The sequence below is a fragment of the Achromobacter sp. UMC71 genome (genome assembly GCF_014170305.1).
In the GTDB taxonomy this organism is placed as follows: Bacteria; Pseudomonadota; Gammaproteobacteria; order Burkholderiales; family Burkholderiaceae_B; genus Achromobacter.
In genome coordinates this window covers 115344-171850 of record NZ_LZZT01000045.1, presented here as the reverse complement: position 1 = coordinate 171850, position 56507 = coordinate 115344, and the positions used below count along the sequence as shown (strand labels likewise).

General features: G+C 64.7%; 52 protein-coding genes, 1 tRNA gene and 1 pseudogene (1 of these 54 only partly in view). 28 read left to right on the top strand and 26 right to left on the bottom strand.

Annotation, left to right across the window (positions count from 1 at the left end; genetic code table 11):
• The 3 genes from A9974_RS21700 to A9974_RS21690 form a co-directional block, all read right to left on the bottom strand.
• Positions 1-693, bottom strand: partial view of a FecR family protein gene (locus tag A9974_RS21700; RefSeq protein ID WP_183006238.1) — the 5' portion only. It extends 297 nt beyond the left edge of the window; 693 of the gene's 990 nt are visible here — the first part of the coding sequence; it begins with the start codon at positions 691-693; its stop codon lies beyond the left edge, outside the window.
• Positions 694-770: 77 nt separating this feature from the next.
• On the bottom strand, positions 771-1274 hold the full coding sequence (locus A9974_RS21695) for an RNA polymerase sigma factor (protein ID WP_183006237.1): 504 nt from the start codon (positions 1272-1274) through the stop codon (positions 771-773).
• Positions 1275-1323: 49 nt separating this feature from the next.
• Complete coding sequence (locus A9974_RS21690; protein ID WP_183006236.1) at positions 1324-2640, bottom strand: MFS transporter; 1317 nt, start codon at positions 2638-2640, stop codon at positions 1324-1326.
• Between the two features lie 123 nt (positions 2641-2763).
• Between A9974_RS21690 and A9974_RS21685 the strand changes: the two genes are divergently transcribed.
• Entirely contained in the window at positions 2764-4266 is a 1503-nt protein-coding gene (locus tag A9974_RS21685; RefSeq protein ID WP_183006235.1) for a PLP-dependent aminotransferase family protein, read from the top strand.
• 47 nt (positions 4267-4313) lie between these two features.
• Here A9974_RS21685 and A9974_RS21680 read toward each other — a convergent pair whose 3' ends face one another.
• The 3 genes from A9974_RS21680 to A9974_RS21670 are packed head-to-tail and all read right to left on the bottom strand — an operon-like array spanning position 4314 to position 8013.
• Positions 4314-5642 carry an aspartate aminotransferase family protein gene (locus A9974_RS21680; RefSeq protein ID WP_183006234.1) on the bottom strand — a complete coding sequence of 443 codons (1329 nt, stop codon included), beginning with the start codon at positions 5640-5642 and terminating at the stop codon, positions 4314-4316.
• Positions 5639-6718: a phosphotransferase gene (locus A9974_RS21675; RefSeq protein WP_183006233.1), complete on the bottom strand. Its 1080-nt coding sequence runs from the start codon at positions 6716-6718 to the stop codon at positions 5639-5641. Before A9974_RS21675 ends, A9974_RS21680 begins: the two co-directional genes overlap by 4 nt.
• The gene (locus A9974_RS21670; protein ID WP_183006232.1) at positions 6715-8013 is read right to left on the bottom strand and encodes an ArgE/DapE family deacylase; all 1299 of its coding nucleotides are present in this window, start codon (positions 8011-8013) and stop codon (positions 6715-6717) included. The genes A9974_RS21675 and A9974_RS21670 overlap by 4 nt, the downstream gene beginning before the upstream one ends.
• Positions 8014-8207: 194 nt before the next feature.
• Between A9974_RS21670 and A9974_RS29530 the strand changes: the two genes are divergently transcribed.
• Positions 8208-8831, top strand: coding sequence for a hypothetical protein (locus A9974_RS29530; protein WP_255468283.1), 624 nt, complete (start codon positions 8208-8210; stop codon positions 8829-8831).
• A 92-nt stretch (positions 8832-8923) separates the two neighbouring features.
• Here the strand turns inward: A9974_RS29530 and A9974_RS21660 are convergent, their stop codons facing one another.
• Together A9974_RS21660 and A9974_RS21655 are read right to left on the bottom strand one after the other, a co-directional pair.
• Positions 8924-9709, bottom strand: a complete 786-nt coding sequence (locus tag A9974_RS21660) for a helix-turn-helix domain-containing protein (protein WP_183006231.1) — start codon at positions 9707-9709, stop codon at positions 8924-8926.
• Positions 9710-9847: 138 nt separating this feature from the next.
• Positions 9848-10447 (bottom strand): DUF4304 domain-containing protein, encoded by a 600-nt coding sequence (locus A9974_RS21655; RefSeq protein WP_183006230.1) that lies wholly within the window; start codon positions 10445-10447, stop codon positions 9848-9850.
• A 142-nt stretch (positions 10448-10589) separates the two neighbouring features.
• Between A9974_RS21655 and A9974_RS21650 the strand changes: the two genes are divergently transcribed.
• Entirely contained in the window at positions 10590-11612 is a 1023-nt protein-coding gene (locus tag A9974_RS21650) for a Ku protein (RefSeq protein WP_183006229.1), read from the top strand.
• A gap of 2 nt (positions 11613-11614) precedes the next feature.
• Complete coding sequence (gene ligD, locus A9974_RS21645) at positions 11615-14188, top strand: DNA ligase D (protein WP_183006228.1); 2574 nt, start codon at positions 11615-11617, stop codon at positions 14186-14188.
• A 60-nt stretch (positions 14189-14248) separates the two neighbouring features.
• Here the strand turns inward: ligD and mqo are convergent, their stop codons facing one another.
• Complete coding sequence (gene mqo / locus A9974_RS21640; protein WP_183006227.1) at positions 14249-15970, bottom strand: malate dehydrogenase (quinone); 1722 nt, start codon at positions 15968-15970, stop codon at positions 14249-14251.
• Positions 15971-16338: 368 nt separating this feature from the next.
• On the opposite strand from mqo, the gene A9974_RS21635 reads away from it, so the two are divergent.
• Both A9974_RS21635 and A9974_RS21630 read left to right on the top strand, forming a co-directional pair.
• Positions 16339-16701, top strand: a complete 363-nt coding sequence (locus A9974_RS21635) for a type II toxin-antitoxin system prevent-host-death family antitoxin (protein ID WP_183006226.1) — start codon at positions 16339-16341, stop codon at positions 16699-16701.
• Entirely contained in the window at positions 16701-17333 is a 633-nt protein-coding gene (locus A9974_RS21630) for an AAA family ATPase (RefSeq protein WP_183006225.1), read from the top strand. Before A9974_RS21635 ends, A9974_RS21630 begins: the two co-directional genes overlap by 1 nt.
• A 40-nt stretch (positions 17334-17373) precedes the next feature.
• On the opposite strand, the gene A9974_RS21625 is transcribed toward A9974_RS21630, so the two are convergent.
• The 7 genes from A9974_RS21625 to A9974_RS21595 all read right to left on the bottom strand — a co-directional run bounded on the left by A9974_RS21625 (position 17374) and on the right by A9974_RS21595 (position 26384).
• Positions 17374-18843, bottom strand: coding sequence for an amino acid permease (locus A9974_RS21625; RefSeq protein WP_370539668.1), 1470 nt, complete (start codon positions 18841-18843; stop codon positions 17374-17376).
• Between the two features lie 143 nt (positions 18844-18986).
• Complete coding sequence (locus A9974_RS21620; protein WP_183006223.1) at positions 18987-20021, bottom strand: DUF1254 domain-containing protein; 1035 nt, start codon at positions 20019-20021, stop codon at positions 18987-18989.
• Positions 20022-20207: 186 nt separating this feature from the next.
• Entirely contained in the window at positions 20208-21554 is a 1347-nt protein-coding gene (locus A9974_RS21615; protein WP_183006222.1) for a four-carbon acid sugar kinase family protein, read from the bottom strand.
• Positions 21551-22828 (bottom strand): ribulose-bisphosphate carboxylase large subunit family protein, encoded by a 1278-nt coding sequence (locus A9974_RS21610; RefSeq protein WP_183006221.1) that lies wholly within the window; start codon positions 22826-22828, stop codon positions 21551-21553. The genes A9974_RS21615 and A9974_RS21610 overlap by 4 nt, the downstream gene beginning before the upstream one ends.
• Positions 22829-22859: 31 nt before the next feature.
• A complete protein-coding gene (locus A9974_RS21605) occupies positions 22860-23399 on the bottom strand; it encodes a VOC family protein (RefSeq protein WP_183006220.1) in 540 nt (179 codons plus the stop codon).
• Positions 23400-23459: 60 nt separating this feature from the next.
• A complete protein-coding gene (locus A9974_RS21600; RefSeq protein ID WP_183006219.1) occupies positions 23460-25352 on the bottom strand; it encodes a TRAP transporter large permease subunit in 1893 nt (630 codons plus the stop codon).
• Positions 25353-25361: 9 nt separating this feature from the next.
• Positions 25362-26384 (bottom strand): TRAP transporter substrate-binding protein, encoded by a 1023-nt coding sequence (locus A9974_RS21595; protein WP_183006218.1) that lies wholly within the window; start codon positions 26382-26384, stop codon positions 25362-25364.
• 112 nt (positions 26385-26496) lie between these two features.
• Here A9974_RS21595 and A9974_RS21590 point away from each other — a divergent pair, with 112 nt between their 5' ends.
• Entirely contained in the window at positions 26497-27558 is a 1062-nt protein-coding gene (locus tag A9974_RS21590; protein ID WP_183006217.1) for a LacI family DNA-binding transcriptional regulator, read from the top strand.
• Positions 27559-27587: 29 nt separating this feature from the next.
• Here A9974_RS21590 and A9974_RS21585 read toward each other — a convergent pair whose 3' ends face one another.
• Positions 27588-28970, bottom strand: coding sequence for an MFS transporter (locus A9974_RS21585; protein ID WP_255468282.1), 1383 nt, complete (start codon positions 28968-28970; stop codon positions 27588-27590).
• A gap of 146 nt (positions 28971-29116) precedes the next feature.
• Between A9974_RS21585 and A9974_RS21580 the strand changes: the two genes are divergently transcribed.
• Complete coding sequence (locus A9974_RS21580) at positions 29117-30022, top strand: LysR family transcriptional regulator (protein ID WP_183006216.1); 906 nt, start codon at positions 29117-29119, stop codon at positions 30020-30022.
• A 20-nt stretch (positions 30023-30042) separates the two neighbouring features.
• Here the strand turns inward: A9974_RS21580 and A9974_RS21575 are convergent, their stop codons facing one another.
• The gene (locus A9974_RS21575; protein ID WP_183006215.1) at positions 30043-31131 is read right to left on the bottom strand and encodes a calcium:proton antiporter; all 1089 of its coding nucleotides are present in this window, start codon (positions 31129-31131) and stop codon (positions 30043-30045) included.
• Between the two features lie 76 nt (positions 31132-31207).
• Here A9974_RS21575 and A9974_RS21570 point away from each other — a divergent pair, with 76 nt between their 5' ends.
• Positions 31208-31729 (top strand): low affinity iron permease family protein, encoded by a 522-nt coding sequence (locus A9974_RS21570; RefSeq protein ID WP_255468281.1) that lies wholly within the window; start codon positions 31208-31210, stop codon positions 31727-31729.
• Positions 31730-31893: 164 nt separating this feature from the next.
• Here the strand turns inward: A9974_RS21570 and A9974_RS21565 are convergent, their stop codons facing one another.
• The 3 genes from A9974_RS21565 to A9974_RS21555 form a co-directional block, all read right to left on the bottom strand.
• Complete coding sequence (locus A9974_RS21565; RefSeq protein WP_183006214.1) at positions 31894-32103, bottom strand: DUF4287 domain-containing protein; 210 nt, start codon at positions 32101-32103, stop codon at positions 31894-31896.
• A gap of 212 nt (positions 32104-32315) precedes the next feature.
• Entirely contained in the window at positions 32316-33368 is a 1053-nt protein-coding gene (locus A9974_RS21560) for an asparaginase (RefSeq protein WP_255468280.1), read from the bottom strand.
• A gap of 38 nt (positions 33369-33406) precedes the next feature.
• Positions 33407-33799, bottom strand: a complete 393-nt coding sequence (locus tag A9974_RS21555) for a VOC family protein (RefSeq protein WP_183006213.1) — start codon at positions 33797-33799, stop codon at positions 33407-33409.
• A 471-nt stretch (positions 33800-34270) separates the two neighbouring features.
• Here A9974_RS21555 and A9974_RS21550 point away from each other — a divergent pair, with 471 nt between their 5' ends.
• Both A9974_RS21550 and A9974_RS21545 read left to right on the top strand, forming a co-directional pair.
• On the top strand, positions 34271-35761 hold the full coding sequence (locus A9974_RS21550) for a DUF1254 domain-containing protein (protein WP_220806066.1): 1491 nt from the start codon (positions 34271-34273) through the stop codon (positions 35759-35761).
• Between the two features lie 115 nt (positions 35762-35876).
• Complete coding sequence (locus A9974_RS21545; protein WP_183006212.1) at positions 35877-37331, top strand: DUF1254 domain-containing protein; 1455 nt, start codon at positions 35877-35879, stop codon at positions 37329-37331.
• Between the two features lie 104 nt (positions 37332-37435).
• Here A9974_RS21545 and A9974_RS21540 read toward each other — a convergent pair whose 3' ends face one another.
• From A9974_RS21540 to A9974_RS29525, 3 genes and pseudogenes are all read right to left on the bottom strand, one after another.
• A complete protein-coding gene (locus tag A9974_RS21540; protein ID WP_183006211.1) occupies positions 37436-38155 on the bottom strand; it encodes a hypothetical protein in 720 nt (239 codons plus the stop codon).
• Positions 38156-38275: 120 nt separating this feature from the next.
• A complete protein-coding gene (locus A9974_RS21535) occupies positions 38276-38767 on the bottom strand; it encodes a substrate binding domain-containing protein (protein WP_370539672.1) in 492 nt (163 codons plus the stop codon).
• 81 nt (positions 38768-38848) lie between these two features.
• Positions 38849-38932, bottom strand: a pseudogene (locus tag A9974_RS29525) (hypothetical protein); the annotation flags it as partial.
• A gap of 166 nt (positions 38933-39098) precedes the next feature.
• Between A9974_RS29525 and A9974_RS21530 the strand changes: the two are divergent.
• From A9974_RS21530 to A9974_RS21495, 8 genes are all read left to right on the top strand, one after another.
• A complete protein-coding gene (locus A9974_RS21530) occupies positions 39099-39839 on the top strand; it encodes a GntR family transcriptional regulator (protein ID WP_255468279.1) in 741 nt (246 codons plus the stop codon).
• Between the two features lie 14 nt (positions 39840-39853).
• Entirely contained in the window at positions 39854-40711 is an 858-nt protein-coding gene (locus tag A9974_RS21525) for a sulfite exporter TauE/SafE family protein (protein ID WP_370539667.1), read from the top strand.
• Entirely contained in the window at positions 40711-41028 is a 318-nt protein-coding gene (locus tag A9974_RS21520) for a DUF1634 domain-containing protein (protein ID WP_183006208.1), read from the top strand. The genes A9974_RS21525 and A9974_RS21520 overlap by 1 nt, the downstream gene beginning before the upstream one ends.
• 867 nt (positions 41029-41895) lie before the next feature.
• The gene (locus A9974_RS21515; protein ID WP_183006207.1) at positions 41896-42366 is read left to right on the top strand and encodes a helix-turn-helix domain-containing protein; all 471 of its coding nucleotides are present in this window, start codon (positions 41896-41898) and stop codon (positions 42364-42366) included.
• Between the two features lie 182 nt (positions 42367-42548).
• Positions 42549-42673: transfer RNA gene (locus tag A9974_RS21510), tRNA-OTHER, on the top strand.
• A gap of 171 nt (positions 42674-42844) precedes the next feature.
• The gene (locus tag A9974_RS21505; protein WP_183006206.1) at positions 42845-44503 is read left to right on the top strand and encodes an ATP-binding protein; all 1659 of its coding nucleotides are present in this window, start codon (positions 42845-42847) and stop codon (positions 44501-44503) included.
• The gene (locus A9974_RS21500; protein WP_183006205.1) at positions 44496-45938 is read left to right on the top strand and encodes a UvrD-helicase domain-containing protein; all 1443 of its coding nucleotides are present in this window, start codon (positions 44496-44498) and stop codon (positions 45936-45938) included. The genes A9974_RS21505 and A9974_RS21500 overlap by 8 nt, the downstream gene beginning before the upstream one ends.
• Positions 45939-46998: 1060 nt before the next feature.
• Entirely contained in the window at positions 46999-47238 is a 240-nt protein-coding gene (locus A9974_RS21495) for an HAD family hydrolase (protein ID WP_183006204.1), read from the top strand.
• Between the two features lie 575 nt (positions 47239-47813).
• On the opposite strand, the gene A9974_RS21490 is transcribed toward A9974_RS21495, so the two are convergent.
• Positions 47814-48446: a TetR/AcrR family transcriptional regulator gene (locus A9974_RS21490; RefSeq protein ID WP_183006203.1), complete on the bottom strand. Its 633-nt coding sequence runs from the start codon at positions 48444-48446 to the stop codon at positions 47814-47816.
• Between the two features lie 254 nt (positions 48447-48700).
• On the opposite strand from A9974_RS21490, the gene A9974_RS21485 reads away from it, so the two are divergent.
• The 6 genes from A9974_RS21485 to A9974_RS21460 all read left to right on the top strand — a co-directional run bounded on the left by A9974_RS21485 (position 48701) and on the right by A9974_RS21460 (position 53562).
• A complete protein-coding gene (locus A9974_RS21485; RefSeq protein ID WP_183006202.1) occupies positions 48701-49594 on the top strand; it encodes an NAD(P)/FAD-dependent oxidoreductase in 894 nt (297 codons plus the stop codon).
• A 372-nt stretch (positions 49595-49966) separates the two neighbouring features.
• Complete coding sequence (locus tag A9974_RS21480; protein ID WP_183006201.1) at positions 49967-50929, top strand: tripartite tricarboxylate transporter substrate binding protein; 963 nt, start codon at positions 49967-49969, stop codon at positions 50927-50929.
• A 79-nt stretch (positions 50930-51008) separates the two neighbouring features.
• Positions 51009-51668: a glutathione S-transferase family protein gene (locus A9974_RS21475; protein ID WP_183006200.1), complete on the top strand. Its 660-nt coding sequence runs from the start codon at positions 51009-51011 to the stop codon at positions 51666-51668.
• Positions 51669-51680: 12 nt separating this feature from the next.
• Entirely contained in the window at positions 51681-52463 is a 783-nt protein-coding gene (locus tag A9974_RS21470; protein WP_183006199.1) for an aldolase, read from the top strand.
• A gap of 159 nt (positions 52464-52622) precedes the next feature.
• Positions 52623-53180, top strand: a complete 558-nt coding sequence (locus tag A9974_RS21465) for a helix-turn-helix domain-containing protein (RefSeq protein WP_183006198.1) — start codon at positions 52623-52625, stop codon at positions 53178-53180.
• Positions 53181-53196: 16 nt separating this feature from the next.
• A complete protein-coding gene (locus tag A9974_RS21460) occupies positions 53197-53562 on the top strand; it encodes a cupin domain-containing protein (RefSeq protein WP_183006197.1) in 366 nt (121 codons plus the stop codon).
• A gap of 62 nt (positions 53563-53624) precedes the next feature.
• Here the strand turns inward: A9974_RS21460 and A9974_RS21455 are convergent, their stop codons facing one another.
• Entirely contained in the window at positions 53625-54008 is a 384-nt protein-coding gene (locus A9974_RS21455; protein ID WP_183006196.1) for a hypothetical protein, read from the bottom strand.
• Positions 54009-54269: 261 nt separating this feature from the next.
• On the opposite strand from A9974_RS21455, the gene A9974_RS21450 reads away from it, so the two are divergent.
• Genes A9974_RS21450 through A9974_RS21440 form a run of 3 tightly spaced genes read left to right on the top strand, consistent with a single transcriptional unit; the run spans position 54270 to position 56504 of the window.
• On the top strand, positions 54270-54914 hold the full coding sequence (locus A9974_RS21450) for an STN domain-containing protein (protein ID WP_183006195.1): 645 nt from the start codon (positions 54270-54272) through the stop codon (positions 54912-54914).
• Positions 54904-55452: an RNA polymerase sigma factor gene (locus tag A9974_RS21445; protein WP_183006194.1), complete on the top strand. Its 549-nt coding sequence runs from the start codon at positions 54904-54906 to the stop codon at positions 55450-55452. The genes A9974_RS21450 and A9974_RS21445 overlap by 11 nt, the downstream gene beginning before the upstream one ends.
• A complete protein-coding gene (locus A9974_RS21440; protein ID WP_183006193.1) occupies positions 55443-56504 on the top strand; it encodes a DUF4880 domain-containing protein in 1062 nt (353 codons plus the stop codon). Before A9974_RS21445 ends, A9974_RS21440 begins: the two co-directional genes overlap by 10 nt.
• The last annotated feature ends 3 nt before the right edge of the window (positions 56505-56507 follow it).

The following is a 56507-nucleotide window of genomic DNA, read 5'->3' as shown; positions in this document are numbered from 1 at the left end:
GCCCTGGCCGGCGGTCAGTTGCGCGAGCTGGCGGTTCCACCAGGGGCCAGTGGAAACTTCGACCGATCCGGATTCGACCGAGACCGCCATGCGCTCGCGGTCGTAGCGCACGTTGAAGCGCGTGCCGGTGACGCGCACGCGCCCCACGGCGGTGTCGACGATGAACGGCCGGGCCTTGTCGGGCGACACTTCAAACATGATTTCGCCGGCCTGCAACGCGATATGGCGTTCGTCCTGCGTATAGCGCACGTCGGCCTGGGTGGCGGTGTTCAGCGTCAGGACGGAGTCGTCCTGCAGTGCGATCCGGCGGCGTTCGCCACGGCCGGTGGCGTAGCCCTGCTGGAACAGCGCCTGGGCTGGCCACCACAGCGGCCACGCCACGCCGGCGGCGGCAGCCGCGCCCACCGCGCCGGCCAGCCCCCAAGTCAGGCGGCGGCGCTGCGGCGAGGCAAGGCGCGGCGTCGGCTTGCGCGCGGCCAGCGGGCGCAGGTCGCGGTCCGGCACGGCCTGCGTCAGGCGCCAGATCTGCAGCATCTCCTGGTAGGCGCGCTCGTGGGCGGGATCGGCCTGGCGCCAGGCCTGGAACTGCCGCCGTTCGCCAGCCGTCATGAGGCCGCCGTGGTCGCGGGTGAACCAATAGGCCGCCGCGTCCAGGGGATCCCCAGGCAGATTGGAAAAATCAGAGGTGTCCATGGTGCTCCCGTGCCGGCATCAGCGCATTCCGCCCGGCCTTATGGGATAAGACAATCTGGCCATGAAAGTCCGTAATGTCATCGCGCATAGGCATGCAGGCGGGTGTGAAGGTGCCGCATGGTGCGGGTGAGATGCTTTTCGACGCTGCTGACCGACAGCCCCAGGTGCGCGGCGATTTCCGGCACGGTCCAGCCTTCCAGCCGGTGCCAGGCGAAGACCTCGGCGCAGGGCGCGGGCAGTTCGTCCAGCGCCTGGCGCAGGGCTTGTGACAGCTGGGCCGTGCGGGCGCCGGCCTCGGGGCCGTCCTGGGCGGGATGATCGCTTTCGTCCAGGTCCTGCAAGGGGATGGCGGCGGCGCGCTGCTGCTTGTGGTGCTGGTTCACCAGGCCGTGGTAGACGCTGCGGTGCAGGTAGGCGCGCGGATTGCGGATCGCCGACACATCGCCTTCCAGCAGGTTGGCGATGGCGTCGTGGGTGGTGTCTTCGACGTCGCCCGCGGTGTGCCCCTTGCGTTTCCATGTGCCCAGCAACTCGCGGTAGTAGGCGAGCCAACCGTGTTCTGCGGGGCGGGTCCGGCGCATGCGGGGGAAACGGGAAAGGGACGAAGCCGCCGATTATTGCAAATAAAAATTATTCTTGTAAAGCCCAAGGCGGCCGCCGGTTGCGGGCGGCATCGCGTTCGGCGGTCGGCAGGTACACCGCGCACAGGAAGTTGGCGCCCGCGATGATGGCGAACATCAGCGCCATCGGCTGCCAGGTCAGGCCGAAGGTGTGCGCCACCCACAGGCCCACCAGCGGCGTGGTGCCGCCGAAGATCGCGCCGCACAACTGGAAGCTGAGCGAGATGCCGGTGTAGCGCATCTCCACCGGGAAGGCCAAGGGCAGGTAGGGCGCCAGCACCGCGTAGTAGGCGCCGATCAGGAAGATCGCGGTCAGGATGCCGATGGCGATGTTCTGGATGTCGCCCGTCAGGATCAGCATCATCATCGGCACGGACCAGAGCGTGGACAACGCGGTGACCCAGATCAGGAAGCGCCGCTCGCCGATGCGGGTGGCGATGTATGAAGCGATCGGGAAGCTGATCAGTTCGACCACGCCGGCCCACGTCACGACGTCCAGGATCTGGCTGCGCGTGATCTTCAGGTAGGTGGTGGTGTAGGTGATCATCAGAGTCGTTACGAAATAGAACCCCGAGATGCCCAGGAGGCACAGGCCGATGCCCAGCAGCAAGGCGCGCTTGCGTTCGCGCAGCACCAGGCGGATGGGTGCGGTGGTTTCCTTTTTCTGCGCTTTCAGGCGGGCTTCGAGTTCGGGGCTTTCGTTGACGCCGCGGCGGATCACGAAGGCCACCAGCACCAGCACGCCGCTGATGATGAACGGCAGGCGCCAGCCCCACGACAGGAAGTCTTCCTTGGGCAGGTCGGACACCAGGCGGAACACGCCGGTGGCCAGGATCAGGCCGATGGGGCTGCCGTATTGTGGCGCCGACGCCAGGAAGGTGCGCCACTTGGGCGGCGCGTGTTCGGCCGCGATCAGCACCGCGCCGCCCCATTCGCCGCCTACCGCGATGCCCTGCACCAGGCGCAGGGCCACCAGCAGCACCACGGCGGCCAGGCCGATGGAATGATAGGACGGCAGCAACCCGATCAGCGTGGTGGCCACGCCCATCAGCAGCAGCGTGAAGACCAGGCTCTGCTTGCGCCCGATGCGGTCGCCCATGTGGCCGAACAGCACCGCGCCCACCGGCCGCGCGAAAAAGCCGATGGCGAATGTGCCCAGCGATGCCAGCGTGCCCATGAAGGGATCGTTGGTGGCGAAGAACACGTCGCCGAACACCAGGGCGGCCGCCGTGGCGTAGCAATAAAAGTCGTACCACTCGATCATGGTGCCGAAGAAAGCCGCGGCCGCGGCCCTGACCGGCTGCCTGCGGCCCGTCGTGTCGTTCATGGAATTCCCCTTGTTTTGCGCGGCTGCCCAAGCGGCGCCGCGACGTCTGATGACGGCGTTGACGATAGCAACTACTGGCTATATCTTGTATAGCCACAATGTGCCCAGAGATAGGTCCACTTCATGAAGGAAGTCCTGCTTGCCGATTTGCTCGCCGGTTCGCTGTCACGCGAGTCGGATGAAGCCTTGCAGAAGCAGATCTACGACATTGTTCGGCGCGGTGTGCTGGACCACACGCTGGTCGCGGGCCAACGCCTGCCGTCGTCGCGCGCGCTGGCCGCCGACTTGGAAATTTCACGCATCACGGTGACGCTGGCTTACGAAAGGCTGATCGCCGAAAACTACCTGAGCGCACGTGGCGGCAGCGGTACCTTCGTGGAAAAAACGGTGGACCGGCCGCTGTTGCCGCCCGAGTCGCCCGAGCACGTGCAGCGCCATCGGCCGGGCCTGTCGGCGCGCGGCGAGACCATCGCGGGCGGCGCCGGCGGGCTGGCCCAGCACACGGGCGCCTTCGTGCCGGGCGTGGCCGATGCCAGCCTGTTCCCGTTTCATCTCTGGCGCCGCCTGGTGTCGCGCCACCTGGGCAAATCCAATCTGGCGTTGTCGGGCTATGCCAAGGACGGCGCGGGCTACATGCCGCTGCGGCTGGCGATTGCCAATTACCTGCGCCTGGCGCGGTCGGTCGTGTGCGAGCCCGAGCAGGTCATCGTCACGGCGGGCACGCACCAGTCGGTGGACCTGTGCGCGCGGCTGCTGACGGAATGGGGCGACAGCGCCTTGGTCGAAAGCCCCTGCCACTGGGCCTTTCCGCCCGTGCTGGGCGCGGCCGGCGTGCGGGCGCATGCCGCGGTGGTGGACGACCAGGGCCTGGACCTGGCCGCCAGCCCGCAGCCGCGCCGCGCGCGGCTGCTGATCACCAGTCCGTCGCATCAGTACCCCACCGGCGTGGTGATGCCGCTGGCCCGCCGCCTGGAACTGCTGCAAGCGGCGCGCACGCGCGGGCTGTGGGTGATCGAGGACGACTACGACAGCGAGTTCCGCTACGACGGCGCGCCGATTCCGTCGCTGCAGGGCCTGGACGCGGACGGCCGCGTGATCTACATGGGCACGTTCAGCAAGACCATGTTCGCGGGCCTGCGTATGAGCTACATGGTGGTGCCGCCGCAAGTGGCCGCCTCGTTCTCGCAGGCGGCCGCCAGCATCTACCGGCCTGGCCAGCTGCACTTGCAGGCGGCGCTGGCCGACTTCATGGGCGATGGCCATTTCTCGCACAACATCAAACGCCTGCGCACCGAGTACGCCGGCCGCCAGGCGGTGCTGCGCGAGGCGCTGGCGGCGCGGGTCGGGGATCAGGTGGAACTGTCGCAGGCGCGCGCCGGCCTGCACGTCTATGCGCGTTTGCGGCCCAGGGTCCAGGTTGCGCGGCTGGCGGACGCCGCCAAGCAAGAGGGTATCGTGCTGGGCCTGCCGCACTACCTGCCAGACGCCGCACGGGCCAGCAGGCCCGCCGTGGTGCTGGGCTATGGCGGCGTGCCGTGCGAACGCATCGACGATGGCGTGATGCGTTTCGCGCGGGCGTTGGAACGGGCAACGCAGGCCAAGTCGGCTCGGGCCGGCAAGCGTTGACGCCCGGGCCCGGCAATCCGGGTGGACGGCGGGGCGCCCCGCCGTCTTTACAGCTCGGCCAGCACCGCCTCCGCCGCCGCCAGCAGCAGATCGGCGTGCTCGCGATTGAACGGCAGTTGCGGGCGCAGCTTGAGCACGTTGCCGTGCAGGCCGGTGGCGCTGAGCAGCACGCGGCGTTCGCGCATCAGGTTGACGAAACGGTGCGTCTCTTCCTTGGCCGGGGTCTTGGCGGCGCGGTCGCGCACCAGTTCCACGCCGATGAACAGGCCATCGCCGCGCACGTCGCCGATCAGGGCGTGGCGTCGGGCCAGCGCCCGCAGGCCGTCACGCAGATACTGCCCGGTGCGCGCGGCGTTTTCCTGCAGGCCTTCTTCCTGGATCACCGCCAGCGTGGCCTGTGCCGCGGCGCAGGCCACGGGGTTGCCGCCGAAGGTATTGAAATAGCGAGCGTCGCGGCCAAAGCGTTCCATGATGTCGGGGCGCGAGACCATCGCGGCAATGGGGTGGCCGTTGCCCATGGGCTTGCCCATGGTGACGATGTCCGGCACCAGGCCGTGGCGCTGGAAGCCCCACATGCAGGACCCCGTGCGCGCGAATCCTGCCTGGACTTCGTCGGCGATGAACAGGCCGCCGGCATCGCGGATCGCCTGCACCGCCGGCGCCAGAAAGCCCGCGGGGTCGCTGTAGACGCCGTCGCTGGAGAGGATGGTGTCCACCAGCAGCGCGGCCGGGCGAATGCCATGGCGACGCATGTCGTCGATGGCCGACTGCACCTGCTGGCCAAACCACGCGCCCAGCGTGGCCGGGTCGTGGCGGTAGCTGTCGGGCGCGGCCACGGTGCGCGTGTCCAGGCCCAGCGGCACTGCCTGGCCCAGCGACGGCGATACGGCCGCCACCGCCGTGGTCACGCCGTGGTACGCCAGTTGCGTGACGATGACGCCGGTGCCCCCCGTATGGCTGCGCGCCACGCGCAGGGCCAGGTCGTTGGCTTCGCTGCCGGTGCAGGTGAAGATCACTTGCGACAGCGGTTCGGGGAAGGTGGCGAGCAGTTGCTCGGCGTAGTCCAGCACGCCGTCGTGCAGGTAGCGCGTATGCGTGTTCAGCACGGCGGCCTGTTCAGCGATCGCGCGCACCACGCGCGGGTGGCTGTGGCCCACCGAGGCCACGTTGTTGTAGGCGTCCAGGTAGCGCTGGCCGTCGGCGCCGATCAGCCATACGCCTTCGCCGCGCACGATATGCAGCGGCTGGTCGTAGAACAGGCGGTAGGACGGGCCCAGCACGCGCTGGCGGCGGGCGATCAGGGCGCGTTCGGCCTCGGGCAGCGCAGCGGCTGCGGCGGGGTCGAAGGCATTGAGCATGGCTTTGTCTCGGCTCACGTGAAACTCTCCATCGGGGTCAGGCTGGCGGCCAGCAGGGTCTCGCTGGCCTGTTGCTGCGGCATCGCATCCAGCCGCGCCAGGCCGGTCCAGGCCAGGCCGTTGTTGCGCAGGATGTAGTGGCGGTTTTCGGGATGCTGCTGCGCGCGCCACCCGGTGATGGCCACCGTGATGAGCAGGCGCGCGGCCATCAGGCCGGGCAGCAGGGCGATTTCGGTATCGGTCAGCGGCAGTGCCTGGTGATAGCTGGCCAGGCAATGGCGCAGCGCGGGCGACAGCGGATCGGGCGCGTCCTGCAGCAGGTAGGCGCCGGCCACGGCCAGGTCCTGCACCAGCGGCGCGCGCACCATGTCGCCAAAATCCAGCAGCGCGGCGATGTGGTCGTGCCGGGCGCGGTCCACCATTACGTTGTAGGGGTTCAGGTCGTTGTGGATGACCTGGCGCCGCAGGCCGCCCAGCCTGGGCTGCGTGTCGCGCATGAAGCGGTCCAGCTGGCGCTCGGCCAATCTGCGCCGTTCCGGTTCCACGATGCGCGGCAGCAGGTCGGCCAGGCGGTCGGCATGTTGCAGATCCCACATCAGTTCGTGGTCGGCCATGGGGTGGCTGAAAGCCGCTAGCGCCAGGTCGAACTGCGCCAGCGCGCGGCCCAGGGCCTGGTGCTGCGCCGGGCTGCGATCCACCTTGTACAGCGGCACGCCGTCCACGAAGGTCATCAGGCGGATGGCGCGGCGGCCGCCGTCCTCGTCGTCGCGCCAATGCACGTAGCCGCCCGCCAGGCCGGGAATCAGCCGCGGCACGGGCGGCTTGCCGCCCGCTTGCATCAGGCACAGCTGGGCCTGGGTATGGAAGTCGGTGACGGCCGGGTCTTCGGCCGGATGGGTGGCCTTGAGCACATAGGCGGCACCGCCTTCGCACTGCATCAGGAAATTCTGGTCGCGTTCGCTGGACAGGACGCTGGCGCGGGCGCTCAATCCGTAGCAGGACAGTGCCACGGCTTCGGCCTGTGCCAGCGTCAGTTTGGGGGGCTCGGCCGCGAACAGCGCCTGGCCGGCGCTGGGAAGGGGGCTGCGATTCATGTCGGGCGCGCTTCCAGTCCGCACCATTCGGCGATGAACAGCGCGATGGTCTGGGTGACCTTGCGCACCGATTCCAGGTTCACGGCTTCGTCGTAGCCGTGCGGCATGCGGCATTCCGGGCCATAGACGATGGCCGGCGTGTCCGCGTACAGGCCATAGAAACGCGCGTCGGTGGCAGCGGAGGTGGCGTACTCGCGCAGCGGCTCGCCGAATACCTGTTGGTGGGCGCTGCGCAGCGCGGCCTCGACCTCGTCGGCATCCTTCAGTTCGTAGCCCTCGGCCATGAAGCCATGGTAGATGACCTTGGGCGGATGCTTGGCCAGGAACGGGTCGCGCGCGGCGGCTCGCGCCACGAAGGCCTCGATCTCGGCGCGGGCGTCTTCCAGACGCTGGCCCGGGTACACGGCCACGCGCATGTCGAAGGTGCACCAGGCCGGCACGCTGGACGGCCAGTCGCCGCCGGCGATCTTGCCCAGGTTGAAGCGGATGGGGTGGGGGTGGTCGCAGAAGTGGCGGTGGTCGCACTTGCGGCCGTTCCAGCGTTCTTCCAGCTCGTCCAGCGCCTGGATCAGGAAGATGGCCTTCTGGATGGCGTTGGCGCCCGCGCCGGTGAATGCGCCCGAGGCATGCTGGGGGTCGCCTTCGACCTGCACCTGGAACCACATCGGGCCGACCTGCGCGCGCATCAGCATGGGCAGGAGCGGCTCGGGGATGAAGGCGGCGTCGGCGCGGTAGCCGCGCGCCAGGCAGGCCAGCGCGCCGTTGCCGGTGCACTCTTCTTCGACCACCGATTGCAGGAACACGTCGCCGGCGGGCGCCAGACCCAGGCTGGCCAGCGCGTCCATGGCCGACAGGCAGGCGATCAGGCCTGACTTCATGTCGCCCGCGCCGCGCCCGTGCATCCAGCCATCGACGATGGCGGGGTCGTACGGGTCGCGGCTCCATTGCGCCAGCGGGCCGACCGGCACCACGTCGATGTGGCCGTTCAGGATCAGCGAACGGCCTGTCAGGCTGCGCGCCCGGTGCGCGCCGACCACGTTGTAGGCGTTGTCGTAGGACACCGCTACCGGCGAAAAGCCCGGCAGGTGGCGGATGGCGTCCACGTCGATTTTCCAACGGTCCACGCCATAGCCGCGTTCGGCGTAGCGGGCCGCCATGAAGTCCTGCGCGGTGGCTTCTTCACCGCGCTGCGAGGGCAGGCGCACCAGTTGCGCCGTCAGGTCGGTCTGGGCCGCGAAGCCCGCGTCCACCGCTTGGATGATGCGCTGGCGCAGCGCCGGGGTCAGTTCTGGCATGGATGTGCTCGATGTTGACTGGGATGCGAGCCATCCTAAAGAAAATTGGATCTGTGAAAAATAGCCAATCCTGGTTATTTGATATAGCCACTTTGCGACCGCAGACGGCCTGATGGGGCCGCCTCGGTCAGATCACCGCGCCGGCAGCGCTGGCGCCGCCGCCGGTCTACTGGCGGGGGACGCCCGCAGTGGCGATGGCGTCGCGCCACTGGCTATCGCTGGCCGCGACGAAGCGGGCGAAAAGGACGAATATCTTTGCGCGCGGACCCGCTCCTGGCCGTCAGCCGCCAGATTGGCGGCTGACGGCTATCACTTGGCGGGCGCGTGAGCGCGCCCGATGCCTGCTGGTGAGATGCTTCGAGGACGGCGGGCAGGCCGGCGCGACGCGTCATGGCCTGGCCGACGCACTCGTTCTCCTTTTTTTGGAATCTGCGGCCATGTTGATTGATGAATCGCGCGCTCCCCTCATGTTTCTCCGGTCTCGGGAAGAATCGGATGTTCCCGTCGAACAGCAATTGCAGCGCCTGCTCGATCAGGGGCGGCCGTTCGTGCTGGTGATGGACCACTCGCCCGATGACCACCACGACGAGTCCGTGGAGGCGCGGCGCGAAAGGGCCTTGTTCTTCAAGCGGGTGAAGCACCAGATGCGCAGCGTGTGCCGCGGCATGATCGTGCTGGAAGGCGGCAAGCCGACGCCGGCGCCGATGCGCCTGGCGGCGGCGGGGCTGAGCAAGGCGTTTGGTTTCAAGGTCGGCTTCGTCGACGACGAAACCGCCGCCACCGAACTGGGCCTGAGGTGGATGGTGGGGGGCGCCTAGCTGGGGGCGCCTAGCTGGGGAGGCCTAGCTGGGGGCAGCCTAGCTGCGGGAGCCGGGCCGGGGCCGCCTAGCAGCACATCCCATCCACGCCCCTACCGCAGCAATCGCTCCCGATACACCGCCGGCGTTGCCCCAAAAGCGCGGCGGAACAGATTGATGAAAGCGGTGGGGGTGGAATAACCCAGTTCCAGCGCAATGGTGGTGACTTGCGCGCCATCGGCCAGCCGTTCCAGCGCGCGCAAGAGGCGCGCGCGCTGGCGCCAGGTCGAGAAGTTGAACCCTGTTTCCGCCACGAACCGCCGGCTGAGCGTGCGCGAGCTGACCGCGCCCCAGTCCGCCCATTGCTCCAGGTCGCGCGCGTCCGACGGGTCGTCGATCAAGGCGCGGGCGATGCGTTGCAGACGCGGCTCCTGCGGCATGGGCAGGCCGAAGCTTTCCTCGGGCAGGTCGCGGATCTCTTCGAGGATGACCGCAGCCAGATGCTGGCGCGCGCCCGTCAGGGGCTCGAGCGGCCAGGTGCTTGCGCGCAGCACGGCTTCGCGCAACAGGCCCGATACGCGCAGGGTGCAGGGGTGTTGCGGCAGGCTGGCGCATTGCGCTTCGGTGATGAAGGCGCTCCAGCCATGGAAGGGGCCGTGCGAGCGGGCCCAATGCGCCTGGTGCGGGGGCAGCCAGACGGCGTGGATCGCCGGGACGACCCAGACGCCGCTGTCCAGCCCGACCGACAGCAGGCCTTGCAGCGAGCCGAACAATTGGCCGCGCGAGTGATGATGGGCTTCGGTAGCGAAATCGGTGTCTTCGCAGCGGCCGGCCACGACGAACAGACTGGGGCCGTCGGACCGGTCGACCAGCGAACGGTCGATGGTAAGGTCGGCCATGGCGGATCGGAACTATTCGGGAAGGCTGATAGTCTATCCAAGCCAATGTTCGGTGTCCACGGCAGGCGTTGCCCGCGGCCCGGCGGCAACGCCAGGCGTGTCCGGTCCGCGTTTTCAGCGACGCGACCGTCGCGCGGATCAGCCCGCCAGCGCCTGTTCCAGCTTGGCCTTGAGCGACGTGGCGGCGGCCGGGGCCCGGGCCAGGCCCGAGCGGATGAAGGCCTGCGCGCGTTCGGTATCGCCCAGGTGCTTCGCGATACGCGCGAAGTTCAGTGTCGTGGCCGGGTGGATGGAATCCGGATCGGTCTGCTGCACCAGGCGTTCGCAACTGGCCGGATAGCTGTCGTAATGCGCGAAGAACGCGTGGCCGACCCGGGGCCATTCGCTGATGATGAATTCGACGTTTTCCTCGGCCTGCGCCGCGTCGGCGCCATAGGCCCAGCCATAGGCTTCGCCCGGCGGCGGGTCCATACGGTCGCGGAAAATACAGTGCGATTCCTCGATCTCGGCCGGCGGCACGAAGGCGCCGCCTTCGCACGGCAGGAAGTCGTAGTGCGCGCCCAGGTTGAGGTAGCAGGCCTTGCCGCCGCTGGCCGCCTGGACGTTGAAGACGTGGACAATGGGGCCGCGGATGCGGCGCAGCGTCTGGCCCGTGCCTTCGAAGCCTTCGGCCTTCAAGACCGGGAACAAGTGCTTGGTGAGCAGTTTGAGAAATGCCGCACGGGTGATGGTCGCCATGGCAGGAGCCTTTGCAGGGACGGGGTTGAACCGGATTGAACCGCATTCGACGCACGCACGTGTGGCAAATCATGACAGTTGAAACCAGGCGGCGGGAACGATATATGCTGACTGGGATCCACGCTTTCAAAGGAGCGGCATCATGGCGACGCGAACCATCTGGAAAGGGGCGATTTCGTTCGGGCTGGTGCATATCCCAGTGGGCCTGCACACGGCCACGACCGAGTCGGGCGTGGACTTCGACTGGCTGGACAAGCGGTCCATGGACCCCGTGGGCTACAAGCGCATCAACAAGCGCACCGGCAAGGAAATCGACAAGGACAACATCGTCAAGGGGGTGGAATACGAAGACGGCCAGTATGTTGTGATTTCCCCCGACGAGATCGCCGAGGCCTATCCCCGCACCACGCAGACCATCGAGATCCAGCAGTTCGTGGATGCCGCCGAGGTGTCGTTCGTGTACCTGGAGCGGCCCTATTACGTGGCGCCGATCAACAAGGGCCAGAAGGTCTATGCCTTGTTGCGCGACACCCTGGCCAAGAGCGGCAAGATCGGCATCGCCAAGGTGGTGATCCAGACCAAGCAGCACCTGGCCGCGTTGATCCCGTCGGGCGACGCGCTGGTGCTGAACCTGATGCGCTGGGGGGACGACGTCAAGTCCACCGACGACCTGGACCTGCCCAAGGCCGGCAGCAAGGCGTCGGCGCCCAGCGCCAGTGAATTGAAGACGGCCAGGATGCTGGTGGACGACATGACCGGCGAATGGGACCCCGAGCAATACAAGGACGAGTTCAAGGCCGCGGTCATGGGGCTGGTCGCCAGGAAGGTAAAGGCCGGCAAGACGGAAACGGTGGTCGAGCCGCAGGAGGAATCGCCTGCCTATGCGGACAATGTGATCGACTTGACCGAGCTGTTGCAGCGCAGCTTGAAGGGCAAGTCGGCGGGCAAGTTTTCCAACGGCTCGTCGGCCGAGTCCGCGCACAAGCCGGCTGCCAAGGCTGCGAAAGCCGCGTCGTCCACGGCGAAGGCGGCCGGCAAGCGCGCGGCCAAGACCTCTACTAGGACTGCAACTAAAACCGCATCCAAGGCCGCTGCGGCGGCGCCCCGGAAGACGACATCCGGTAAGGCCGCCAGGTCCGCATCCAACACCCGTAAGGCGGCATGACGATGGCGGCGGCAGACAGCCTGGCGAAGTACCGCGCCAAGCGCAATTTCGACATTACCGCCGAGCCGGCGGACGGCGGCCAGGCCAACGAGGCGGCGCGCGCCTTCGTCATCCAGAAGCACTGGGCCAGCCATCTGCACTATGACTTCCGGCTCGAACTGGATGGCGTGATGAAAAGCTGGGCCGTGCCCAAGGGGCCCAGCTTCGATCCCGCCATCAAGCGCATGGCGGTACAGGTGGAAGACCACCCCATTGCCTACAACCAGTTCGAAGGCCAGATCCCCAAGGGCCAGTACGGCGCCGGCAAGGTCATCATTTGGGACGAGGGGACCTGGGCGCCGGTGGGCGACCCGGCTGACGGCTATCGGCGCGGGCATTTGAAGTTCGACCTGCATGGCGTGAAGCTGCGGGGTCGTTGGGCCTTGATCCGCATGAAGGGCAAGGAATCGGACAAGCAGCCGCCGTGGCTGCTAGTGAAGGACCGCGACGGTTATGCGCGCGATGCCAGCGAATTCAGCGTGGTCGATGAGGAGCCGGATAGCGTGGTGCCGCTGCGCAAGAGCAAGGGCAAGGGCAAGGGCAAGCCCGCCTCGGTATCCAAGCCGGCCGCCACCTCCGCCGCCGGCACGCCCGCTGCCGGCACGAACGCGCCGCGTCTGCCCGGCCAGGCCGCCGACTTACCCGATACGCTCAAGCCGCAACTGGCCACGCTGGTCGAAGGCGTGCCGGATCTCGCGCCGGACTGGCTGTACGAAATGAAGTTCGACGGCTACCGGCTGATGGCCAGGATCGATAACGGCGACGTCCGGCTGTACACGCGCAACGGCCACGACTGGGGGCCCAAGCTGCCGCACCTGGTGCGGGCCTTCAGCCAGTTGCCGGTGCAGAACGCCTGGATCGACGGCGAAATCGTGATGCTGGCCGGCAACGGCGGGCCTAGCTTCCAGGCGCTGCAGAACGCCTTCGACGGTGAGCGCACGGGCGGCATCGTGTTCTACGCCTTTGACCTGCCCTACGTTGCTGGCCGTGATCTGCGCCGCGAACCGCTGCGCGTGCGCCGTGGCCTGCTGGCGCAACTGATGGATGCCGTCGATGACGACGCCCTGCGTTTCAGCGAGGCGTTCGATGCCGCCCCGGCCGATCTGGTGGCCTCGGCCTGCAAGATGGGGCTGGAGGGCATCATTGCCAAGCGCCTGTCGTCCCCCTACGTTTCGCGGCGCAGCGACAGCTGGATCAAGCTCAAGTGCGCCCGCCGCCAGGAATTCGTTGTCGTGGGGTACACCGACCCCAAGGGTGCACGGGTCGGGCTGGGCGCCTTGCTGCTGGCCTATCACGGCGACGACGGCGCGCTGGTCTACGCGGGCAAGGTCGGCACCGGTTTCGATGACTCGGGCCTGGCCGCGCTGCAAGCGCGCCTGGCCCGGCTGGAAACGGACCAGGCCGCCGTCAAGGTCCCGGGCCGCGGCCGCGGCACGCATTGGGTCAAGCCCCAGCTCGTGGCCGAGGTGTCGTTCAGCGAATGGACCGGCGCGGGCCATGTGCGCCATCCGGTGTTTCAAGGGCTGCGCAAGGACAAGCCCGCCCGCGCCATCATCAAGGAGACCCCCGTGAGCGCAACCGCCGTGAAATCCGATCGCGCCTCCGGCAAGCCTGCACGGACAACGGCCGCGAAGACTACGCCCGCCAAGCGATCCGGCAAGGCCGCGGCCGGCAAGCTCTCGCATCCGGAACGCGTCATCGACCCGTCCACCGGCCTGACCAAGCTGGACCTGGCGCGCTATTACGCCCTGGTGGCGCCGCTGCTGCTGGCGCACCTGAAGGCGCGCCCCGTGTCCTTCCTGCGCGCCCCGGACGGCATCGAGGGGGAACGCTTCTTCCAAAAGCACCTGGAGGCGCCGATGCCCGGTGTGAAGGCGCTGCCCAAGACGCTGGACCCCGGCCACGCGCCGCTGGTCGAAGTGCCGACGGCGCAAGCCATCCTGTCGGCGGTGCAGATGAACGTGGTGGAGTTTCACACCTGGAACGCGGTCAAGACCGCGATCGGCAAGCCGGATCGCATGCTGTTCGACCTGGACCCGGGCGAGGGCGTGCCATGGAAATCGGTGCAGCGCGCCACCCATCTGCTGCATGTGATGCTGGACGAGATCGGCCTGCAAAGCTGGCTCAAGACCAGCGGCGGCAAGGGCCTGCACATCGTCGTGCCGCTGCGCCGCCAGTACGACTGGGATACGGTCAAGGCGTTTTCGCAAGCCGTCGTACAGCATCTGGCCAAGACGCTGCCGCAACTGTTCGTGGCCAAGAGCGGGCCGAAGAACCGCGTGGGCAAGATCTTCGCCGACTACCTGCGCAACGGCTTCGGCGCCACCACGGTCGCGGCCTGGTCGGCCCGCGCGCGGCCGGGGATGGGCGTGTCCGTGCCGCTGGCTTGGGATGAGCTGGACGACCTGCGGGCCAGCGACACGTGGACGATCGCCAACATCCACACGCGCCTGGACGCCGGCAATGCGCCGTGGGATGGCTACCGGCCGCAGGCGCTGGGGGCGGCCATGAAGGCGATGGGATTCAAGCCGCAATAAAAAATCGGGGGAAGCCGGCGCGAGCCGGCTTCCCCCGATGTCCTGCCAAGTTGCCGTCCCTTACAGGGCCTGCATCTCGGTATTGGCGTTACGGCCCGGCGCCGGCACAGCCGGAACCGGCGGCTGGGGCGCGGGCGCCGGCGCTACCACCGGTGCGGGCGATGTCGTGGCGGCGCCTTCGGCCACCGGCACTTCCACGTAGGGCAGGTTCAGCGTCTGGCTGGTCAGCGTGCGGATCTGATTGGTCAGCGCGGGGCTGTCATTCAGCTTCTGGCCATACGACGGAATGATTTCCTTCAGGCGCGCCTTCCAGCCCGCTTCCATCTGCTGCGGGAAGGCCTTGGCCAACAGGTTCAGCATGATCGGAGGCGAGGTCGATGCTCCCGGGGAGGCCCCCAGCAGCGCCGCGATCGTGTTGTCCTTGTCGGTCACGACTTCGGTGCCGAACTGCAGGATCGCGCCTTTCTCCGGATCACGCTTGATGACCTGTACGCGTTCGCCGGCCGTCACCAGGCGCCAGTCTTCGCGCTTGGCCTGCGGGAAGTACTTCAGCAGTTGGTTGTGGCGGTCTGCGTCGGTCAACTGGGCCTGGTTGACCAGGTATTTGACCAGGTCCAGGTTCTCCAGCCCCACGTCTACCATGCTGGCGACGTTGTTGTGGTTCACCGACGAGAACAGGTCAAACGCCGAGCCTTGCTTGAGGAACTTGGTCGTGGCCAGGGCGAACGGGCCGAACAGCACCACCGGCTTGCCGTCCAGCTTGCGCGCGTCCAGGTGGGGCACCGACATCGGCGGCGAGTCCGTGTCGGCCATGCCGTAGGCCTTGACCTCGTGGCGGCCCGCGATGGCCGACGCGTCAAACGCCAGGAACTGCCCGCCCACGGGGAAGCCGGCGTAGTTCTTCGACTCGGGGATGCCGGACATCTGCAGCACCTTGAGCGATGCGCCGCCGGCGCCGATGAAGACGAAGCGCGCCTTGGTGGTGCGTTCCTGGTTGGTTTTCAGGTCCTTGACGGTGACGTTCCACGTCTTGTCGTCGTTCTGGCGCAGGGCCGTGACTTCATGCTGCAGCTGCAGCTTGAAGTTAGGGTTGCGCTGCAGACCCTTGGTGAGCTGGTTCGTGATCACGCCGAAGTTCACGTCGGTGCCCAGCGGCATGTAGGTGGCGGCGACCTTCTGGTTCGGATCGCGGCCTTCCATCAACAGCGGCGCCCATTGCTTGATCTGGGCCGGGTCGGTGGAATATTCCATGCCGTAGAACAGCGGACTCTTGACCAGCGCGTCGCGGCGCTTGCGCAGGTATTCGATGCGGTCGTCGCCCCACACGAAGCTCATGTGGCCCGTGGGGTTGATGAAGTCCGAGGGTTGGCCCAGGCGTCCGGCCTTGACCTGATGCGCCCAGAACTGGCGCGAAATCTCGAACTGCTCGGCGATGTTGATGGCGCGCTTGATATCCACGGAGCCATCGGGCATTTCAGGGGTGTAGTTCAGCTCGGCAAAGCCCGAGTGGCCGGTACCCGCATTGTTCCAGCCATTGGAGCTTTCCAGTGCCACGCCGTCCAGGCGTTCATAGAGCTCGACGTGCCAGTCCGGCTGCAATTCCTGCAGATAAGTGGCCAGCGTCACGCTCATGATGCCGCCGCCGACGAGCACGGCGTCGACAGGCTTGTCGTTGTCGGCCGCCGGCACCGAGCGCTGGTGCAACGGCCAGTAAAGAAACAGCGCCGCCGCAATGACCAGCAATGCAGCCAGGCTGCCCACGATTTTTAGGAACTTTTTCATGGGATTAGGACCTTTTGGTTCAAAGGATTATGTTTTTCTTATGGGGGACTTCGGGTAGACAGGGTGGGCGCCTCCGTGGCGGTCAAGCACGCGAAAGGCCGCCCTGGGCGTCTTGGGACAGGCGGCCGGGAGCAGGCAATCGGGCAAAAGTGGATCAAACGCCGCTTATTTCGGCGCAGGGTGCATCTGCAGCTTGTAGTTCGGGCAGGCTAGGCAGAGACTAGACGATTCTCGTTCCGTCTACGGGAATACCCCGACAAATGACGATGGTTTCCCGGGTTCGCGATTGTATACAAGCTTTAGTGGCAGGAAATGGGTAAAATTCCCAAATTGGACAAAATGTCCATATGCTCTGCTGGAGATTGACCATGGCCGCTACTGCTCGTCTTGCCCAATCCTTGGCCCGCCTGCCGGTCGCGGCGGCCTCCGCCGTCAAGAAGGACGGCTGGCGCGGCATCGTTCGTACGCTTGCGGCGGGCGAAGGCAGGTTGTTGGTCACCAACCACAACGAGCCCGAAGCCGTCATTCTCAGCATTGCCGAGTACACCGGCTTGGTCGACGCCTTGCAGGCGGCCCAGCAGGCGGTGCCGGATCCCGTGAACGAACTGCGCCAGCGCTTCGATCAGCGCCTGGCATCCCTGAAGGAAGATTCCGCGGCAGACCGGTTGCGGGACATCATGGGTAATCCCGGCAAACTCAACGGCGGTGTCAAGGCCGGGTCGACGTACTGATGTCTCGTCCGGTCCTGTATGTGCTGGCCGGGGTGAACGGCGCCGGCAAGAGTTCCGTGGGCGGTCATGTGCTGACCCAAGGCGGAATGACCTGGTTCAACCCCGACAGCTATGCACGCGCGTTGATGCAGCAGCACGGTTGTTCGCAGCAGCAGGCCAATGGGGATGCCTGGCTCGAGGGCGTACGGCGCCTGGACGTAGCGGTTGAAGCAGGCTTCAGTTTCGCGTTCGAGACAACGCTGGGTGGCCGCACGATCGTCGAGAAGCTCATCGCCGCCGCAGGCTCGCACGACATCCTCATGTGGTTTTGCGGACTGCGCGATGCGGAACAGCATATTGCGCGTGTGGCGTTCCGCGTCACCCAGGGCGGGCACCCCATTCCCGAAGCGCGGATTCGCGAACGCTGTCGCACGTCGTATCGCAATCTGCTGGATCTGATGCCCCATCTTGCGTACCTGCGCGTCTACGACAACAGCGCCGATGTCGGGGTGGGCCAGGCCGTGCCCGAGCCCGTGCTCGTCCTGCAATTGGAAGGTCGCGCCGTTCTGTTTCCTACGTCGATATCCGCGTTGCGGGCGACGCCCGGGTGGGCCAAACCCCTGGTCGAGGCCGCGCTGTCCGCCGGGGAATGAGGGTGGCGGACAGCCGATCGTGAATCTGCGGACATTTTTATCAGGCGCGGCTCTCTGACAGGCGCGCATCTCCGGCGTCCGACGCCGCTACGCGGCGCGTGCCGATGCCGCATACCTGCGCAACGATACCCATGGCAACGATCGCGGCCGCCAGGATGGCGGTGTAGAGCACTTCGTTGCGGTACGTGCCTTCCAGCACCATCGTCACGAGTGCGGCGATGATGCAGACGATGACCGCGTACGTCAGCCACGGAAACAGCCACATCTTGAACTTCAGTTCCACGCCTTGCGCCTGCAGGCGCTGGCGCATGCGCAGCTGCGAGAAGGCGATGGCCAGGTAGACGAACAGGGCGATGGTGCCGGTGGCCTGCATCAGGACGTCGTACACGTCCATCTTGGACGTGGCCATCATCCAGACCGCGACAAACGCGAAGACGCTGGAGATCAGCACGCCGACATACGGCGTACCCGTGTCGCGCCCGGTGATCTGCATGATGCGGTGGGCATCGCCGCGCTTGGACAGCGAATAGAGCATGCGCGAGGCGGTATAGAGCGCCGAGTTGAAGCAGCTGCACACCGAGGTCAGCACGATGAAGTTGACGATCAGTTGCGCGTGCGGGATGCCCAGCGCGTCAAGCGCGACGTTGTAGGTGCCGCGGGTGGGGTCGGTCAGGCCCGGCGCGTTGTACGGCACCAGGCAGACCACGATGAAGATCGAACCCACGTAGAACAGGCAGATGCGCCATACCACCGACCGCGTGGTCTTGATGATTTCGCGGCCCGGATTGGCGGATTCGGCGGCGGCGACGGTGACGATCTCGGCGCCGATGAAGGCGAACATCACGCCCAGCAGCGCCACCACCACGGCCTTGGGCCCGTTGGGCATGAAGCCCTGGCTTGTCAGCTGGGACCAGCCGTTGGCATCGCCCCACGGCCAGACATGCACCAGCGCCAGGCTTCCCATGATGAGAAAGACGACGATGGCCACCACCTTGATCAGCGCGAACCAGAATTCGAATTCGCCGTAGTTGCGCACGTTGAGGAAATTGACGACGATGAGCGACACGGTCACCAGCAGTCCATAGCCCCAGGCCGGCACCATGGGAAACCAGCCATGCAGGATCTGGCCGGCGACATAGGCTTCCCAGCCCATCAAAAGCGCCCAGAAGTACCAATAGAGCCAGCCGATGGTGAAGCCGGCCCAGCGCCCGATGGCGCGGTCGGCGTACGTGGAAAACGAACCGGTATCGGGCTGCGCCACCGCCATCTCGCCCAGCATGCGCATCGCCAGGATGACCAGCAGGCCGCCGCCGATGTAGGCCAGGATGACGGCGGGCCCGGCCAGCGCGATCTGCTTGCCGGACCCCACGAATAGCGCCGCGCCGATGACGCCCGCGATGGACATCATCGTGAGATGGCGGGACTTGAGGCCGCCTTTGAGTTCCGTGTTGGGGGTATTGGCCAACGTCTTCTCCTCTCCGAATGGCAGGGGCCATGGCGTGTCCGCCATCGAAATGGAAAAGAGGCCTGTCCCCAGCCGGTTTATCGCTATTGGTTGTGCGAAGAGGATACGTCAGCAGGCCGGCGGGCTGGCGCCGGAGCCATGCTCTGTTGCAAGTGCAAGAATTTTGTTGCCGGGCGAACGCGTGCCGTTTACTGCGCTACGGCTTGCGGCTTGGGAAACACCCACTTGCCTGTCAGGATCTCATCACCAGGCTGATACAACCGGACCGTATAGTTCCAGCCCGGCGTGATGGGCAGGCAGTTGGCGATCTTGCCGTCGCAGCCGCCGAACTGGATCAGGATCGAGCCGTCCGCGCCTTTCTTGGCGGTAAGGTTGTTCAGCGAGTAGGCGTCATACGGGTTCTTCTGGAAATAGCCTTCCGCGTTGTAGACGGCGACGGACCAGAAGCTCTTGACCGGCACATTGCCCACCTTGAGCTGGTAGACGGTCTTGCCGTCGTTGTTCGGGATTTCGCCGTTCAGGTAGGTGGCGTCCTTGGCCGGATTGCCGCCCCAGCCGGCCGCGGTGCCGAGCAGATGCTGGATCGGGTCGACCGAGGCCTTCGTGCCGAAGGCCTGGTTGTAGTTCGGCATCGTTGCCGCCAGCACCAGCAGGGCGTCGCGGATCCTCTTCTGGCTGGCCGGATCCCACTTGGGCACCTCGAATGCTCCCGGCGTGGCCTGGTTGATTCGCATGGCATCCTGCAGCGCATGCACCTGGGCCACGTCTTTCGGATCGGCCGGGTCGACGAGGGTGCGGATCGCGACGAAGACGTAGCGCGTGCCGATATCCTCTTTTTTCAGCGTATGGGTGCCGCCGCCGTAAAAAACAGCGGGCACGTAGTGGTTCTCGTCGACGACCAGCGTGGACATGAAGCGCTTGCCGGCCTCGGGCAAGGTGATCGTGACCGGGCCCGCATCCAGATCGAACACGGCTTCGGAGTACAGCGTGTCGCGATTCATGCGGATGACGTTCTGGGCGTCGATGGCGACGGGTTCGCGGCTATGCACGAACTTGCCCAGTCCGCCATCGGCCACCATCTTGCCCAGGTACAGATCGGACTCGGCGCGGGCGAAATTGTCGACGGTGACCTGCACCGGGGCGTCGGGGGCGGGCTGCGCGTTCGCGCCGGAGCATGCCGCCAGCGCCAGGGCGGCGATGCGGGACGCGGAGAAATGGGACATTGTCGGCCTCTTGATCATGGGGAAAGCGATTGCATTTCCCGAAGGGAAATCGTGGGCGAATGTACCCCGCGGCATTCGGTAAAAACCGCGATGAGCCTGAAGTCGAGACAGATTGGTGCGAATAATGAGACGCCGCGACCGGCGCGCGACATCACGCATCCAGGACATGGACGGCTTGCGCCGCGCTTATCCGGGTTGGCCCAGGACCAGGTCGTCGAACAAGGTATCGCCGCCCATCTGCCCCCCCTTGAGCATCAGCTGCAGACCGTCGGTCAGCGGATCGTCACTGTGCGACAGGCTGATCGTGACGCCCGGGCTGAGCACGCTGTGGAAGCTCAGGCCCCATAAGCCCAGGCCCAGGGCCGCGTGGCTGGAGGTGTCGCCACCCGCGATGCCCAGGCGCGACAAGCGCTGGCCGGCCCTGGCGCTGGCGTGGACGATGTCGTGTAGCAGTTGGCCGGTGGCGCGGGCCGTGGCGTCGGTGCGGGCTGGCGAGGGCGTCTGCGCGGGGGCGTCGGTGTGTACCAGGACGTTGCGGCCCTGGCCCAGCGCGGTCGCCGCCGCTTGCACGCACGCGCCAGCGTAGGCGGGGTCGTCCAGCAAGCGCGCCACCTGCAGGGGGTGGCGCGTGTATAGCCGGCTCGATTCCAGCTGCCTGGCGGTGACCGGCGAGAGGCTGCCGGCCACCACCAGCACCGGCCCCTGGGCGGGAGCAAGCGTTGGCCGGGATATCTCAGGCCCGCGCCCGAGCGTGGCCGCGACGGTCAACGCCTGCTGCACGCTGCTGGGCCCCACCGCCAGCAGCGGCTGGCGCGTTGCCGCACGCCAGATCAACCGGCCGATCAGGGGCAATTGTTCGTCGTCGATCAGGTCCAGCAGCAAGGGGCCGTTGATGGCGTCCAGCGTGCCGTCGATCCAGCGATCGACCGCGTCCGGGTCGCCTGGCCGCGGATACGCGGTATGGGGCAACGATTCGATGGCGTCCAGGCCCTGCGCGGCCAGGTGCAGGCGCAGGTCGGCTTCGTGCATGGGCGTGACCGGGTGCGCGCGCATGACGGGATGCCGGTCGATCCGGTGGATGCCGGGTGCGGCGCCCGCGCGGGCGTACAGATTGGCGAAGCTGCAATAGCGCCCGATACCGGGCTGCCCGCCGACGATCGGGATGAACGGATTCGGCATGTGGCGCCGCAGTTCGCCGACGGCCGCGCCGATGCTGCCCACCTGCGGCGCGCTGTCAAACGTCGAACAGCACTTGTAGTGCAACACGCGGGCGCCGGTGGCGGCCAGGTAGCGGCCGACCGGGCGCAACGCGGCCTGCATGTCGGCCGGCGCCATAGCGCGCGCCGCGCCGGCGATGCCCAGGGCATCCAGCGGCCCCGCGCGCAGCCGTTGCGCGGGCGTGGGCACGCCCAGGAAAAGCAGGCTGCGCCAGCCGGCCAGCGCGACATGCGCCAGCGTATCGGTTGCGCCGGTGAAATCGTCCCCGTACCAGCAGACTTGCGGCGCGGGCATGTCGGCGGCCGCGCGCGTCATGCGCGGGATCCGAAGAACGCCAGCGCGCGCTGCAGTTCGGGGGCGCTGGCGGCGAAAGTCGCCAAGTCGATCCCGGCGCGCGTGGCGAGCCAGGCCTGGCGGATGCTCTGGACGCCAGCCGCCGGCCCGTCCGGATGCGCCAGGATGCCGCCGCCGGCCATGAACAACAGATCGTCGCTGCGCACGGCGGCCCAAGTCGCCGGCACCGTGCCGGCCCATTGGCCGGAGGAAAACGCCGGCATCACCGCATCGTCGATGCCGGGGGTGAGCGGCGCCAGGCAATCGCGGGCGCTGTCGATCACCTCGGCATCGGTCTGCGAGAACTTGCCTTGCAAGCCGTGCACGTGCATGTGGTCCACGCCAGCCAGGCGCCACAGCGTCTGATAGGCCTGAAAGCCAATGCCCAGCAAGGGGTGGCGCGACAGCGCGCCATAGCCGTTGCGGTGTCCGTGCAGCGCCAGCGGCGTGCTGCGGCGCAGGGTCTGGATGGCGGCGTATCCACACCAGTTCAGGCTGGCCATCACGCAGGTGCCTTCCTCGCGCGCGATCAGATCGGCATGGCGCCGCATCGCGTCGGTTTCGTCGGTGATGTTGAAGGCGACCATGACGCGGCGCCCGGTGCGCTCGCGGTGCGCGCGCACCACGGCCATCACAGCCGCCACGCGTTGCGCCAGGGGCGCATGCGCAGGGTTGGCGCAGACTTCATCGTCCTTGATGAAGTCCACGCCGGCCGCGCACAGCTGCGCGACCAGATGCGCGGTCTGCTCGGACGTCAAGCCGACGTTGGGTTTGATGATGGTGCCGATCAGCGGTCCCTGGGGTACGCCGGCCAGCTGGCGCGTGCCGATGATGCCTGCCTGGGGCATCTCGAACTGGGCGCGGTAGTCGGGCGGCAGCTCCAGGTGCTCCAGGCGCAGGCCGGTCAGTTCGCCAAGGTCATACAGGTTGCCGCCGACGGTGGCCGCCAGGGTCGGCAGGTTGGGGCCGATGTTGGCGACCGGAAAGGCGACGCGCACGCGTGCCCGGCGCAGAGGAGCCGACCGGGCGCCGGTCTGGCGGTCCAGCCAGGCATTGGGCAGGCTGGGCGTATCGGCGCCGGCCAGTTCCTGGATGGATTCCACCTGGGCGCGGGCGCGCGCACGCAGTTCGTCGGTCTCGCCCTGCACGCGCGTGAAGGTGCCGCAGGACTGTTCTCCCGCCATGACCTCGGCCACGCGTGCCGGGTCCAGCGGGGTTTCGATCAGGTAGGTGGCGCGGATCAATTGGGTGTTCATGGCGCGGTCCGGCGGTCGGGGCAGGAGGGCATCACAGCTGGCTCAGGTCGGGAAAGGGGCGCACCGGATCGCGGCCATCCCAGTCTTGCGAACTGGCGCGGATCAGGTCGAACAGGCGCCCCTTGGGGCCGGCGACTTCAGACAATTCGATGACCGTGCCCGGGTGGTATTCGGTATCGAAATAGATGAAGCGGCCCTTTTCGCCGACCTCGCCGCTCATCTTCGGCACAAACCCCTGCTGCAACAGGCGCGCCAGGTCGGCATCGTAGTCTTCGGTCCAGTAGGCCACGTGCTGCAGCCCGGTGCGGCCGGCCTGCTGGAAGTCGCGGTACATCGACGGCACGTCGTTGCGGGTCTGGATCAGTTCGACCTGCACGAAGCCCGAGTTGGCCAGCGCCACCGAGTTGTGCGGCTCGTGGGCCACGCCGTCGTAGCGGTAATTCACGATGGGAACGGCGGGGTTGTAGAACCAGGGGCCGACGCCCAGTGTCCGGCTCCAGTAATCCATGGCGGCCTCGATGTCGGGCACCACATAACCGAGTTGGCGGATTTCGCCCAGAAAACGACTCATGACGGCTCTTTGTAAAAGGATGTGGTCGGAACGCGGCCCCGGCGCGCGGCCGCGGGGTCTTCAGGAAACGGATTTGAGAAAGCCGGTCGAAAACCAGGGGAAGGCCGCGACGATCACCAGGCCCACCAGCAGCGCGCCGATGTAGCCCCAGATCGGGCGGATGCCTTCATCGGGGTCGACGCGGCTGATGGCGCAGGCGCCGTAGTAGCCCACGCCAAAGGGCGGCGCGAACAGGCCGATGCCCATGGAGAAGATGACCACCATGGCGTAGTGGACCTCGTGCACGCCCGCTTGCGCCGCGACGGGAAACAGCAGCGGGCCGAACAGCACGATGGCGGGAATGCCTTCGAGCACGCTGCCCAGAACGATGAAGGCGACGATCGATACCGCCAGAAAGCCGTAGCTGCCGCCGGGCATGCCGGCCATCAGCCGGGCCAGGTCGCCCGAGAACCCCGATTGCGTCAGGGCCCAGGCCATGGCGGTCGCGCAGCCCACGATCAACATGATGGCGCCGGACAACGAGGCCGTCTCGATCAGCATGGGCTTGATGCGCGCCAGGTCAAAACGCCGGTAGAACACCAGGCCGATCACGACGGAATACACGATGCCGATGGTCGAGACTTCGGTGGCGGTCGCCACCCCTTCGACCACCGCGGCGCGGATCACGAAGGGCAGGGCGACGGCAGGCAGGGCGATGACGAAGAAGCGGCCGATCTCCCGCGCCGAGAAGCGCTGCGCCAGGCTCAGGTCTTCGCGGCGGTAGCGCCACCAGACCACCGAGCACAGGGCCAGTCCCAGCACCACGGCGGGCAGCAGGCCGCCCGTGAACAGGGCGGCGATGGATACGCCGGTGACCGAGCCGATCGTGATCAGCACGATCGAGGGCGGAATGGTCTCGGTCTGGGCGCCGGTGGCCGACAGCAGCGCCACCAGGTCGCCGGGCTTGGCGCCGCGCTTCTGCATTTCCGGGAACAGCACCGGCGCGATGGCCGCCATGTCCGCGATTTTCGAGCCGGAGATGCCCGACACCAGGTACATGGCGCCGATCAGTACGTACGACAGGCCACCGCGCACGTGGCCCAGCAGGCTGGCCAGGAACTGGATCATGGCGCGGGCCATGCCAGTCATCTCGATCAACGACCCCAGAAAGATGAACAGCGGCACGGCCAGCAGCATCAGGTGCGACATGCCTTCGTCCAGGCGCCCCACCATGACCAGCATCGGGGTATGGGTGGTCAGGGCCAGGTACGAAAAGGTCGCCAAGGCGAAGGAGAAGGCGATGGGCACGCCGGCAAAGACCGTGGCCGCGACGATGCCGATGAAGAAGATCACCAGGTTCAGCTTGCCCAGGCCCGCAAACAAGGGCTGCGCCAGCCAGAAGGCCGCCACCACGGTCGCCGCCCCGGCCAGCGCCAGCAGCAGCTGACCCAGCGTCTGCGTGCGTAGCATGCGCAGCAGCGCGATCACCGCCATCAACCCCATGCCCGCCGGAATGGCCGCCGCGCGCCAGGCGTTGCTCAATTCCAGCGCGGGCGTGATGATGAAGTGCTCTTCGTGGGCGTACTCGATGGCCGGCGCCAGGATCAGGATCAGAAACGCCAACGACGCCGCCAGCGCGCCGGCCTCCAGTTGGGCGCGGCGAGCGGGGCCGATATGGTTGACCAGGGCAGTCATCCGCATATGCTCGCCCCGGCGCAGCGCCACCACGGCGCCCAGCATCGACAGCCACAGGAACAGGATGGAGGCCAGTTCGTCGGACCAGACCAGCGGACTATGGAACACGTAGCGTGCCACCACACCCGCGAACAGCACGAGAATCTCGATCAGCACGATAGCCGCTGCGACCAGTTCGACCAGGCTGCCAAGCGCGACGTCCAGCGCCTGGGCGGCTCGGCGCAGCGGATGGGCCAGCAGCAGCGAGGCGCTGGCGTGGGAAGGGGAGAGCGAGGCCATGGCGCGTCCTCAGGCGAGCTTGCCGACGGCCTGCTCCAGCAGCGTCCAGGCCTCCTGGCCAAAGCGCTGCTGCCATTCGCTGTAAAAGCCCGCCTTGCGCAATTGCTCGCGAAAGCTGTCGGCGGCCGGCTGGTTGAATTGCAGGCCGCGGCTTTCCAGGTCGGCCTGCACCGACGCGTTGAGCTTGCGGATGTCCTCGCGCTGGGCCAGGCCGGCTTCGTTGATGCCGCGCGCCACGACGGTTTTCAGGTCCTGGGGCAGGCCTTCCCACATGCGGCCGTTGGCGATGAACCAGTAGCCATCCCAGATGTGGTTGGTCAGCGAGCAGTATTTCTGCACCTCGTACAGCTTGGCGACCTGGATAATCGGCAACGGGTTTTCCTGCGCGTCCACCACCTTGGTCTGCAGCGACGAATAGACCTCGCTGAACTGCAGGCTGGCGGGCGCCGCGCCCAATCCCTTGAACATCGAGATGGGCAGGGGGCTGACGGGGACGCGGATCTTCAGTCCGCCCATGTCGGCGGCGGTGGCGACCGGGGCCTTGCTGCTGGTGGTCTGACGAAAGCCGTTATCCCACATTTTCTCGAAGGCATAGAGCCGGCGTTGGGCGATGGCCGCCCGCACGTGGGCGCCCAGCGCGCCGTCCATGGCGCTCCAGACCTGGTTGTAGTCCTTGAAGGCAAAGCCGACCGCGTTGATCGCGGCCACCGGCACCAGCGTGGCGATGACCAGCGCCGACGGGGTGAAGAAATCGATACCGCCCGAGCGCACCTGCGCCAGCATGTCGGTGTCGCCGCCCAACTGGTTGTTGGGGAAGATCTTGATGTCGACGCGGCCGTTGCTTTCCTTGAGGATGCGATCGGCCGCCTCCTGGGCGCGGATATTCAGCGGGTGGGTGACGGGCAGGTTATTGCCGTACTTGAGCGAGTAGTCGGCCGCCCGGGCGATCGCCGGGAAACCGCCGCCCAGGGCGGCTGCGGCGGGCAGGGCGCACAGGCGGCGCAGGGCACTGCGGCGGGTGAGCAGCTTCATGGTTGTCTCCAGAATCGTAGTTATGATGTTTTTTGAGGTGCCACAACAATCCCACTACCCTGCGGCATCCCGGACAATAGTGAACAGGCGCTATCATCGTCAAACCTGAAAAATGATGGGTTTTGATGTGAACCGGAATCCTCGCGAACGCAAGCGGGCGACCCTGGCCGACGTCGCGGCGCTGGCCAGCGTATCCAGCGCCACCGCCGACCGCGTGCTGAACCGGCGCCCGGGCGTGCGCAGCAGCACGGCGCAGCGCGTGTTCAAGGCCGCCGCCGAGCTGGACTATCTGCCCGAAAGCGACCTGCATGCGGTCATGGCGCCCGAACCCATGCGCCTGGTGATCCTGTTGCCGCGCGGCAGCAACCGGTTCCTGCGCATGTTGGGCGACAGCGTCAGCTATGCGCACGAACACGTTGCGCCGTTCAACGCGCGTTGCCACGTCGACTACGTGGAAAGCTTCAATCCACAGGCGCTGGCCGAGGCGCTGGCCCATCACGGCAAGCGCGCCGACGGCATCGCCTTCATGGCTCTGGAGCATCCGGTGGTGCGCGAGGCCGTGGCCGCGCTGGCGCAGCAGGGCGTGCCGACCGTCACGCTGATTTCCGACCTGCCCAACAGCGCGCGGGTGGCCTACGTCGGCCTGGACAATCGCGCCGCCGGCCGCACGGCCGGCTATCTGCTGGCGCGATTCATCGGACCGCGCGCCGCGCATGTCGCGCTGATCGCGGGATCGCGCCATTACCGCGCGCACGAAGAACGCGAGGGCGGTTTCCTGCAGCTGTATGCGGAGCAGTTCCAGGCCATGCAGGTGGTCGACCTGCGCGAGGGCTATGACGACGCCCAGCGCAACTACGAACAGACGCGGCAATTGCTCGAGCAATATCCGCAACTGGCCGGCATCTACAACATCGGCGGCGCCTCCGATGGCGTGGCGCGCGCGCTGAAGGAGGCCGGCTTGCAGCACAAAGTGGTGTTCATCGGCCATGGTCTGACGCCGGACACGCGGGCCCTGCTGATCGATGGCACCATGGACGCGGTGATCACGCAAAGTCCGATGGAGGCGCTGATGAGCTGCGTGCGGATCTTGCGCAACGTGCGTGACAAGCGGGGCGCGATGACCGGCGTGGAATTGAATCGCAGCCAGGTCGTGTTTCGCGAGAACCTGCCCTAGCCTGCCGGGTTACCACACACGTCGGGCGGTCAGGAGGCCGCCACGGCGCCGCCGGTCTGCCGGGTGACGCGCGCCAGCATGCCGCTGGCTACGCACCCCGCCAGTGCGAACGCCACCGCGGCCCGCATGGCCCAGATGGCGCCGCTGTCGGCGTTCAGGACAAAGCACGCGGCTACGAATGCCGCGCCCAGGGTCTGGCCCAGCAGCCGGGCCAGCCCCGACAGGCCGCTGGCCACGCTGGCGCGATGCCCGGGCACGCTGACCATGATGCCGCGCTGATTCGGCGACAGGAACAGGCCGAAGCCCGTGCCGCACAGCGCCATCGGCAACATCACCGCCCACGTCGGCGCGCCGGCGGGCAGCCCGCTGACGCACAGCAGGCCGGTGGCCAGCAGCGCCAGGCCGATCACGCCGAGCAGGCCGGCGGACACGCGGTCGGACCACTTGCCGGAGAACGGCGCCAGGCAGGCGCCCATCACGGGCCACGGTGCGATCAGCAGGCCGACTTCGGCGATGCCGCGCCCCAGCGTCTGGTTCAGCAGGAAGGGCAGCGCCACCATGGCCGCGCCCTGCGCCGCGAACGCCAGCACGCAGACCAGCACCGCTAGCGAGAAGGGCGGCAGGCGCAGCAGGTCGCGCGGCATGATGGCGTGCGCGCTGGCGCGTTCGCGGCGCAACAGCAGCGCCCAGCAGGCCACGCCTGACAGCCAGATCAGGGCGGTGCTCCAGTCTGGCCGCGCCACGCGTTCCAGCCCCTGCACGGTCAGGCCGAAGGCCAGCGCGCATAACGCCGCCGCGCCGGCATCCAGCGCCTTGCCGTCGCCAGGCGCGCGCGGCAGATAGCGGCCGGCCAAGGCCAGCGACACCAGGCAGAAGGGCACGTTGACGTAGAACAGCCAATGCCAGCTGAGCACCGTCAACATGGCGGACGCCAGCACCGGCCCGCCAGCCAGCGAGGCAGCCGCGATCATCGCATTCAAGCCCATGCCGCGGCCCAGCTGTTCCTTGGGATAGATGGCGTTGACCAGCGCCATGTTGCACCCCATCAGCGCCGCGGCGGCCAGGCCCTGCACGGCCCGGGCGGCCTCCAGCGTCCAGAGCGACCGCGCCGCGCCGCAGCCGATCGACGCGGCCAGGAACAGCCACAGCGCCGGCAGGAAGACCCGCCGATGGCCGATCTTGCCGGCCAGCGCCGCCAGCGGCAGCATCGTCGCCACCATGACCAGCTGATAGATCGTGACCACGCCGATCACATCCGCCGGCTCCACGCCGAGCTGCGACGAGATCGACGGAAGCGCCGTGTTGGTCATGGAGGTATCGAGCGTCGCCATCGAGATCGACAAGGAGACGGCCAGCATGGCATAGCGGCGGGTGGCGGGCGTCAATGGGTTGGGGGAAACAGAAGCTGGCATCGCGGCACACGGGGATAGGGGAAAAAACGCCCCCAAGTATGAAATCCGCCAGCCTTGCAGTGAATGGCTAAATCTGTAAAGCAGCCTTGCAAATATGAAATACTGAGGCCGTACGGAATTCCTGCAAAAACGTCGAAGGTGTAGGCATGGCGACCCGATCGGAAGGCATGGCGCTGCTGGTGGCAGCCGTGGACCAAGGCAGTCTCAGCGGCGCGTCTCGCGTCAGCGGGATTTCATTGGCGTCGGTCAGCCGGCACCTCAGCGCGCTGGAAGAACGCGTCGGCACCCGGCTGCTGGTCCGCTCGACCCGAGCCTTGCGTCTGACCGAGGCGGGGCAGCGTTACTACGCCGAGGCCAAACGCCTGCTCGCCGAAATGGACGAACTGGAAAGCAGCATGCAAAGCGAGGCCGCCGAACCCTCGGGCCGCCTGCGCGTCACGGCGCCCACGCTGTACGGCCGGGTGCATCTGCAGCCCCTGCTGGCGAAGTTCCTGGTGCTGCACCCCAACGTCACGCTGGACCTGCATCTGCTGGACCGTCCGGTGAACCTGCTGGAAGAGGGCATAGACCTGGCCGTGCTGGTGGGCGAGCAGCCCAATTCCAGTCTTGTGGCACGGCGCCTGGGCTCCATCCGCTGGGTGCTGAGCGCGGCGCCGGACTACCTGGCGCGGCGGGGCGCGCCCGCCAGCCTGCAGGACCTGGCGCAGCACGACGGCCTTGTCTACAGCCACCTGGCGACGGAAGAGGTGTGGACACTGATGGACAAGGGCAAGCCCGCGACTGTGCGAGTGCCCACGCGCATGCGCTCGAACACGGTGGATGGCGTGGTCACCGCCGCTGCGGCAGGGGCGGGCATCGTCTACGCCCCGGCCTGGGCCATTGCCGAGCATGTCGCGGCGGGCCGGCTGGTGCCGTTGCTGTTGGAGAACGAGACACCGCCCAGGCCGGTGTTCGCGCTGATGACGCATCAGCGGCTGATGGCGGGCAAGGTGCGGTCGCTGGTGGAGTTTCTGGCGCGGAATCTACGGGAGAAATCGCTGAATACGCTTTGATGGGGGGCACCGCGCCGGGCCTACGAAAGCCCCAGCCCCAGCAGCATCAGGAAGGCGCCGAACAGGACGAAGTGCGTCATGCCTTCAATGGCGTTGGTCTGGCCGTCGTTCAGGTTGATGGCCGCCACCAGCAGGGTGACCAGCATCATCAGCGTTTGCAGCGGCGTCAGGGCGATATCGATGCGCTGACCGGTGAACAGCGCCAGGGCCTCCATGGCGGGCACGGTCAGGATCACCGTGGACAGCGAGGCGCCCAGGGCGATATTGACGACCGATTGCATGCGGTTGGCCAGCGCGGCGCGCAATGCAGTCAGCATTTCCGGTGCGGCGGAAATGCCCGCCACGACCAGCGCCACCAAGCCGATGGGAACATTCACACCCGCCAAGCTGCGGTTCAGCGAATGGGACATCAGCTCCGCCAATGCACCCACCGCGGCCACGCCCAGGGCCATGACGGCGGCGGACTGGCGCTTGCCTGGTGAACGGGATGAAGGCGAGGGCTGCCGGGTTTTCTTGTCGGGGTAGCTGTAGCTGAAAAAGTAGCTGTGCGGCCCGGTCTGCATTCGCAGGAAGACGCCATACAGCAACAGCATCGCCACGATGGTAAAGCCGCTGTAGGCGCGCCAATCGCCATCCGGGACAAACTCGGGAATGATCATGGAGACTGCCACGGCGGTCAGGATCATGACGCTGTAGGTGCGTGCCGAATCGTCGTTGTACGACTGTTCGCCATGCTTGAAGCCGCCGAGCAAGGCGGCCACGCCCAGGATGCCGTTGATATCCAGCATGACGGCGGAATAGATGCTGTCGCGGACCAGCGTGGGCGATTCGGCCTTGGACGACACGATCGCCAGCACAATGACTTCGACGACTACCGCCGACAACGTCAGGATCATGCTGCCGTACGGGTCGCCCAGTTTGCGCGCGATACGTTCGGCATGGCGCGCCACGCTCAGCGACGCAGCGAGGATGGCCGCGATGAGCACCCCGGTTTCGATCAGGCCGGCGAACCGGCCGTAGTCCGCCAGGCGGGCGTCGGCCAGATACCCCGCCACGGCGATCGCGCAGGCCAACAGCAGAAATTTTTCTGATTGCAGAAGGGATTTCATCGGGATTCGGCGAATCGGGATAGTGCGAGGCTAGCATGCACGGCGCCGGGGCGGATGGCCCTGCCAGGCACGCGGCTTGCTGGAGCTGCGGCGTCTTGTGGACGAAGAGAGCGCCATGGCAAGCACAGGCATACCCAGGCGAAAGCCGCCCTCGAAACGGTCCCGTCGTGCCAGGGCCGGCCATGGGAATCCGATCGCCCATTTTTTCGACCATTTCGCTGCGCATGTGACGAAATGGGCGGGTTCTCCCCTGGCGTTCGGGTCGGCGCTGATCCTGGTGATTGCATGGGGGCTGTCCGGGCCAGCCTTCGGCTATTCCGAAACCTGGCAATTGGTGATCAACACGGGGACGACGATTGTGACGTTCCTGATGGTGTTCCTGATCCAGCAGAGCCAGAACAAGGACGGCGAGGCGTTGCACCTGAAGCTGGACGAGCTGCTGATTGCGCTGAAGGGCGCTGATGCGGGCCTGGTCGATGTCGAGCGCCTGGATGAGGATAAGCTGCTGGCGCTGGCCGCGGCATGCTCTGCCCGTGCCCGGAGCCAGCGCCGCAAGCGCACGCGCAAGGGGAGGCCGGGCCGGCGCAGCGCGTCATGACTTGGCCAGTCGCGCGTGGACCCGTTCGACCAGCGCCCGCGGCCGCGCCGGCACGACGCGGTGGCCGGCGTCATACCGGCGCAGTCCGGCAAACGGCGGACACCAGGGCCGCAATACCGCCACCCACGCCACGAGAACGGCCCCCGCGACCGATGTCTGACGCGTTACTTCTTGGCAAGGAACGCGGCAACCAGGGCGTTCGCGTGCCCGTGACCGATCTGGTGCCCGGTCTTCAGGCTGTTCACCAGTTCCATGTGCTTGAGCGGACCGGCCTTCTGGAGAATATCCATCCAATGCGCGATGGGTTGGCCATACGTCTTCTCGATGGAAGGAAAGTATGAAGCGGGTCCTTTTACCTTGGCTGTCTCGGCCATCAACGCTCCTTCTTGGGGAGAGGGTTTTTTATGCGACACCCGGCGTGTGCCCGGGTCCGCTATTTTGACGCGAAAAAACAAAACTGACGCCGTTATTTCCTGCTGGCCGGGTGTGCTTGCCCGTGCCTGGTTGACGGGGTCTTGGCCGGATGCCGAGGGCAGCGGCAGCCGGTAAGCCCTCGGACGAGTCGTCAAGCGTTGTGTCGCAGCATTTACCGGTCAAACGCCGCCTGCAGCGCCTCTTTGCTGGTCTGCCCTTGATGCAACAGCAGCATCAGCAGCAACCGGGCTTTCTGCGGGCTGAGGTCGCCCGCCATGACCGCGCCAGCGTCGAACGTCGTCTTGCCGCCACCAGGGAATCCGTAGACCGGCATCGTGCGTCCGTTCGGCACGCGGGTCGAGATAACGACCGGCACGCCCTTGCCCAACGCGTACTTGACGGCCTCGAATAGGGAGACGTTCATGTTGCCCATGCCCACGGCCTGGACCACGATGCCCTTGGCGCCCTGGTCCACCGCGTAGCGCAGCAGGTCGCCATCGGCGCCGCCGAACATGGGCAGGATTTCGACGCGGGGCATCTCGCCCGCGCCGATATCGATGTGCTGCCGCCGCAGCGGCGTGCGCGAGAACTGCACGCGGTCGGACCAGACCTCGCCCAGAAATCCGAAATCCCCCGATTTGAAGGTCTCAACGTCGGCGGTGTGGGTCTTGGTTGCCGTGCGCGCGGCGTTGATCTGATTGTTCATCGCGATCATCACCCCTTTGCCCACGGCGTCCGGCGAGGTCGCGATCCGGATCGCGTTGAGCAGGTTGCGCGGTCCGTCGAAATCCGGGGAAGAGGCATTGCGTTGCGCGCCGATCAGGATCACGGGTTTGTCGGACTTCACGGTCAGATCAAGCCAGTATGCCGTTTCTTCCATCGTGTCCGTGCCATGGGCGATCACCACCCCGGCCACCTCCGGCCGGGCGAGGGCGTCGTCCACCGATTTGGTCAGTCGCGTCCACCACTTGGGTTCGACATAATTGGCCGACATGGCCGAGAAATTGTTGACTTCAATGCGGGCATACTTGGCCGCGTCGGGCACCGTCTGCATCAGGTCGTCGCCCGAAATGGCGGGGACCACCCCTTTGGTGACAGGATCGACCTTCATTGCGATCGTGCCGCCTGTCGCAATGAACTGGACCACCGGCAGATTTTCGGCCGCGGCGCCGACCGACATCGCACACATTGCAAAAAGCGAAAGCACTCGTAGTTGCAGGCTCATGAGACGATTCCCGAAGGTTGAACGGACGGTCACTCTGGTCAGTGAGATGGAGCGCGGTGGCACACGGCTTCGACGTTGTATCCGTCGGGATCCAGCACGAAGGCGCCGTAATAGTGCGGGTGATATTGCGGACGAACGCCAGGTGCGCCGTTATCCCGGCCGCCGGCCGCCAGCGCCGCCCGGTGGAAGGCGTCGACCTCGGCACGGCTGCGAGCCCGAAAGGCCACATGGACCCGCGGGCTGCTGGGCGTGCCCGGGTGTATCCAGAATGCGCCGCTCGGGGAGTCGCCGTCGCCGGGCTTGTCTGCGCCAAACCCTATGCCGGTAGGCAGCTCTTTGCGAGGCACATAGCCGATCGCCGCGAGCGCGCCCAGATAGAACGCGCGGCTGCGTGCAAAGTCGCTGACGTTGATTTCGATATGGTCCAACATGCGCAGTTTCTCCGGAAGACGGCCTCGGAGGGCCTGGCAGACCAGCATAGGTCAAGCAGGCGGGCAGCAGCAAGAACCAGAGTGCCCGACGGGCCAGCTTTGCCTATCGTGGTCCTTGGACGGGATTACGCGATCGGGGCTTGCATTGGTCAAAAGCTCAATACCTATGCCATGAGCTATGACGCTGGGGCGGTAATGCCTCAGCCACGCATCTATCAGTTTTTGCTTGAGAAACTGGGCTGCGTTGCAGACGAAATATTTTTTTTCGGAAAAGCCTCGCGTAAAACGGTCCTTCACGAGCGGTGCTGCGCGACTATATTCATCCGTATTAAAAATCGTGATAATCTGGCTCGGTATTTTCTTTCGATGCATTCGCAGTTGGGACGTTCAAGTGACTTATCAATAATCATTGTTAAGAAACCCGTATGGCGCTCAAGGCAATTTGCTCGACTCTGGCAGTGGCTTCCCTGATTGCGGGGTGCGGCACGCCTCCTGCCCAGAAATCCTCCCGGTACGATCAGCTTTCGCAAATTCCCCCTGCAAGAGGGGTATCTTTCCAAAGCGGATTCCGCAACGCTCAAAGATGAATTGCTCTATCAGCGAGCCGTCCAAAGCTACTTGTGGGCGCAACCGGCGCTGAATATCTTCGCCATGAAGGAAGGATCCGAGCGGCTGTTCGGCAAGGGCTACAACGTCCTTCCGGTGTGGAAAGAACGGCTCAATGCCAACACGCTGGTCACGACGCCGAACTCGGACGTCATCTACGCGATGGGCTATCTGGATTTGAAGCAGGATGGGCCTATGGTGCTGGAGGTGCCACCGGGCCTTCAGGGCATTCTTGACGACTTCTTCCAGCGTCCCATATGCAATCCGACGCCGGTGACGGAGAAAACCTGGTATCCCGAGCCGTACGCCAAGGATGTCTGGTGCGGCGACGTGGGGTTGCCCGGCCCCGACAAGGGCAAGGGCGCAAAGTACCTGGTCATTCCGCCCGATTACCAAGGCCAGATCCCCAAGGGTTATATCGTCTACAAATCGCGCACCTACAACGTCTTCGTTTTCTGGCGCGCATTCTTCAAGGACCCCGCCAATCTCGGCGACCCGGTCGACCTGATCACCCGCACCCGAATCTATCCGTTGGGTAAAGAGGCATCTGCCAAACCCATGCAGTTTCCGGATGGGTCCAAGGCAGCGCCCAACATGCTGTACCCCACCGACGGCACGGCCTTCGACATGTTGTCGCGGTTCATCGACAGCGAATACGTGGACCCCGTCGACGCCGATATGCGCGGCATGCTCGCCAGTATCGGGATCATCAAGGGCCAGCCGTTCAATCCCGACGCCCACACGCGGGAAATCCTGGACAAGGCTGGCAAGACCGCCTACCGGATTGGCCGCGCGATCGCCTACGATCCTCCGCCCGTCGTCCCCAACACGCGCTGGTATTCCGACCGGCAATGGGTGAATCCCTTCCCGGTCAACACCGAGTTCACCGGGCCTTCGTTCAAGTACCTGGATCTACGGACCGGCTTTTTCGCGCTGGCGTATTCGGCCAGCCCGGCGATGGCCGTGAACATGGCGGGCATGGGCGCCAAGTATCCCGTCGCGTTCCGGGATGCCGACGGCGACCCGCTATCCGGCGGCAAGTCCTACCGGCTTCACCTGCCCAAGGACATTCCTGCGGGCATCTTCTGGTCCGTCACCGTGTACCGGCCCGAAACCGCAGCGGGCCTGGCCAACGGGCAGCCATTCCCTTCCATCAACACCATGGACCGGCCCGACGTCAATCCTGATGGCTCGACCGATATCTATTTTGGCCCCACCGAACCGGCGGGACACGGCAAGAACTGGTTGAAAACCGTTCCCGGCTCGGGCTTCTTTGTGATCCTGCGCCTGTATGGGCCGAAGCAGCCGTTCTTCGACCAAAGCTGGAAACCCGGCGATGTCGAGAAGCTGAAGTAGCAAGCCGAAGGCGCGCAGGCTTGGCCTGCGCGCGCCCTGGCCCGATCTCTGCGGATCCCGCCTGCGCCACGCGACGGTACGGCGGCCACACATGCATTCAATCTGGGATGAAACGATGAAACGCACCTTCCTGGCCGCCTTGAGCCTGAGCTTTGCCGCGGGTCTGCCCGCCCACGCCGCGGATACCGCCGCGCCGCCTTCCTACCCGTTCAACAAAGGTTTCCCGACTGAAAAGGCCAGCCAGCGCGCGCGCGACGACGCCGCGTTGCAGCGCGCGATCGTGGCGTACCGCTTCTGGTATCCCACCGTGTCCGTGGAAGGCATCTTCAACGGCAACCGGGCCGTCGGCATTGAAGACGGCAAGCAGTGGGGCATTGCCGCAACGGGCCCGCGCCAAGTGGGGTTCACGCTCAATTCCGATACGCCGTACGGTTCAGGCGTGCTGGATTTGAAAGAGGGTCCGATGGTGATCGAATTGCCTCCCGGACCGTTCATCGGCCTGGTGGACGACCACAACCAGGGCTGGGTGCTGGACATGGGCCTACCCGGTCCCGACGCGGGCAAAGGCGGCAAACATCTGGTGCTGCCGCCGGGATACTCCGGCAAGATCCCCGAGGGCTACTACGTCGGGCACTCGAAGTCCTTTAAGAATCTGGTCGCCGTCCGAGCCTTGCCAGCCGAAGGCGATTTGCAAAAGGCGCTGGACGGCCTGCGCAATATCAAGATCTACCCGCTGGCCAGCGCCGATAACCCGCAACCCCTGACTGCCGTCGACACGTCCAAAAAGGCAATGGACAGCACGTCATTGCGCTGGGAAGACAACTTCCAATTCTGGGAGCAGCTCAACGGCATCATCCAGGCCGAAGCACGCGTTCCCGAGTTTTTGCCCATGTACGGTCTGCTGGCGGAACTTGGCATCGAAAAGGGCAAACCTTTCCAACCCGATGCGCGCACCAAAGGCATCCTGACGCGCGCCGCGCGCGAAGGTCGGGACCAGATGCTGGTGGGCGCCTTCGCCAGCACGCGACCGGATCGCAAGAACTGGCCGGATCGGCAATGGGAGTGGGCTGGCCTGGTGCCGACCAACGCGCAATTTGAAACACCGGCGGGCATCGACCTGGAAGCGCGCGACCGCTGGTTCGCTCAAGCCATCGTGGCGTCGCCCGCCATGTTCCGGCGCGATGCCGGCGCCGGCTCTTTGTACTGGCTGGGCGCGCGCGACAGCAAGGGCGCCTATCTGGATGGCAGCAAGCAATACAAGCTGACGATTCCCCAGCCCGTGCCGGGCAAGCTGTTCTGGTCGGTCACGGTGTATGACGCCGCGACGCGTTCGCAAGTTCAGACGGACCAGGACATGGCGGCCCTGCGCTCGCTGTTCGAACTGAAGGACGTGGACAAGACCAAGCCCGTCGAGTTGTACTTCGGGCCCAAGGCGCCCAAAGGCGGCGAAAATCGTTGGATCAAGACGTCGTCTGGCAAGGGGTGGTTTGCCTACATCCGCATTTACGGGCCTGAACCGGCCGCCTTCGACAAGAGCTGGAAGCCGGGGGATATCGAACAGGTGAAGTGACACCCGTCGAAAGAAGCTTGCGCGTCCTGCCTCCGTCCGAGAGCGGGGCGCTGGAGTTAGTGACCCTGCCCGCAGCAACCCGCTCCGAACTGGGTGCGTGTTATTTACTTGCCTTGCGCGTCGCCACCGATCTTCCTGGCCGTCAGTGTCACGGTGAAAAACTCGTTAAGCTTATCGGCCGGAACGGCATCCAACTGGTTGTTTCCATAATCAGCATGTTGCCCGCCCTCGAATCGAGGGTAATAGCCTTTCCAGAAATGGCGCGCCTGTGTACCGCCCGCGAGCACTTTTTTCGCAGGCAGCCCGGCTACGAATCGCGTATCGGCGATGTCCGCTCGCGCTCGCAAAGCGACGCGGGCTTCTGTCAATGCCCAATGGCATACCCCCCGTCCGTAATAGTCCTCATCGAGCAGCATGTCGGCATACACGGTGCCCACGTACTCGGTGGCGGATATACGGGAAAGGCGGAACGGTTCGTGGCTGGACAATGTCGGCACGTGGCCGGACAGGGCGTTGGATTTGCCACAGCGGGCGCCGTTGCTGGCGTCGAACTGCACAGTGCCCTCGACTACCGTAAACGGCGATTTGCCGTCGGCTGCGCTTGAGAGATCGGACGCATTAGCAAGTGTGAGCCGTATTTCATAGGCCTGCGTCGGCGCGGGGTTCAGCTTGCGCAGCGGTGGTGTGCGCGCGTTGGATGCGGCGTCGGCTTTGGCCGGGCTGTCGGCGTAAGTAGACCCGCATCCGGCGGCGGCCAGCAGGACCAGCGTCGGCAATGCCCAACGTAAGGCAGGCGACGAAAAATATCGAAGGGCGCGCGACAATGTCGATGTTTCCTATGCTAGCTATTGGAAGTTCATTCAACGGCGGGCGAACGATTCGTCCAGAATCGCTGCGCCGAGAGGGGGATTATCGCATCGCGCATGGGATCCTACGCCGCAACCCTAAGGCCGGCTGGCGCACGTCGGCGTGCTGAGACACCCATGATCGAATCCGCTCAGCACGGCGGCGCGTAGCACCTGGCCGTCATTCGACTCCAGCAGGCCCTGCACATGAATACTGCGCGTTTCCTGGCCTCTGCAAAAGTTGAGCTCGTTCGGGCTGTTGGCATAGGTGTAGAGCAGAAGATTGCGAGTTGCCAGATCATCGACGCTGGCGGGCACGCCATAGGTATTAATGTAGCCGGGCGACGCGGCAAGAATGCGGCGTGTGGCTGCCAGGCGTCGGATAGTTACGTTGGAGTCTCGTTCGAACTCGCGGGTCCGGATGGCGACGTCGATATTGTTGTCGATCAGGTCGTGGTACGGGTTGGAGACTTCGATATACACCCGCACGTTCGGATAGCGGGCCGTGTACTCCTTGAGCAAGGGAGCGATGTGATGCACGGAGAATGATAGGGAAGCCGTGACGCGCAGAGTGCCTGTCGGATTGAGCACCGTGGCGCTCGCTGCTGCCTCGGCGTCTTTGATGTCGACCAGCACGCTCTTGCAGCTCTGATAGAAGTTCTGCCCGGCCTCCGTCAGGCACAGGCCGCGCGTACTGCGCGTCATCAGCCGGGCGCCGATTCTGGCCTTCAGCGACGCCAAGTGCCGACTTGCCGCCGCGTTAGAAACTCAGTGACGCGATGCCGTTTATCCGGTCCGCGGAAGGGCGCCACGGCAGCCGATAGCGCGGCAAAGCCGCAGCTTGGAGTCCATGCCGCAATGGGTAGCGGTACACGATTTGGCGCCGTTGACATCGTGACGTCACGATGTCATGATGTCTTCCATGAAACCGACACTATTGGGCAGCACGCCCCTATACGCGCAGGTCGAAGCGGGCCTGGCCGCCGAGATCGCTTCCGGTGCGCTTCCCACAGGAGGCCAGCTTCCTGCAGAAGAGCAGTTGATGGGACGCTTTGGCGTGAGCCGCACGACGCTGCGCAAGGCGATAGAGAACCTGGTCGGACGCGGCCTGGTCGAGATACGGCGCGGCAAAGGGACGTTCGTCGCGCAACCGCGGCTAACGCAGGAATTGACACAACTTACGGGTTTTGCGGAGGACATGATCGTCCTGGGCAAAAACCCCACGGCGCGGTTGCTGGATAAGCGGATCGTGGAGGCGGACAGCACGGTCGCTCAACAGCTCAACTTGCCGGTCGGCGCCAAGGTCTACCGGATCGAACGGCTGCGGCTGGCCGACGGCGTCGCCATGTCATTCGACGAAACCTACCTGCCGCTGGACATCGGCGAAAAAGTGGTCAGCCATGATCTGGACGTCGAGCCGATCTTCGATCTGCTCGAAAACAAATACCTGGTGCCATTGATCGAGGCACGGTACCAGTTGGAGGCGGTAACGGCAGAGGCGAACGTTGCCGCCGCGCTTGGCGTCAAGGTCGGGGCACCGATTTTTCTCATCGTGCGAACCTCGTTTACCCTGGGCGGCAAGCCAATAGACTATGAAAAGCTGTTCTATCGGGGAGACCTGATCCGGTTCTCCACGACGCTGCTGCGCCCGGCTCGGCAGTGATGGAGTCCCCGTTCGTGGCCGTATCCACTACCCTTTGGCTATTTGCCGCGGCTTTTGGCGCAAGTGCGCTGGGCGGCGTGCTCGGCATGGCGAGCGGGATCTTCATCGTGCCGATACTTACCCAGCTGTTTGGGGTGGACATTCATGTGGCCATCGGCGCCAGCCTTGTTTCCGTGATTGCATGCTCCTGCGGCAGCGCAGCTCCCTTTCTCAAGGCGCGGCTGACCAATGTGCGGCTCGCCATCGTACTGGAAACCGCCACGACAGTCGGCGCGCTGACGGGCGTTCTGCTCATCGGCATCCTTCCAACGAAGGTCCTGTATGTCCTGTTCACCGCTATCCTTGTGCTGTCCGCGCAGCAGATGCTAGCCCGGCGCCGGGAGGTGCTCAACACTAGCGTGCCGGATGCTCGCAGCTGGGCCACCAGGCTGCGCCTGCACGCGCAGTTCCCCGATCGCGCGCTTGGCAAAGATGTGGCCTATCGCGTGGGCCGGGTGCCGTTGGGCCTTTTCTTCATGTACGGCGCAGGCCTGATTTCCGCGCTGCTGGGCATCGGCTCGGGCGCACTGAAGATTCCGGCAATGGATACGGCCTTGCGGCTGCCGATCAAGGTTTCCTCGGCCACTTCCAACTTCATGATCGGTGTCACGGCCGCCGCCAGCGCGGGCGCTTACCTCGTGCGGGGCGACATCGACATCGGCATTGCCAGCCCCATCGCGCTCGGATCGGTGGTCGGCGCCGTGGCGGGCGCGCGCCTGCTGGTACGGCTGCCGGCCGACAAATTGCGCCTCTTCTTTGTGGTCGTGCTGGTCCTTCTGGCCGTGCAGATGATGCTTAGCGCCTTTGATATCTCCATTCCGAACGGCCATTGATGAAACAGTCCATCCCCGCAATCGAAAAGAACGACCGGCTGATCGCTGGCCTGCTTGGGTATGGCACCTGGGTGGCTTCTACCATCATCGCGGCGGGCATGGCCTTGATGGCGCTTGATCAACTGGGACATGGTCTGGCTTTTCCGCAAGGCGGCTTCGGTCTGCTCAAGGCTGGCGTTGCGCTCTTTATCTTGCTGCCGGTGGCACGTGTGGCGCTGCTAGCCTGCATGTTCCTGCGCGACCGGGACTTCCTCTTTGCCGGGCTTTCGGCTTTCGTGCTGGCGGTCATGGGGGTAGGCGTCCTGCTTGCGCGGTGAGGCCCCTGCGCCTTGATGGGGCTAGTCCGAGTCTCCCGGCGCGCGGCGGTCGCGCACGGCGTCTTGATACTGTGGCACCACACGACGGCCACGGGCCGCAAACGCCTCCGTGTCATTAATGCCAAGCACGACGTTTCCTACTCTGGCAATTCCCTGTCTTCAACAAAAAAGGCGAACTTTATTCCAGCTGCTCAGGGTATGAGTAGCAGGAATAAAGTTCGCCTTTTCTTTGTAGGGGGTAGGGCGATTTACTGAGAGCTAGAATTTCGCCGTTTCGATAAGTGGCACTCTTGCACTGCTGATTTTTATGTCAAAGTTCGCCTTTTTGACGGTGCTGTCAGAGCGACGCAACCTGTTGGCCGACGATTTGCTTGCCCTAGACTATGTCGGTTCTCCGCCAGGAGCGGAAATTCGCTTGGTTGATTCCAATACCCGGTGAAGGCTAATTGCGGTCGTCCTGCGTCGGCGACCCCGATGACTGCTCCTGCCGTAGGCGGCAATTTGCGCCCAGAGGTATGGACGCCAGCACGAAGGCGCTCAGGTGGCACGTGGCCAATCTTCGGGCACTAACTTGTGTCCGTCGCGCCAACGCTTGCGGTTAAATAGGGGAGTTATGTGGTACTCCCCCGGGAGAGCACAGAATCTGGGAGGGGGGGGCCGAGGGACTTCTCCGGGGGCGTCCCGAAATTCCCCCAAAGAATAAGGACACCAAGTAATCAGGATATAGGGACAAAACGACACGTCAACACACAAAAGATACGCCCGGGGGCGGTTGCGCCGTTCTCCCCCTGCCTGGTCCCAAAGTCTTGTCAGGATGCGGCCGGGCCGAGATACTTATCTCAACACGTCAGCTCGAAGGAAACAGTGATGACCGCAGTCAAAAAAGCAGAGGGGCAAGAGGTTGATAAAAGTGTCGCAGCGAAGTGGAGTGCGCCGCTCGCAAAGGCTGGTTGGACTTCTATTCCGAACGTCATATTTGAGAGGCAACAAGCGCTGGGGCTGTCTCCGCTCGACATCAACATCCTTTTGCACTTGGCCGGCTACTGGTGGAAGCCGAAGGACTTTCCGCATCCTTCCAAGGCTACCTTGGCCAAGGCAATCGGCGTGACACCCCGCACGATACAGAAGCGGATAGCCGGCATGGAGGCCGCGCAGTACATAAAGCGTGTCGCGCGCAAGACTAGTTCAGGCGATAACGACACGAATGAATATGACCTCTCGGGGTTGATAGAACATGCCAAGCCGTTTGCTCAGGAGCGGATTGAAGACCGGGAACGCCGTAAGCGTGAGCAAACTGAGCGGCTTACCAGGAAGAAGCCGCTAACGGTGGTCAAGTAAAGAATGCGCAGTTTGCAGGTTTTGCGACGTAGCTCAGAAGGAACGAGCACCAACGCTCAAGCCGCCCGCGGAGGGTGGTTGTTCAAAGGCAGGGCATATGCCTGAACATGTGTTGGAGACTCAGGTTCGAGTCCTGACGTCGTAGCGGTACGCGTCGAGTCACCTTCGACGTGTGTGCAGTACGTGGTGTAGCTTAGAAGGACAAAGCGCCGACGCTCATACCGCTCGCGGAGAGTGGCTAGCGATGGTTGGGTGGGACCAACATCGTAACGCGTTGGAGACCCGGGTTCAATTCCCGGCATCACGCCCCATCGGGCAATGGGCCAATGTACAACGATATCGCTATCGTGCATTCCACTAGGTTCTCGTGTTTGCATCAAAACTGTCGTATCTCCGTGGGTGAAGCGTGTACATAAAGCAGCTTTTTATCAAGAGATTCCGTGGCATCCACCTACTCGCATGGTCACCGAGAAAAGGCGTGAACTGTCTTGTCGGACCGGGAGACAGCTGCAAGACGACAGTCCTGGATGCCATCGATTTACTGTTCGCAGAGCGCTACAACATCACGTTTGACGACCTTGACTTCTACGAGGGTGATACATCGCACCCCATTGAGATAAAAGCAGTCCTAGCTGAGCTTCCAAGGGAGTTCCTCCGAGATGACCGCTATGGGCTCCACCTGTCAGGATGGTCCAGTGGCGCCCCCGATAAGCAGTGGCGGGAGGAACCTAACGAGGCGGAAGGCATCGAACCGGTACTCGCGGTAGAGTTGGTCGTCGATAAATCGCTAGAGCCGGACTGGCACATAGTCACGCGGCGCAACGACGTGATTGACCGGAGCAAGAGGATTTCGTTCGAGGACCGTAAAGTGTTGTCGCCAGCCAGAGTTGGCGGCTACTCGAACCGCCATTTGTCTTGGGGTAGAGGGTCTGCCCTGCAGCGAGTGGGACCGTCGCCAGAGGAGCTGCCAATAACGCTTAGTCGGCTGATTCGCTCTGCCAGAAAATCGTTCACTCAGGAAGCGGCAGGCGCGTTTAGTGAACCCCTAGAGACCATCTCTGGTGAAATCGAAAAGCTTGGCGTCCAGTTTCAAAAAGGACTCGTCGCTAACCTCGATTTCGCGAGCATTTCCATGGGGGCAGGGGGAGTCGCCCTCCATGATGGTGAAATCCCTGTCAGGTGCATGGGTACGGGGTCGTCTAGGCTCGCTGTGGCCGCGTTGCAGAGTTCCGACTCCGGTGCCAAACAGTGCTTCCTTGTAGACGAGCTGGAGTACGGTCTGGAACCACATCGAATCTCGCTGCTTGTTTCGCACCTCAGAAACAAGGTTGTCAGCGGGGGGCAGGTGTTCATCACGACGCATTCTCCGACCGTCCTAAAAGAGCTGCGTCTCCCGGAAGTCAGTGTCTGCAGAAGGGACGGTAAGGACGGCCGACTCAGGATTCGGCAAGCCAGTAAAACTGAGACGGCTACAAACGATGAGCGTCGTTACACCCGCTACCAGGGTGAGGCGCTTCTATCTACAAAGATTCTTGTGTGCGAGGGGCAGACAGAGGTTGGCCTTATGAAGGGATGGGCCTCGACACTACCTTTGGACTTTCAGAGTTTGGGAGTAGCTGCGGTGGACGGTGGAGGTGATACTGCTGCTTTCGCGGCCGCCATCCACTACGCTGAGTCAGGTTATAAGGTAGCGCTACTCACTGACAGCGACAATCGGCCGGCGCCTAAGACAATTGAAGAATTCAAGAAAAATAAGGTAGAGCACTTTGAATGGGGAAATGGCCGTTGCACTGAGCAGGAGCTATTTCAAGGCGTACAGTCTGTCGAGCTGCGGAAGGCGCTCCTGAAGACGCTTTTATCTGACGACGGGTTCCCGGTAAAAGCGGGCTGCGGCCAGCTGAACGGAGCATTTAAGACGAACTTCCCTGAGCTTTCTGACGTCTTCCCGTACCTGAGCGACGCCAATAACGCTGGGGTGATTGGCCTGAAAGCCAACACGGAAAAGTGGATGAAGAAGAATTTCGACCTTTGCTTTTCCATCGGTCGAACGTACCTGCCGGATGTTCTTGCTCAGGCAGATGGGACGTTGGCTGCTACCTTGGAGGAGCTTCATTCGTGGCTTTTTGACGATGCTTGAGGAAACCGTTGAGCGGCTCTTGCGGTCCGGAGCCGGAACTATTGAGGCCCCGGCAGGAACAGGCAAGACAGAGCAGATTGCGAGGATTGCCGCCCTCGTGCCGGGGCGCTGGCTTGTTCTGACGCATACAATCGCCGGACGCGACGCACTGCGCAAGCGTCTGCTAAGCCTCGATGTTAGCGACGGAAAGGCTCATGTCGACACTATTGCGGCTTGGGCATTCAGATGGGCCTCAGCATATCCGGGAGCATCTGGTCTCGTAAAGACGGCAGAGGGTAAGCGCAAGTCCTGGAGCGAGGTGTACGGCGCGGCTGCCAAGCTCATAAATTCTGGCGCGGTCACCAGTGCATTGAAAGCATCCTATGATGGCGTGCTCGTTGATGAGTACCAAGACTGTTCAGTCGCACAGCACGCAATTGTCCTAGCACTGAAAGACATTCTCCGCTGCTATGTCTTCGGTGACCCACTACAAGCCATCTTCCAGTTTGAACGCAATAAGGCGGACGAGGCTGTAGTTGATTGGAGTGCTGTGCTCACGGACTTTCCGCTCCACGGCGCTTTAGAGATCCCGCATCGATGGGTGCGCGCTAGTAATGCTGAGCTAGGGCGGTGGTTGATTACCATGCGGGCATCGTTCCGCGCCGGCGGTATCGACCTTCAGTCAGCACATCATCTACCCCTGCGCTGGGAAAAGTGCCAGAAAGACCTAAATAGTCGAGAGCTGTCTTCGTATTGTCGAGTACGAAAACGGGGCGATGAGCTGTTGGCAATCATAGATACGAGCAAATCTGCCGTAAGGAGAGCCGAGCTCGCAAAGCACCTTTATGGGACCACCTTAGAGCCGGTAGGAGGACCATGCGAGATGACCTTCTATTCTGATGTGAGGCGCACCACCGGTTTAGAACGGGCTCTCGCAGTGTTAGACCTAGCAGGAGCTGTATGGAAAGGCGCTGATGCTTCGGGTAAGAAGAAGAGGGTGAGTAGCCTGCTGAACTCACCTAATCGTGTCGTGAATCCGCCGACAGAAACAGAGCTAGCAATATGTGCCGTGGCGCAAAGTGATGATTTCAGCGCCATTTCAAATGCCTTGAGTGTTTTCGCGAGGACCGAGCCGGTGCGGATTGTACGGCCAGAATTGCTCTTGTCGGTCAGAGCGACTCTGGAAATGCTTACGTCCAATCCAGACGTCGATATGGAAGACGCATGCTGGCAGGTAGCCAATCGTAGGCGGCAAGCCGGGCGCTCGATACGGGATAAATCGGTAGGCAGCACGTTACTGTTGAAAGGCCTTGAGTTTGACCATGCTGTCATCACGCCGGACGCTTGTGCGGCTGCATGTGACTGGTATGTTGCGCTCACTCGGGCAACTCGAAGCATTCGGGTGCTATCGCCTTCGCCATTTCTGGAGTTTCCTTCAAGCCTGGCGGCGGAATGACGTCAAGCGCGCCTGGGTTAAGTAACAAGCATTGAGGACGTAAGGGAAGCCGTCGGTTGAACATTGGCGAGGCTTATGCGAGGTGACTTGCCTACGCACTGCTCTCATTAGCTCCAGAATGGACGGGTTTGCTTCCTTCAAAGTCGCCAGGTCCGTTGCGAACCCATTGTGCTCATGAAGCGCTAACGCGACGGCACGTGACCTCGAGAATCCGCCCTCGCAATGCACGACTATCGAGATGTACTCGTTAGGAATGGTAATCCCCCCATAGACGCGTCGCCCTTCATGTGACCAATAACCCAACTCAGGCCCTATCCGGGCCGCCCAAACGGCTTTGAGTGAGCCCCGCTTCGAAAAATCGAATTCAAGACCGCCCAAGTTAATGCGGTCCAGGCGATTGTGCTGTGGCTGTCAGGACGAAAAGCATTTCCACACGGCCTCAACCCTAAGCGGACATTGAAAAAATTCGCTTTGAACCAGGTGGCCTGCGGCAGCCACCTGCCGACTTGTGAAAGGAAAAATTTTCGTGGCCATACGGCGCCATACTGAAATGGGGGAAGCTCGGAAGCCCGTAACAAATCAGGCATGGGGAGCTGGACCGAGGTAAGACATTCTTGTAAGCCTCTTTTTTCTCTGCCAAGGCACGTTAAACTCCGCGTTTCCTTGATAACTCTTCGATCCGGGCGCGGCATATAGACTGGTGGATCAGGTACGTTCGGGAAGTTGCAATTCGCGTTATAACGCTTGTCTCGGCAGTATTGTCGTCACTTGTCTACTTTTGTTGACGCGTTCTCGGACCCCGGCGACAGCTGGAAAACAAGGATAATTACGGGAGTATTCCGCCATATGGCACAGAAAATGCAGAAGCCTGAGAGCAAGAGCACCGGGCAGGAACTGCTGAGGCAACGGTGGATAGAAGGGGCGCCGCTGGTGGCGATCTGGGGGCAACAGGCGGGTTGGTCGCCAGCCATGCCTGACCCGGTTCTCTAAATAACGGTGTCAGACTACGTTTTCGACGAGCGCCCCTCAAAACGTAGTCTGACACCTTATTTGGGATCCAATGCTTGATGCCTATGCCATGAGTTATGACGTTGGAGCGGTAAAGCCGCAGCCACGCATCTATCAGTTCTTGCTTGAGAAACTGGACGTCGTTGCAGATGAGGTGTTGTTTGTTGGGGATACCGTTATCGCCGATCTAGAGGGGCCGAGAGTTTTTGGCATGCAAGCTTGTCTTCTCAATCGCTCTGCAGGTCAAACCCTTGCGGATATGCTGTTACCCAGCTTGCCGATAGGCCGGTAGATCGCGGAATACTTGACACTCCCAAGCGCTTTCTCTGCGCGGGCGGTCCATCGGGGGTAGGGGCACGAGGTGGCCGAGGGCGCTTTTAGGGGGAATTTGCGCGTTTGCGTTTGGCTGAATGCTCAGAATCGTTGAGACTTCGTAGCCTAGATTTAAGTACCGCACGGCGTAGAGCTACTAGCGTGGACCAGTATCCACGCCAGCGACGGCGAAACAGTGGAGGTTCAAACCGCGCTCGTTTGAGCCTGAATCATTCACTCAAGCCGACACCGCACTGCGGCTTGGGCGGTTCGCCGGAAGCGGCCATTCGTCAACGGCTGCTACCGACCCATTGCAGCCGGTCGAGCAGTCTCTGTTCGACGGGCAGGTATTGGAGTGGAACGGTCATTCCCCGCCGTCGCCAGGGATACCGGTCACCGGCCTCTGCGGGCGCTTAGAACCGTGCGCTGGTGAGGCGGCTTTTGCGCGCGTGCAGTGGCCTCGCCCATCGGCGTGCGCGCATCATCCACAGATTGATTAGAGCGAACAGGGTATGCAACTCTGCGGATTCTTCATCAAGCCGCGATAGCGCACTTTTAGATGCCTCCGTGCGCAGCGATGAACATGGCGACGGCCGAACGGCAATAGGATTCGATTTCGCTGTCATCCTCTGCTCTCGCCTCATCGAAGCGTGCGATAAGCAGAAGATCTGATCCTTTGAAAAGCGCGGCAAACAAGCGGGCGGATCGGCGAGCATCGGGTACGTTCAGAATCGCTTTCGCGTGCAACTTATGCAGCACGGCCTCGACTTGGGCGATGACATGGGCGGGCCCGGCTTCGTAATGGAGCTTGCTTAACGACTTTTGATTCGTCTTGTCGGCCAAAACCATGGCTTCGACACTACGGACATCCGGGCTTAACAGCGTGCGAAGCAGGGATGATCCCACCGCCATGAGCTGATCTTCGGCCGAACCGCCGACACTGTCAGAAAGGGCCAGGGGTGCAAATTGATGGCAGTGAGCCACCATGGCCGCGCTGAACAGCGCCTCCTTGTTCTCGAAGTGCCGATAGATGCTGAGTTTGGATATCTGCGCCCTCTGCGCGACCTTGTCCATGGTCGTCGCTTGAAATCCCAATTCCACAAAGAGTTCGCCGGCGGCGTCGACGATCGTTTGGCGAAGCGCTGCGTTGGCGGGCCGGCCGCGCCGGCCCTGGCTGTTTTCGGTCACGACAATTCCAGTACTTGACAGTATTCAAATTCTCCAATTACGATACCATTAAGTATCGCAATTTGCAAGACGCGGGCAGGCTTTGCCCGGGCGCTCACCGTTATCGGCATTGTCGGGCGGGTCAATACCGCCTTGGGCAACTCTCTTGCTAATGGCAAAGCCTCGCTCGCTGATCGTATCAAACGCGTATCGCGGAACGATGCTGCACACCACGCCCAGCCCAACCCTCCATCCACAACACGGAGTCCATCATCATGAAAGACGTCATCATCATCGGAGGCAGCTTTGCCGGCCTCGCCGCCGCGCTGCAACTCGGCCGGGCCCGCCGCACGGTCACCGTTCTCGATACCGGTCGGCCGCGCAACCGCTTTGCCGGGCACTCGCATGGCATGCTCGGCCACGACCACAAGCCGCCGCTGGACATCCTAGTCGAAGCGCGGCGACAACTGGCGCGCTATCCAACGATCAGCTTGGTCACTGCGCGGGCCGAGAGCGTGTCTGGCGCCGTCGACGATTTCCGCGTCATCACTGACGATCACGAAAGGTTGAGGGCTCGCCGCGTAATCCTGAGCTATGGTGTCGTCGATCAGATGCCTGATGTTCCGGGCTTTGCCGAGAACTGGGGCTCATCCGTCATCCCATGCCCCTATTGCGACGGCTTCGAAGTTGCTGACCAGCATTGGGGCCTCGTCTGGCCCGGCCCGCAGTCGATGAATCAGGTCAGGCTGTTTCACGATTGGACCGACAGGTTGACCGTCTTCGGCAACGGTCACGACATCACTGCCGACATACGGGCCGATCTGGCGGGCCGGAAGGTCCCTCTCGTTGATGGCCGGATCACCGAAATCGCACGTCACGGGAGCCATGGTGCCACCATCAAGCTCGATATCGGCCCCGATGTCGCGGTCGACATCCTGTTCGCGCATCCGCGCAACAAGCCGTCCGTAAACCTGCACGACGCACTGGGCCTTGCCACGGTCAATACGCCAACCGGCATCGCGCTTAAGACCGACGAGCGCCGTGAAACCAGCATGCCGGGCATCTACGCCGCCGGTGACCTTGCCAACCCCGGCATCCCCTCGGTTACTACGGCGGCATGGCAAGGAGCGATGGCGGGTATCTTCGTTCAGCAGTCGATGCTGGTTTAAGAGCGCATGTGACCGGCAGTTTGTGGCCGAAGACAGTCATCGTGGGGGGATCCCTCCGGCCACTTTCTTGGGCGGGAAAAGAAAAAGCCCCGAAAGGTTCGGGGCTATTCAGACCTAGTTATGTCACCGCTTATCGCGAAGTTCGCCTTTCTTCAATCTGGAGGCGGTCCATCTGCGCAGAATAGAAGATGATCTCCGCACAGTGGCTGGTGTTGCCCGCTGAAGCCAAAAGGCGAACTTCAACGACAAAGGCGAACTATATCCCCGCCCCTCAGGGTATCCCCCAATCACATTCCTCTTGCGGAAAATCAATCTCCTATAGGAAACTTTGTGTCATAGCCGCATCCGAGCGGCGGACACAAGGGGAAGGGTATGAAAAGCAAGATCATGGCCGCCGCGCTGGCGTTGGCGGCGGGGTTGGGCGGGGCGGCGCAGGCGGCGTATCCGGATCATCCCGTCCGGCTGGTGGTGCCCTTCGGGGCGGGCGGCATCACGGATATCGTGGCGCGGCAGGTGGGTAAGGGCATGGGCGATGCGCTGGGCCAGAGCGTGGTGGTGGAAAACCGGCCGGGCGCGGGCGGGGTGATCGCGGCGCAGGTGGCGGCGGCGGCGCCGGCCGACGGGTATACGATTTTCATGGGCACGGTGGGCACGCAGGTGGTGAACCCGCTGATCTACGCCAAGCTCAGCTATGACGCGGACAAGTTCGTGCCGGTGGGGCTGGTGTCGGGGTCGCCTTACCTGCTGGCGGTGCGGGGCGATCTGCCGGCGGCGAATTTTGCCGAGTTCGTAACGTACGCCAAGGCGCATCCGGCCAAGCTGAATTTCGGGTCGGCGGGCACGGCGAGTTCACCGCATCTAGGGCTGGAGTTGCTGAAGCTGACGGCGGGGGTGGACATCGTGCATGTGCCGTTCAAGAGCGGCAGCGAGGCAGTCAATGCGGCTATCGGCGGGCAGGTGGATGTGGTGATGGACGCCAGTCCGGTGATCATGCCGCATGCACAGTCGGGCAAGTTGCGGGCGCTGGCGGTGGCGTCGGATCAGCGGTTGCCGTCGGCGCCGCAGGTGCCCTCGGCCAGCGAGGCGGGCGATGCAGCGTTGCAGATCAGTTCGTGGAACGCGTTCTTTGTGCCGGCGGGCACGCCGCCGGCGGTGGTGGAGAAGCTGAACGCGGCGTTGCGCCAGACGCTGGCGTCGCCGGACCTGAAGGCGCGGCTGGCGGGGCAGGGCACGCAGCTGTACACCGGCGCGCCGGATGAATACCCGCGCTTTATCGCGGCCGAGAAGGCGAAGTGGGCCGAGATCGTGAAGCGCGCCAATATCAAGATGGATTGAGGATGGCGATGATGAACGGGGCCGAGACCCGGGCGACACGAAACGCCCACCTGATGACGCAGAAGATAGAGACGACCCGATGAGCACATTGCACCAGACGACCCGCGCCTTGCATCCGCTCGCCGGAAAACCCCTGGAATTGGCCGACACGCTGCGGTCGGGCAACGCCTGGAAGATCCGGCTGGCCTGCGGTTTCATGGGCCTGCGGTTAACGCGCCGCACGTTCGACATCGTGCAGGGCGACCTGGAGACCGAGGCGTTCGGCCGCATCAATCCCTGGCGCCAGGTGCCGGCGCTGCTGACGCCGGAGGGCGAGTGGCTGGCCGAATCCCAGGCGATCCTGTGGTACCTGGGTTGCGGCACGCCGTGGCTGCCGGAAGGCCGCCTGGAGCAGGCGCAGGTGGCCAGCTGGCTGAGCTTCGAGCAGACCCAGCACATGCACGCGTTCGCGCAGCCGCGCCTGTTGATCCATCTGCGCGAGACGGCGCGGGTGGACGACCCGGCGATGGTGCAATGGCGCGAAATCGGCATGCGGGCGGCGGCGTGGATGAACGCGCATCTGGCGGCCCGTCAGTTCCTGGTGGGCGAAGCGCCGACGATCGCGGATATTGCGTTGTATCCGTACACCAGTATGGCGGACCAGGGCGGTTACGACCTGTCCGCCTTTACCCATATCAGCGCCTGGCTGGCGCGCATGCGCGCGTTGCCGGGCTTTACGCCGTTGTTGGAAACGGCATAGGAAGGAGTCGAGATGGCCGATACGATGAACCTGGGCAAGGACGAGTTGATACAGCGGGCGCAGGCGGACATGCAGCGCACGCTGGAGACGCCGGACTGGACGCTGCGCCAGCGCCTGGCGCTGACCTGCCGCATTCTGTTCGACGGCGGGCATGATTCGGGGTTGGCGGGGCAGATCACGGCGCGCGCGCCGGAGCCGAACCGCTATTACACGCAGCGGTTGGGGCTGGGGTTCGACGAAATCACGGCGGACAATCTGCTGCTGGTGGACGAGGACCTGCGAGTGCAGGAAGGCGGCGGCATGCCGAATCCGGCGAACCGCTTTCATTCGTGGATCTACCGGGCGCGGCCGGACGTGAACTGCATCATCCATACGCATCCGCTGCACGTGGCGTCGCTGTCGATGCTGGAGGTGCCGCTGGAGGTGTCGCACATGGACAACTGTCCGTTGTACGGCGACGTGGCGTTCCTGAAGGATTGGCCGGGCGTGCCGGTGGGCAATGAAGAAGGCGAGATCATTTCGGCGGCGCTAGGCGATAAGCGCGCGATCCTGCTGTCGCACCACGGCATGCTGGTGGCGGCGGGCACAGTGCAAGAGGCCTGCGTGCTGGCGCTGCAGTTCGAGCGGGCCGCGCGCATGCAGCTCTTGGCGATGGCGGCGGGCAAGATCCAGCCGATTCCGCCGGCGCTGGGCAGCGAGGCGCATGACTGGATCCTGACGCCCAAGCGCTCGCAGGTGGGCTTTGCGTATTACGCGCGGCGGGCGCTGCGCCAGCATCCGGACGTGCTGGGCTGACTGGACGGGGCGTGTCGTCGCGCGGGAGCGACGGCCGGTCGGGGGCGCCCGATGGCGATGCGGCGGGCGCCCGTCAGGGGCTGCCCCGGGCGGGTCCGCTCGACGTAGGAGCCGGTTTCGGGCATTCTTACCGGTCGTTACCGCGTCCTTTTCCGCCCCATGATTGACCTGCCTCATCGTTTGCGCACGTTGCGTCGCCAGCAGTCCCTGTCCCTGGAACAGCTGGGCGAGCGCACGGGACTGACCAAAAGTTATCTCTCCAAGCTGGAACGCGGCTTGAGCGAGCCCTCGATTTCGACTGTGCTGCGGCTGGCCGAAGCCTACGGCGTGGGCGTGTCGCAGTTGGTGGGCAGCGGCGATGACGCGGCGCAGGACGAGGTGGTGAGCCTGGTGCGGGTGGCCGATCGCGAGGCGTTACAACGCCGCGATCTGGGCAGTGAATACCATTACGAGTCGCTGGCCGGGCGCCGCAAGGTCAAGGCCATGGAGCCTTTCCTGGTGCATCCGCCGCGCGAGTTTCCCGACGCGTCGGCGGTGTTTCCGCACCCGGGCGAGGAGTTCCTGCTGGTGCTCAAGGGTGCCATCGAGGTGCAGGTGGGCGAACGCGAGTTCCGCCTGGATACCGGCGATTCCCTCTATTTCGATTCCGAACTGCCGCATCGCATGCGCACGGTCAGCCGCGGCGCGGCCGAGGTGCTGGTGGTGGCGGCGCATTGATTCCAAGGAAAGCGCAGTGAAGCATGATCAATCGCGGCTGGTCCGCATCGATGCGGGCCCCCTCAAGAACCCGGTGCCCGGCAAGCCCAAGCGGCCGATTTCCGGCGACGCGGCGTTTCGCACGGTGACGGCGTTCGAAGGCAATGCCGGCCGCGCCGAGGCGGGCGTATGGGAAAGCACCGCGGGCAGTTTCCAGTCCAATACCACGGGTTATATCGAGTTCGGCTACATCGTCGAGGGGGCTGCGCGCCTGGTCGATCCGGACGGCACGGTGCACGCATTGACAGTGGGCGAAGCTTTCGTGATGCCGGAAGGCTATACGGGCCGCTGGGAAGTGGACACCTTCGTCAAGAAGATCTATTTCATCAGCCGCACGGTGTGAGGCCGAAATCCTCGGGCCGGCAGGCCTGATGCCGCGCCCGTCCTGGGCGCGGGCGGCCTGCCTCAGGGCGGCGTCGGCCGCTGCGGATAGGCCGACGTGCCGAACGTGTTGCCCATGCGGTTGCCGATGGTGGCGGGCGTGGGCAGGCCCATCTGGTTGGGCGGCTTTTGCGTGATGGCTTCCGAGCCCAGCGTGGACGGCGGCTTGGGCGTGGCGTCGGGCGCCATTTTCTGGTTCAGGCAGTCGTACGACAGGGCGCGGTAGCCGTTGACCTCGGTGTCGATGCAGGCGCCGGGCGCGGGCTTGGGCGGGGTTGCTGTCGGCGCGGCGGGGGCGGCGGGCCGCGGTTGTGCCGGGCCTTGGGCCCAGGCCGCCATGGGCGCGGCCGCCAGCGCCGCCAGCAACAGCAGGCAGGCGCGATCCGGAATAAGGCTGAATGGACGCATGCGGGTTCCTTGGAAAAGGCCCGGCGGCCCGCGGCCGCCAAGCAATCAGTATAGGGACGGATAGCGCCGCGCAGGTGACGTTTGCGTGGCGGCCGGACGGCGCGTGTGTGTGGCGTGTCACGATTACGTCATTCGCGCACCCTAGCATGGCGCCTTTCGCATCGGGACGGGCGCAGCAGCGTCCGCGGCAACGGCCATGCCTGGCATTTTTCCTACGTGTTGGCGTCGATGACCCTTGCCTGTCCGTCTGGCGGGGGCTGGATGCGCCGTGCCTGCCTGGCGTTGGGGCTGGTCGCGCTGGCCGGTTCGAGCGCGGCGCAGACGCCGCCGCGCGAGATCGCGTTCGCGATTGCCGCGCAGCCCCTGGACCAGGCGCTGGCGCAGTACAGCCTGGCCAGCGGCCTGACGGTGCTGGTCGACAGCGCCCTGACGGCGGGGCGCGATGCGCCCGCGGTGGTGGGCACGTACACGCCGGGCGATGCCTTGCGCCGCTTGCTGGCCGGGTCGCCCCTGGCCATCCGCTACGCCAGTCCGCATTCGTTCACCTTGGTGGCCGCGCCCGCGCCGGCCGCGCAACCGGCCCGCACGGCGCGGCTGCGCGACACGCCCTACGCGGCGGCGTTGCAGGGCGCCTTGAAGCGGGCGCTGTGCAAGGGGCAGGGCGCGGCGCCGGGCAGCTACCGGGCCTTGGTCAAGTTGTGGTTCGACAAGGCCTGGCGCGTCAATCAGGTGGATTGGGTGTCCGGCACGGGGTCGGCGCCGCTGAATCAGCGGCTGGAAGCGGCGCTGCGCGGGGTGACGGCAGGGCCCTTGCCCGCCGGCATGCCGCAGCCGGTGACGGTGCTGCTGCAGCCGGGCAGCGCCCAGGACTGCCAGGCGTTGCAAGGAGACGGCCGTGCGGGATGACAAGCCGTCCAGCTCGCTGCGGGCGTTGTTCCTGGAGCGCTACAACGATTTTCGCAGCCAGCTCAAGCGCCGCCTGGGGTCCGAGGACCTGGCGCATGACGCGATGCAGGAAGCCTTCTTGAAGGTGAACGACATGCCGGCCAGTTCGTCGATCCAGCAGCCGGCGGCGTATCTGTTCCGCGTGGCGTTGAATATCGCCGAAGACCAGCGGCGGCGCGATTCGCGGCTGCTGACGGGCATGGAAATCACGGAACTGATCGGCGGCACGGACGAGGCGGCGGACCCGGCGCGCATCGCGCAGGGCCGCGACCAGATCGACGCGTTTCGCTGCGCGCTGAGGCAGTTGCCGGAGCGCACGCAGCAGATGTTGCTGGCGGCGCGGGTGCACGATCTGCCGCACGCCGAGATCGCCAAGCGTTACGGCGTGTCGGAACGCATCGTGTCCAAGGAGCTCAAGCGGGCGCTGGACCACTGCGGCAAGGTCATGGCGGCGCAAGCCGAGCCGGCGCCGGGCAGGGAAGAAGAACCATGGTGTTGACGATGATGCCGGGAAGCCGCAGGCGCGGCCCCGAACCCAGGGAAGCGGCGCGTCTGTGGTTGCTGACGCTGACCTCGGGCCGGGCGACAGAAGATGACGCCGAGGCGTTCCGCGCCTGGCTGGGCGCCGATCCCCGGCACGAGGCCGCGTTCGCCGAAGAGAAGCGGCTGTGGCAGGCGCTGGGCCCGGCCGTGCAGGAAGAGACGGCCGCGGCGGCCGCCCGCCGGCCGCGCCTGGCGGGGCGGCGGACGTTCCTGGGCGGCGCGGTGGCGGCCTCGGCGGCCTATCTGGCGTTTCGGCCGCCGCTGGGGCTGTGGCCGGGGCTGGGGGAACTGGGCGCCGATTACCGCACGGCGACGGGCGAGCAGCGCCGGGTGGCGCTGGGCGACGCGCTGGAATTTGAAATGAATACGCAGACGCGCATCAATGTGCGGTCGGCGCCGGGCGATGGCGCGGTGATCGAGCTGGCGGCCGGCGAGGCGGAAATCCGCGTGGGCCGGGCGCCGGCCAGCCAGCCTGCCGGGCGGGCGTCTGAATCGCTTGCGCAGACGGCGGCGTTGCTGCCGGCAGAAACGCGGATCGAGCCCGCCTTGGCCGCCGCCGCGCCGGCGCAGGTGGTGGCTGGCGCCGGGCGCATCACGGCGCGCGAGGCGGTGTTCAACCTGCGCTATCTGGGCGGCGAGGCCAGCCTGTGCTGCCTGTCGGGAAGCCTGCGGCTGGCGCATGCGCAAGGGGAATTCGACATCGGTGCGGGTCAAGAGCTGCGCTACGACGACGCGCGGGTGCTGCCGCCGGCCAAGGTGAATACTGAGACGGTGACCGCCTGGCGGCGCGGCTGGCTGGTGTTTGACCGGGTGCCGCTGGCCGACGTGGTGGACGAGCTGAACCGTTACCGCCGCGGCCGGCTGGTGCTGATGAACAAACAATTGGCCCAGCGGCGCGTGCAGGCGCGTTTTTCGCTGACGCAGGTGGCGGACGCCGAGCAGTTGATTCGGGATGCGTACGGGGCCGAGGTGACGCGCTTGCCTGGGGGCGTGGTGATCCTGTCGTGAGGG

Coding starts and splice junctions, on each gene's coding strand:
- A9974_RS21695 (WP_183006237.1), bottom strand. CDS start 1,274: ATGCGCCGGACCCGCCCCGCAGAACACGGTTGGCTCGCCTACTACCGC.
- A9974_RS21690 (WP_183006236.1), bottom strand. CDS start 2,640: ATGAACGACACGACGGGCCGCAGGCAGCCGGTCAGGGCCGCGGCCGCG.
- A9974_RS21685 (WP_183006235.1), top strand. CDS start 2,764: ATGAAGGAAGTCCTGCTTGCCGATTTGCTCGCCGGTTCGCTGTCACGC.
- A9974_RS21675 (WP_183006233.1), bottom strand. CDS start 6,718: ATGAATCGCAGCCCCCTTCCCAGCGCCGGCCAGGCGCTGTTCGCGGCC.
- A9974_RS21670 (WP_183006232.1), bottom strand. CDS start 8,013: ATGCCAGAACTGACCCCGGCGCTGCGCCAGCGCATCATCCAAGCGGTG.
- A9974_RS29530 (WP_255468283.1), top strand. CDS start 8,208: ATGGCGTCGCGCCACTGGCTATCGCTGGCCGCGACGAAGCGGGCGAAA.
- A9974_RS21660 (WP_183006231.1), bottom strand. CDS start 9,709: ATGGCCGACCTTACCATCGACCGTTCGCTGGTCGACCGGTCCGACGGC.
- A9974_RS21655 (WP_183006230.1), bottom strand. CDS start 10,447: ATGGCGACCATCACCCGTGCGGCATTTCTCAAACTGCTCACCAAGCAC.
- A9974_RS21650 (WP_183006229.1), top strand. CDS start 10,590: ATGGCGACGCGAACCATCTGGAAAGGGGCGATTTCGTTCGGGCTGGTG.
- ligD (WP_183006228.1), top strand. CDS start 11,615: ATGGCGGCGGCAGACAGCCTGGCGAAGTACCGCGCCAAGCGCAATTTC.
- mqo (WP_183006227.1), bottom strand. CDS start 15,970: ATGAAAAAGTTCCTAAAAATCGTGGGCAGCCTGGCTGCATTGCTGGTC.
- A9974_RS21635 (WP_183006226.1), top strand. CDS start 16,339: ATGGCCGCTACTGCTCGTCTTGCCCAATCCTTGGCCCGCCTGCCGGTC.
- A9974_RS21630 (WP_183006225.1), top strand. CDS start 16,701: ATGTCTCGTCCGGTCCTGTATGTGCTGGCCGGGGTGAACGGCGCCGGC.
- A9974_RS21625 (WP_370539668.1), bottom strand. CDS start 18,843: ATGGCGGACACGCCATGGCCCCTGCCATTCGGAGAGGAGAAGACGTTG.
- A9974_RS21620 (WP_183006223.1), bottom strand. CDS start 20,021: ATGTCCCATTTCTCCGCGTCCCGCATCGCCGCCCTGGCGCTGGCGGCA.
- A9974_RS21615 (WP_183006222.1), bottom strand. CDS start 21,554: ATGACGCGCGCGGCCGCCGACATGCCCGCGCCGCAAGTCTGCTGGTAC.
- A9974_RS21610 (WP_183006221.1), bottom strand. CDS start 22,828: ATGAACACCCAATTGATCCGCGCCACCTACCTGATCGAAACCCCGCTG.
- A9974_RS21605 (WP_183006220.1), bottom strand. CDS start 23,399: ATGAGTCGTTTTCTGGGCGAAATCCGCCAACTCGGTTATGTGGTGCCC.
- A9974_RS21600 (WP_183006219.1), bottom strand. CDS start 25,352: ATGGCCTCGCTCTCCCCTTCCCACGCCAGCGCCTCGCTGCTGCTGGCC.
- A9974_RS21595 (WP_183006218.1), bottom strand. CDS start 26,384: ATGAAGCTGCTCACCCGCCGCAGTGCCCTGCGCCGCCTGTGCGCCCTG.
- A9974_RS21590 (WP_183006217.1), top strand. CDS start 26,497: ATGATGGGTTTTGATGTGAACCGGAATCCTCGCGAACGCAAGCGGGCG.
- A9974_RS21585 (WP_255468282.1), bottom strand. CDS start 28,970: ATGCCAGCTTCTGTTTCCCCCAACCCATTGACGCCCGCCACCCGCCGC.
- A9974_RS21580 (WP_183006216.1), top strand. CDS start 29,117: ATGGCGACCCGATCGGAAGGCATGGCGCTGCTGGTGGCAGCCGTGGAC.
- A9974_RS21575 (WP_183006215.1), bottom strand. CDS start 31,131: ATGAAATCCCTTCTGCAATCAGAAAAATTTCTGCTGTTGGCCTGCGCG.
- A9974_RS21565 (WP_183006214.1), bottom strand. CDS start 32,103: ATGGCCGAGACAGCCAAGGTAAAAGGACCCGCTTCATACTTTCCTTCC.
- A9974_RS21560 (WP_255468280.1), bottom strand. CDS start 33,368: ATGAGCCTGCAACTACGAGTGCTTTCGCTTTTTGCAATGTGTGCGATG.
- A9974_RS21555 (WP_183006213.1), bottom strand. CDS start 33,799: ATGTTGGACCATATCGAAATCAACGTCAGCGACTTTGCACGCAGCCGC.
- A9974_RS21545 (WP_183006212.1), top strand. CDS start 35,877: ATGAAACGCACCTTCCTGGCCGCCTTGAGCCTGAGCTTTGCCGCGGGT.
- A9974_RS21530 (WP_255468279.1), top strand. CDS start 39,099: ATGAAACCGACACTATTGGGCAGCACGCCCCTATACGCGCAGGTCGAA.
- A9974_RS21520 (WP_183006208.1), top strand. CDS start 40,711: ATGAAACAGTCCATCCCCGCAATCGAAAAGAACGACCGGCTGATCGCT.
- A9974_RS21515 (WP_183006207.1), top strand. CDS start 41,896: ATGACCGCAGTCAAAAAAGCAGAGGGGCAAGAGGTTGATAAAAGTGTC.
- A9974_RS21500 (WP_183006205.1), top strand. CDS start 44,496: ATGCTTGAGGAAACCGTTGAGCGGCTCTTGCGGTCCGGAGCCGGAACT.
- A9974_RS21495 (WP_183006204.1), top strand. CDS start 46,999: ATGCTTGATGCCTATGCCATGAGTTATGACGTTGGAGCGGTAAAGCCG.
- A9974_RS21485 (WP_183006202.1), top strand. CDS start 48,701: ATGAAAGACGTCATCATCATCGGAGGCAGCTTTGCCGGCCTCGCCGCC.
- A9974_RS21480 (WP_183006201.1), top strand. CDS start 49,967: ATGAAAAGCAAGATCATGGCCGCCGCGCTGGCGTTGGCGGCGGGGTTG.
- A9974_RS21475 (WP_183006200.1), top strand. CDS start 51,009: ATGAGCACATTGCACCAGACGACCCGCGCCTTGCATCCGCTCGCCGGA.
- A9974_RS21470 (WP_183006199.1), top strand. CDS start 51,681: ATGGCCGATACGATGAACCTGGGCAAGGACGAGTTGATACAGCGGGCG.
- A9974_RS21465 (WP_183006198.1), top strand. CDS start 52,623: ATGATTGACCTGCCTCATCGTTTGCGCACGTTGCGTCGCCAGCAGTCC.
- A9974_RS21455 (WP_183006196.1), bottom strand. CDS start 54,008: ATGCGTCCATTCAGCCTTATTCCGGATCGCGCCTGCCTGCTGTTGCTG.
- A9974_RS21450 (WP_183006195.1), top strand. CDS start 54,270: ATGCGCCGTGCCTGCCTGGCGTTGGGGCTGGTCGCGCTGGCCGGTTCG.
- A9974_RS21440 (WP_183006193.1), top strand. CDS start 55,443: ATGGTGTTGACGATGATGCCGGGAAGCCGCAGGCGCGGCCCCGAACCC.